This window comes from Halomonas sp. MES3-P3E (assembly GCF_002836035.1).
GTDB classification, from domain to species: Bacteria; Pseudomonadota; Gammaproteobacteria; order Pseudomonadales; family Halomonadaceae; genus Vreelandella; species Vreelandella arctica.
Window position 1 is genome coordinate 1 of the sequence record NZ_PJBT01000019.1, and the last position, 57,671, is coordinate 57,671.

General features: G+C 52.9%; 57 protein-coding genes (1 of these 57 running past the window's edge). 16 read left to right on the forward strand and 41 right to left on the reverse strand.

Annotation, left to right across the window (positions count from 1 at the left end; all coding sequences use genetic code 11):
• Positions 1 to 110: 110 nt before the first annotated feature.
• Both CXF87_RS05560 and CXF87_RS05565 read right to left on the reverse strand, forming a co-directional pair.
• Entirely contained in the window at positions 111 to 896 is a 786-nt protein-coding gene (locus CXF87_RS05560) for a ribonucleoside-diphosphate reductase (RefSeq protein ID WP_101145805.1), read from the reverse strand.
• A 75-nt stretch (positions 897 to 971) separates the two neighbouring features.
• Positions 972 to 3,083, reverse strand: a complete 2,112-nt coding sequence (locus tag CXF87_RS05565; RefSeq protein WP_101145806.1) for an adenosylcobalamin-dependent ribonucleoside-diphosphate reductase — start codon at positions 3,081 to 3,083, stop codon at positions 972 to 974.
• Positions 3,084 to 3,388: 305 nt separating this feature from the next.
• Between CXF87_RS05565 and CXF87_RS05570 the strand changes: the two genes are divergently transcribed.
• Positions 3,389 to 3,913 (forward strand): hypothetical protein, encoded by a 525-nt coding sequence (locus CXF87_RS05570; protein ID WP_442906338.1) that lies wholly within the window; start codon positions 3,389 to 3,391, stop codon positions 3,911 to 3,913.
• 11 nt (positions 3,914 to 3,924) lie between these two features.
• Here CXF87_RS05570 and CXF87_RS05575 read toward each other — a convergent pair whose 3' ends face one another.
• The 27 genes from CXF87_RS05575 to CXF87_RS05705 all read right to left on the reverse strand — a co-directional run bounded on the left by CXF87_RS05575 (position 3,925) and on the right by CXF87_RS05705 (position 33,453).
• Complete coding sequence (locus CXF87_RS05575; RefSeq protein WP_101145808.1) at positions 3,925 to 5,931, reverse strand: sensor domain-containing diguanylate cyclase; 2,007 nt, start codon at positions 5,929 to 5,931, stop codon at positions 3,925 to 3,927.
• A gap of 28 nt (positions 5,932 to 5,959) precedes the next feature.
• Positions 5,960 to 6,631, reverse strand: coding sequence for an OmpA/MotB family protein (locus tag CXF87_RS05580; RefSeq protein WP_101145809.1), 672 nt, complete (start codon positions 6,629 to 6,631; stop codon positions 5,960 to 5,962).
• A 5-nt stretch (positions 6,632 to 6,636) separates the two neighbouring features.
• Positions 6,637 to 7,458: a motility protein A gene (locus CXF87_RS05585; RefSeq protein WP_101145810.1), complete on the reverse strand. Its 822-nt coding sequence runs from the start codon at positions 7,456 to 7,458 to the stop codon at positions 6,637 to 6,639.
• Between the two features lie 41 nt (positions 7,459 to 7,499).
• On the reverse strand, positions 7,500 to 8,201 hold the full coding sequence (locus tag CXF87_RS05590) for an RNA polymerase sigma factor FliA (protein WP_101145811.1): 702 nt from the start codon (positions 8,199 to 8,201) through the stop codon (positions 7,500 to 7,502).
• 26 nt (positions 8,202 to 8,227) lie between these two features.
• Positions 8,228 to 8,656, reverse strand: a complete 429-nt coding sequence (locus CXF87_RS05595) for a flagellar protein FlhE (RefSeq protein WP_101145812.1) — start codon at positions 8,654 to 8,656, stop codon at positions 8,228 to 8,230.
• A gap of 25 nt (positions 8,657 to 8,681) precedes the next feature.
• Positions 8,682 to 9,257, reverse strand: a complete 576-nt coding sequence (locus CXF87_RS05600) for a hypothetical protein (RefSeq protein ID WP_101145813.1) — start codon at positions 9,255 to 9,257, stop codon at positions 8,682 to 8,684.
• Positions 9,254 to 11,482: a flagellar biosynthesis protein FlhF gene (gene flhF, locus CXF87_RS05605; RefSeq protein ID WP_101145814.1), complete on the reverse strand. Its 2,229-nt coding sequence runs from the start codon at positions 11,480 to 11,482 to the stop codon at positions 9,254 to 9,256. The genes CXF87_RS05600 and flhF overlap by 4 nt, the downstream gene beginning before the upstream one ends.
• Before the next feature lie 56 nt (positions 11,483 to 11,538).
• A complete protein-coding gene (gene flhA / locus CXF87_RS05610; RefSeq protein WP_101145815.1) occupies positions 11,539 to 13,629 on the reverse strand; it encodes a flagellar biosynthesis protein FlhA in 2,091 nt (696 codons plus the stop codon).
• A complete protein-coding gene (gene flhB / locus CXF87_RS05615) occupies positions 13,626 to 14,792 on the reverse strand; it encodes a flagellar biosynthesis protein FlhB (RefSeq protein ID WP_101145816.1) in 1,167 nt (388 codons plus the stop codon). The genes flhA and flhB overlap by 4 nt, the downstream gene beginning before the upstream one ends.
• Before the next feature lie 103 nt (positions 14,793 to 14,895).
• Positions 14,896 to 15,591 carry a protein phosphatase CheZ gene (cheZ, locus tag CXF87_RS05620; RefSeq protein WP_101145817.1) on the reverse strand — a complete coding sequence of 232 codons (696 nt, stop codon included), beginning with the start codon at positions 15,589 to 15,591 and terminating at the stop codon, positions 14,896 to 14,898.
• A gap of 42 nt (positions 15,592 to 15,633) precedes the next feature.
• Entirely contained in the window at positions 15,634 to 16,023 is a 390-nt protein-coding gene (gene cheY / locus CXF87_RS05625) for a chemotaxis response regulator CheY (protein WP_009097747.1), read from the reverse strand.
• A 70-nt stretch (positions 16,024 to 16,093) separates the two neighbouring features.
• The gene (locus CXF87_RS05630; RefSeq protein WP_101145818.1) at positions 16,094 to 17,785 is read right to left on the reverse strand and encodes a methyl-accepting chemotaxis protein; all 1,692 of its coding nucleotides are present in this window, start codon (positions 17,783 to 17,785) and stop codon (positions 16,094 to 16,096) included.
• An 86-nt stretch (positions 17,786 to 17,871) separates the two neighbouring features.
• On the reverse strand, positions 17,872 to 18,933 hold the full coding sequence (locus CXF87_RS05635) for a protein-glutamate methylesterase/protein-glutamine glutaminase (RefSeq protein WP_101145819.1): 1,062 nt from the start codon (positions 18,931 to 18,933) through the stop codon (positions 17,872 to 17,874).
• A 91-nt stretch (positions 18,934 to 19,024) separates the two neighbouring features.
• Positions 19,025 to 19,897 carry a CheR family methyltransferase gene (locus tag CXF87_RS05640; RefSeq protein ID WP_101145820.1) on the reverse strand — a complete coding sequence of 291 codons (873 nt, stop codon included), beginning with the start codon at positions 19,895 to 19,897 and terminating at the stop codon, positions 19,025 to 19,027.
• Positions 19,894 to 22,065: a methyl-accepting chemotaxis protein gene (locus CXF87_RS05645; RefSeq protein ID WP_101145821.1), complete on the reverse strand. Its 2,172-nt coding sequence runs from the start codon at positions 22,063 to 22,065 to the stop codon at positions 19,894 to 19,896. The genes CXF87_RS05640 and CXF87_RS05645 overlap by 4 nt, the downstream gene beginning before the upstream one ends.
• A gap of 57 nt (positions 22,066 to 22,122) precedes the next feature.
• The gene (locus CXF87_RS05650) at positions 22,123 to 23,412 is read right to left on the reverse strand and encodes a methyl-accepting chemotaxis protein (RefSeq protein ID WP_101145860.1); all 1,290 of its coding nucleotides are present in this window, start codon (positions 23,410 to 23,412) and stop codon (positions 22,123 to 22,125) included.
• A gap of 119 nt (positions 23,413 to 23,531) precedes the next feature.
• A complete protein-coding gene (cheW, locus tag CXF87_RS05655; protein WP_101145822.1) occupies positions 23,532 to 24,029 on the reverse strand; it encodes a chemotaxis protein CheW in 498 nt (165 codons plus the stop codon).
• Entirely contained in the window at positions 24,026 to 26,119 is a 2,094-nt protein-coding gene (gene cheA, locus CXF87_RS05660) for a chemotaxis protein CheA (RefSeq protein ID WP_101145823.1), read from the reverse strand. The genes cheW and cheA overlap by 4 nt, the downstream gene beginning before the upstream one ends.
• Positions 26,120 to 26,171: 52 nt before the next feature.
• Positions 26,172 to 27,098, reverse strand: coding sequence for a flagellar motor protein MotB (gene motB, locus CXF87_RS05665; RefSeq protein WP_101145824.1), 927 nt, complete (start codon positions 27,096 to 27,098; stop codon positions 26,172 to 26,174).
• Positions 27,095 to 27,964 carry a flagellar motor stator protein MotA gene (gene motA, locus CXF87_RS05670; protein ID WP_101145825.1) on the reverse strand — a complete coding sequence of 290 codons (870 nt, stop codon included), beginning with the start codon at positions 27,962 to 27,964 and terminating at the stop codon, positions 27,095 to 27,097. Before motA ends, motB begins: the two co-directional genes overlap by 4 nt.
• Before the next feature lie 252 nt (positions 27,965 to 28,216).
• Positions 28,217 to 28,759 (reverse strand): flagellar transcriptional regulator FlhC, encoded by a 543-nt coding sequence (gene flhC / locus CXF87_RS05675; protein WP_101145826.1) that lies wholly within the window; start codon positions 28,757 to 28,759, stop codon positions 28,217 to 28,219.
• The gene (gene flhD, locus CXF87_RS05680) at positions 28,756 to 29,088 is read right to left on the reverse strand and encodes a flagellar transcriptional regulator FlhD (protein WP_101145827.1); all 333 of its coding nucleotides are present in this window, start codon (positions 29,086 to 29,088) and stop codon (positions 28,756 to 28,758) included. Before flhD ends, flhC begins: the two co-directional genes overlap by 4 nt.
• Positions 29,089 to 29,194: 106 nt before the next feature.
• The gene (locus CXF87_RS05685) at positions 29,195 to 29,488 is read right to left on the reverse strand and encodes an EscU/YscU/HrcU family type III secretion system export apparatus switch protein (protein ID WP_101145828.1); all 294 of its coding nucleotides are present in this window, start codon (positions 29,486 to 29,488) and stop codon (positions 29,195 to 29,197) included.
• Positions 29,472 to 30,731, reverse strand: coding sequence for a flagellar hook-length control protein FliK (locus CXF87_RS05690; protein ID WP_198556015.1), 1,260 nt, complete (start codon positions 30,729 to 30,731; stop codon positions 29,472 to 29,474). Before CXF87_RS05690 ends, CXF87_RS05685 begins: the two co-directional genes overlap by 17 nt.
• Entirely contained in the window at positions 30,728 to 31,138 is a 411-nt protein-coding gene (gene fliT, locus CXF87_RS05695) for a flagellar protein FliT (RefSeq protein ID WP_101145829.1), read from the reverse strand. The genes CXF87_RS05690 and fliT overlap by 4 nt, the downstream gene beginning before the upstream one ends.
• A gap of 7 nt (positions 31,139 to 31,145) precedes the next feature.
• Positions 31,146 to 31,562: a flagellar export chaperone FliS gene (gene fliS / locus CXF87_RS05700; protein ID WP_101145830.1), complete on the reverse strand. Its 417-nt coding sequence runs from the start codon at positions 31,560 to 31,562 to the stop codon at positions 31,146 to 31,148.
• A 202-nt stretch (positions 31,563 to 31,764) separates the two neighbouring features.
• Positions 31,765 to 33,453, reverse strand: coding sequence for an HD domain-containing phosphohydrolase (locus CXF87_RS05705; RefSeq protein ID WP_101145831.1), 1,689 nt, complete (start codon positions 33,451 to 33,453; stop codon positions 31,765 to 31,767).
• A gap of 320 nt (positions 33,454 to 33,773) precedes the next feature.
• Between CXF87_RS05705 and CXF87_RS05710 the strand changes: the two genes are divergently transcribed.
• Positions 33,774 to 34,142, forward strand: coding sequence for a flagellar protein FlaG (locus CXF87_RS05710; protein WP_101145832.1), 369 nt, complete (start codon positions 33,774 to 33,776; stop codon positions 34,140 to 34,142).
• A gap of 4 nt (positions 34,143 to 34,146) precedes the next feature.
• Here the strand turns inward: CXF87_RS05710 and fliE are convergent, their stop codons facing one another.
• Positions 34,147 to 34,479: a flagellar hook-basal body complex protein FliE gene (gene fliE / locus CXF87_RS05715; RefSeq protein WP_101145833.1), complete on the reverse strand. Its 333-nt coding sequence runs from the start codon at positions 34,477 to 34,479 to the stop codon at positions 34,147 to 34,149.
• A 255-nt stretch (positions 34,480 to 34,734) separates the two neighbouring features.
• Between fliE and fliF the strand changes: the two genes are divergently transcribed.
• The 13 genes from fliF to fliR all read left to right on the forward strand — a co-directional run bounded on the left by fliF (position 34,735) and on the right by fliR (position 46,278).
• Positions 34,735 to 36,516, forward strand: coding sequence for a flagellar basal-body MS-ring/collar protein FliF (gene fliF, locus CXF87_RS05720; RefSeq protein WP_101145834.1), 1,782 nt, complete (start codon positions 34,735 to 34,737; stop codon positions 36,514 to 36,516).
• The gene (gene fliG, locus CXF87_RS05725) at positions 36,509 to 37,516 is read left to right on the forward strand and encodes a flagellar motor switch protein FliG (protein WP_101145835.1); all 1,008 of its coding nucleotides are present in this window, start codon (positions 36,509 to 36,511) and stop codon (positions 37,514 to 37,516) included. The genes fliF and fliG overlap by 8 nt, the downstream gene beginning before the upstream one ends.
• A complete protein-coding gene (locus CXF87_RS05730; RefSeq protein WP_101145836.1) occupies positions 37,509 to 38,279 on the forward strand; it encodes a flagellar assembly protein FliH in 771 nt (256 codons plus the stop codon). The genes fliG and CXF87_RS05730 overlap by 8 nt, the downstream gene beginning before the upstream one ends.
• Before the next feature lie 11 nt (positions 38,280 to 38,290).
• The gene (fliI, locus tag CXF87_RS05735; protein WP_101145837.1) at positions 38,291 to 39,697 is read left to right on the forward strand and encodes a flagellar protein export ATPase FliI; all 1,407 of its coding nucleotides are present in this window, start codon (positions 38,291 to 38,293) and stop codon (positions 39,695 to 39,697) included.
• Positions 39,694 to 40,146 (forward strand): flagellar export protein FliJ, encoded by a 453-nt coding sequence (gene fliJ, locus CXF87_RS05740; protein WP_101145838.1) that lies wholly within the window; start codon positions 39,694 to 39,696, stop codon positions 40,144 to 40,146. The genes fliI and fliJ overlap by 4 nt, the downstream gene beginning before the upstream one ends.
• Positions 40,147 to 40,165: 19 nt before the next feature.
• Entirely contained in the window at positions 40,166 to 41,635 is a 1,470-nt protein-coding gene (locus tag CXF87_RS05745) for a flagellar hook-length control protein FliK (RefSeq protein ID WP_101145839.1), read from the forward strand.
• A gap of 175 nt (positions 41,636 to 41,810) precedes the next feature.
• The gene (gene fliL / locus CXF87_RS05750) at positions 41,811 to 42,287 is read left to right on the forward strand and encodes a flagellar basal body-associated protein FliL (RefSeq protein WP_101145840.1); all 477 of its coding nucleotides are present in this window, start codon (positions 41,811 to 41,813) and stop codon (positions 42,285 to 42,287) included.
• Between the two features lie 21 nt (positions 42,288 to 42,308).
• On the forward strand, positions 42,309 to 43,364 hold the full coding sequence (gene fliM / locus CXF87_RS05755; RefSeq protein WP_101145841.1) for a flagellar motor switch protein FliM: 1,056 nt from the start codon (positions 42,309 to 42,311) through the stop codon (positions 43,362 to 43,364).
• Complete coding sequence (gene fliN, locus CXF87_RS05760) at positions 43,361 to 43,882, forward strand: flagellar motor switch protein FliN (protein WP_101145842.1); 522 nt, start codon at positions 43,361 to 43,363, stop codon at positions 43,880 to 43,882. Before fliM ends, fliN begins: the two co-directional genes overlap by 4 nt.
• Positions 43,879 to 44,322 carry a flagellar biosynthetic protein FliO gene (fliO, locus tag CXF87_RS05765; protein ID WP_101145843.1) on the forward strand — a complete coding sequence of 148 codons (444 nt, stop codon included), beginning with the start codon at positions 43,879 to 43,881 and terminating at the stop codon, positions 44,320 to 44,322. The genes fliN and fliO overlap by 4 nt, the downstream gene beginning before the upstream one ends.
• An 8-nt stretch (positions 44,323 to 44,330) precedes the next feature.
• Entirely contained in the window at positions 44,331 to 45,143 is an 813-nt protein-coding gene (gene fliP, locus CXF87_RS05770) for a flagellar type III secretion system pore protein FliP (protein ID WP_101145844.1), read from the forward strand.
• Between the two features lie 69 nt (positions 45,144 to 45,212).
• On the forward strand, positions 45,213 to 45,482 hold the full coding sequence (gene fliQ, locus CXF87_RS05775; RefSeq protein WP_101145845.1) for a flagellar biosynthesis protein FliQ: 270 nt from the start codon (positions 45,213 to 45,215) through the stop codon (positions 45,480 to 45,482).
• A gap of 4 nt (positions 45,483 to 45,486) precedes the next feature.
• Positions 45,487 to 46,278, forward strand: a complete 792-nt coding sequence (gene fliR, locus CXF87_RS05780) for a flagellar biosynthetic protein FliR (RefSeq protein WP_101145846.1) — start codon at positions 45,487 to 45,489, stop codon at positions 46,276 to 46,278.
• A gap of 63 nt (positions 46,279 to 46,341) precedes the next feature.
• Here the strand turns inward: fliR and flgL are convergent, their stop codons facing one another.
• The 11 genes from flgL to flgB form a co-directional block, all read right to left on the reverse strand.
• On the reverse strand, positions 46,342 to 47,640 hold the full coding sequence (gene flgL, locus CXF87_RS05785) for a flagellar hook-associated protein FlgL (protein WP_101145847.1): 1,299 nt from the start codon (positions 47,638 to 47,640) through the stop codon (positions 46,342 to 46,344).
• 18 nt (positions 47,641 to 47,658) lie between these two features.
• Positions 47,659 to 49,575: a flagellar hook-associated protein FlgK gene (flgK, locus tag CXF87_RS05790; RefSeq protein WP_101145848.1), complete on the reverse strand. Its 1,917-nt coding sequence runs from the start codon at positions 49,573 to 49,575 to the stop codon at positions 47,659 to 47,661.
• 73 nt (positions 49,576 to 49,648) lie between these two features.
• The gene (flgJ, locus tag CXF87_RS05795) at positions 49,649 to 50,683 is read right to left on the reverse strand and encodes a flagellar assembly peptidoglycan hydrolase FlgJ (RefSeq protein ID WP_101145849.1); all 1,035 of its coding nucleotides are present in this window, start codon (positions 50,681 to 50,683) and stop codon (positions 49,649 to 49,651) included.
• On the reverse strand, positions 50,683 to 51,813 hold the full coding sequence (locus tag CXF87_RS05800; protein ID WP_101145850.1) for a flagellar basal body P-ring protein FlgI: 1,131 nt from the start codon (positions 51,811 to 51,813) through the stop codon (positions 50,683 to 50,685). The genes flgJ and CXF87_RS05800 overlap by 1 nt, the downstream gene beginning before the upstream one ends.
• A 61-nt stretch (positions 51,814 to 51,874) precedes the next feature.
• Positions 51,875 to 52,564, reverse strand: coding sequence for a flagellar basal body L-ring protein FlgH (locus CXF87_RS05805; RefSeq protein WP_101145851.1), 690 nt, complete (start codon positions 52,562 to 52,564; stop codon positions 51,875 to 51,877).
• A 35-nt stretch (positions 52,565 to 52,599) separates the two neighbouring features.
• Positions 52,600 to 53,382, reverse strand: coding sequence for a flagellar basal-body rod protein FlgG (gene flgG / locus CXF87_RS05810; protein ID WP_101145852.1), 783 nt, complete (start codon positions 53,380 to 53,382; stop codon positions 52,600 to 52,602).
• Between the two features lie 50 nt (positions 53,383 to 53,432).
• Positions 53,433 to 54,191 (reverse strand): flagellar basal-body rod protein FlgF, encoded by a 759-nt coding sequence (gene flgF / locus CXF87_RS05815; protein WP_101145853.1) that lies wholly within the window; start codon positions 54,189 to 54,191, stop codon positions 53,433 to 53,435.
• A 31-nt stretch (positions 54,192 to 54,222) separates the two neighbouring features.
• Positions 54,223 to 55,734, reverse strand: coding sequence for a flagellar hook protein FlgE (gene flgE / locus CXF87_RS05820; protein WP_101145854.1), 1,512 nt, complete (start codon positions 55,732 to 55,734; stop codon positions 54,223 to 54,225).
• Positions 55,735 to 55,768: 34 nt separating this feature from the next.
• Positions 55,769 to 56,458 (reverse strand): flagellar hook assembly protein FlgD, encoded by a 690-nt coding sequence (locus CXF87_RS05825; protein ID WP_101145855.1) that lies wholly within the window; start codon positions 56,456 to 56,458, stop codon positions 55,769 to 55,771.
• Between the two features lie 2 nt (positions 56,459 to 56,460).
• Complete coding sequence (flgC, locus tag CXF87_RS05830; protein WP_101145856.1) at positions 56,461 to 56,871, reverse strand: flagellar basal body rod protein FlgC; 411 nt, start codon at positions 56,869 to 56,871, stop codon at positions 56,461 to 56,463.
• Positions 56,872 to 56,902: 31 nt separating this feature from the next.
• Complete coding sequence (flgB, locus tag CXF87_RS05835; RefSeq protein ID WP_101145862.1) at positions 56,903 to 57,337, reverse strand: flagellar basal body rod protein FlgB; 435 nt, start codon at positions 57,335 to 57,337, stop codon at positions 56,903 to 56,905.
• Positions 57,338 to 57,539: 202 nt separating this feature from the next.
• On the opposite strand from flgB, the gene flgA reads away from it, so the two are divergent.
• A protein-coding gene (flgA, locus tag CXF87_RS05840; RefSeq protein ID WP_101145857.1) for a flagellar basal body P-ring formation chaperone FlgA crosses the window boundary here: on the forward strand, positions 57,540 to 57,671 show its 5' end (the start). 585 nt of this gene lie beyond the right edge of the window; only the first 132 of its 717 coding nucleotides appear in the window; the start codon lies at positions 57,540 to 57,542; the stop codon falls past the right edge of the window.

Genomic DNA, 57,671 nt, shown 5'->3' on the forward strand with positions numbered 1-57,671 from the left:
ACAACGTCCGCCCCCTGCTTGGTGATACTGCTTAAGTTAGCCTTCCCTAAATAAAAAACCGCGTGCTAAATAAATAGCACGCGGTTTTTTAAATAACGCCTAAGGCCAACTTAACCGCACTTGGACCAGCCGCAGCCTGCGTAACAGGTGGGGCAACCATCCATCATGATCAGCTCACCGCGGCACTCAGGGCAGTTTCCCACCGTGGCCGGGCCGCTGCCTTCAGGCTTTTTTTCCGCGGTAGCCTTTTCGCCGATCGGCTCTACCGCACCCGCTTCAACAGGCGCATCGCCCGTCTCCTCATCCGGCTGCCAAGCATGGCCATGGGTCATGCGGTGGGCATAGCGCTCAACCAGCTTCTCAACCGGCACTTGATTGCCATCCCGATCCAGGAAACCGCGACGATAAAGAATCTGCTGTATCGACCAAGCAATCGCAGCGACCTCTGAATCGTGAAACATCGGCTTGTTCCAGCGGTTCATACCGCAGCGTACCAGGCCTTTGTCCCACGCCACTTTGCGCAAATCCGCCACTGCCTGGGTGACATAACCACCGCGGGCCGCCAGCGAAAGGCTGCGCATGGTGGCGGTGATCCACTGGTGCTCGCTGGAGAGCTGGCCCGACGGGAAAAAGAACTCTACCGGACGCTCAATCACCACGCGTTTGCCGCCAATCACGCCTTCCACCGGCATAAACGACACCAGCAGATAGACTTTCTTGCGACCTTCCGCGCCCACGTACGAAATCTTCTCTGATACGGCTTCTAGGGTGCCTTCCGGGCGTGACGGAATCCGCACCGTCAGCGGGCTTTCATCCTGTAGCTCAGGAACGGGCGCGGCCTGCTCCTGCTGCTTGATGCGGTAACCAACGATTTTTGAGGTAATTTCTACAGCCATGGTGTTCTCCACTTAGCAAAGGTAATCGGGCGGTTCTTTACATGGACGCTGCTAGCAAGGGCGCAGCCCCCGCCGCTACCATTTGCCGTAGGTGCCCTCTTTTAAGCCATCAAACAGGTTGGCAGCGTTATGTTCTTCGCCGTCGTAAACCACCTTTTCATCCCCGGTCAGTTCGAGGGTTTCGCCATTTTCCAGCTCAAATACATAGGTGGTGTTTTTAAGATCATCTTCACGTACCAGCACGCCCTGGAAGGCCTCAGGGTTAAAGCGGAAAGTGGTGCAGCCTTTTAAGCGGCTTTCATAGGCCTGCAAATAGAGGTTCTGGAACTGCTCAAACGGGAACTCGGTGGGCACATTAACCGTTTTCGAGATCGCTGAATCCACCCAGTGTTGCGCAGCGGCCTGAACGGCGACGTGCTGCTCGGGTGAGATCGCATCGGCGGTAACGAAATAGTCAGGCAGGTCGCTATCCACCGCATCAGCGGCAATAAAGTGACGGTAGGCGGCCAGCTCAAAGGAGACGACTTCTACCTGCTCTTTGGTCTTCTTGCCCGACTGGATAATATTGCGGAAGTAGCGGTGCGAGAAAGAGGGTTCGATACCGTTGGAGGCGTTGTTACCCATCGACAGGCTGATCGTGCCGGTCGGCGCGATCGAGCTGTGGTGAGTAAAGCGTGCGCCATACTCGGCAAGCTGTGCGACCAGTTCGGGCTCAAGCTCGGCCACTTGGGCCATGTACTGGCTGTAACGGGCATGCAGAATACGCCCCGGTACTTGATCGCCCACTTCATAACCATCTTTGGCCAGTTGTGGGCGCTCGCGCAGCATCTTGGGGGTAATGGTGTGCTCCTGCTCAAGCACCGGCGCCATGCCTTTCTCTTTAGAGAGTTCCAGCGCCTGCTTCCAGCCCTCAATCGCCAAGTGACGGCTCACTTCATCGGTGAATACCAGTGACTGCTTCGAGCCATAAGGGATTTTGAGCATAGTAAGCGTCGACCCCAGGCCCAAAAAGCCCATGCCGTGGCGGCGCTTGGCCTCAATTTCACGCTGCTGCTGCGGCAGCGGCAGACCAGCAATTTCCACCACGTTATCGAGCATGCGGGTAAAGATGGCGACGACCTTGCGGTAACGCTCCCAGTCAAAGCGTGGTTCGGCGCCGAAGGGATCGATGACGAACTTGGTCAGGTTGACGGAGCCCAGCAGGCAGGCACCTTCCGGCGGCAGCGGCTGCTCGCCACAGGGGTTGGTAGCGCGAATATCCTCGCAGAACCAGTTATTGTTCATGCGATTGACTTGGTCGATCAGGATGAAACCTGGCTCGGCGTAGTCATAGGTGGAGGACATGATGGTGTCCCATAATTCGCGCGCTTTGATCACTTCCACAATACGGCAGGCGACGCGGCCTTCGGCATCCACCGTGTAGCCCTCTTCCACTACCGGCCAGTCACGGTAGATCAAGTCTTCCGCTTTAACGTCCTCTTTCTCACCAGGGTGCAGTGGAAAGGCCAACGGCCAGTCGGTATTGTTTTTCACCGCTTCCATAAACTCGTCGGTGATCAGCAAGCTAAGGTTAAACTGACGCAAGCGCCCCGCTTCGCGCTTCGCCTGGATAAACTCACGCACATCCGGGTGGCCCACATCGAAGGTACCCATCTGGGCGCCACGGCGGCCACCGGCAGAAGCCACGGTGAAACACATCTTGTCGTAGATATCCATAAACGCCAGCGGACCATTGGTGCCTGCGCCAGCACCAAACACAAACGCGCCTTTGTAGCGTAGTGTCGAGAAGTCGTAGCCGATACCCGCCCCTGATTTTAGCGTCATACCCGCATCCACGACGGAGTCGAGAATATCGCGCATGGAGTCGCGAATGGTGCGCGAGACGGTGCAGTTGATCAGGCTTACCGCTGGCTTGTAAGCCTCTGCGCCCGCATTAGAGAGAATGCGACCGGCAGGAATAGCGCCATGCTCCAGCGCCCAGCGAAATTTCGGCAACCACTCTTCTGCCTTGTCTCCTTCCACCGCTGCAAGGGCGCGTGCAACACGCTCAAACGTAGCACCGACATCTTGGTCGACGGGCTGGCTATGACGATCCTTGAGGCGGTACTTGGCATCCCAGATCTCCCGCGAAGGGGCCTGCATCGGGACATCGTTAGAGGTCTTCATAGCCTTAGCAGCGGTGCTCATGTCGCAAAACTCCTTCACAACGGGGTGAATATAGCGCTTAAATGGGGCGATTATACGTGGCATCAGAGTGAAGTATAGACTTGACTTTCCACCATATAAGGCACTTTTTTAGCTATTTTCTACCATATATAGAAAAATCAGCGCGTTACTCTTTTGACAGTCTCAAACACGCTATAGACTGTTTTTCCGGTTAATCGTCTAGGGATTTTGGTTACATGGCTCACATCATCACGGCGACGCTCGCCCTGCGTTTCCACGCCTCAATGGTAATCGCTATGCTAACGCCTATATTCGTTACGGCGGCAATGGTCGTCTCATTGATGGTCGCAACGTCCATGGCTAACGCAGCCACATTTAATACCGACGACGTGGCTACCCACGAACATTGGCAGTCGATGACACTGTCATTGGGGAGTGAACGACACTACCGGGCGATAGAAACTCACAGCTATTCTGATGCCACCCTAAGCCTGAACGCCACCGCAGGCGTTTGTGATTTACCCTGGCTGGAGATGCGCGTGACGCTTGAGCAGCAGCAAGGTGAAAGCCGTGCAGTGAACTTAGTACCCGCCAGGCTACGCATTGATGAGCAGCCCGTGATTGATACCATGGCGGAGTTTATAACCGAACGCGGCGACGACGGGTTTTATGCCCACTTTTACTTAAGCGACTTAACGGCGCTGATGGCCGACATGCGCCAGGGCGAGCAGTTATTTCTCGGTTTTGACCAGGCAGAGCGCGAGCCTTGGTATATGACCTTTAGCCTGCAAGGCGCCGACGCGGCGATTAACCGGATGCTCACCCAGTGTGAAGGTAGCGGAACCCATTAAGGTGTGAATGATTAGATCGGCATCACAGGCTCAGGCGCCATTTCAACGCGATTACGTCCGCCATGCTTAGCGCGGTACATCGCATCGTCTGCCCGGGAAATGATGGTTTTACAGCTGTCGCCCGACTGCCAAACGGCAACGCCGATACTCACCGTGATCGTTTGCTCAAGGCCCGCAATGCGTAGCTCTGCTACCAGCGAGCGCAGGCGCTCGGCTAAACCAATAGCGGCATCAACGTCTGAATGAGTGGCCAGCACAATAAACTCCTCGCCCCCCCAGCGGCCTAAGTGGTCACAGCCCCGCAACGAACTCTCCACCAGGCGCGCCAAGGCCACCAGCACATCATCACCAACGTTATGGCCGTGGGCATCGTTGATCTGTTTGAAGTTATCGACATCAAATAGCAGCAGGGCAAAGGCAGCCGCGTAGCGCTTGGCCGCCACTAGCTCTGCATTGATCGCTTCCTCGATGCGGTAACGGTTCCACACCTTGGTTAAGGGATCGAAATGCGCTAGCTGCTCAAGCCGCTGATTTGCCTCGGCAAGGGCTTCCCGCTCTCGCTCCAAATGCATGTTCAGTGAGCTAATTTCATAGGCTGAAATCGCCAACGTCAGGTCTTCACCTAAATCGACCGCCGCTAGGCGCTCTACCCGCTGCCATGCTTCGCTTTTGCCCACCACCTCTTCATGCCAAGCAACCGACGGGGTCACTATCGACGCTGGCTGAGGGCTAGTCGAAGGCTGCATCGCCCAATACAATGTTTCTACCTGCTCAGGGCGAAAGAAAATTAACCATGCGCGCTGGGTAGAGTTCATCGGTAGCGGGACGGCCAAGGCGCCGCACTGGTCGGGCATGGCTAACGAGCAGGTTAACGGCTCTTTGGCCAGCTCACGTGTGCACCAAGGTCCGCTATGTACGTGGGCTCTTTCGAGGCGTAACACAAACTGACTTATAGCTTCCGGGGCAGGCGTCACGCCCGCTTGATAAGCGCCCCCATTCACCCAAAGCACGATGCCATGGGCGCGAAACAGCTTCATCCAGGTAGCCGCCTGCTCATGGAGTAGCTGCTGGGGGCTCTGCGGCTCACTGGGCGCTCGTGCACTCAATATCAAGCTATCCTGTACGCGCTGTAAGTAGCGCGCTTCTTGACGCGCCCGCAGTAACAGCATGCGCTGCGTGGCCATTTGCACTAAGGTGCGTACGGCATCGCGTACCGATGGCTCAACTGAATGCGGGCTTGCCGAGTGGCAAAACACCAAGCCCCACAGGCCAGTATCTCCTTGCATGGCTAAACTCAGCGAACCACGCACCCCCATGCGCTTTAGGTAGCGCTGCCTTTCTGGAGCCGGGGCACGTAAAAAACTGCCGCTTAAGCGTGTGGCGGAACAAGCGGGCATCAGCGTTTCAGGCGGAGCATTAACGTCTTCAATCAACCGCACAGGGTGATTTTCATAGCTCAGTCGCAACGTGCTAGGAAAGTCACTAGCGGGAAAGCGCTGGCCCAGTAGCGGAGGCAAATGCTCTCCCTGCGCTTCGGCAACCATTAAGCCATGCCAATCACTATCGAAATGGCACACGCTGACACGATCATAGCCGGTGAGCTGTTGTATAGCATGTACCAAGGAGTCGAGTAGCTCCTCTTGATGAGTCGCTTCAGCCAAGTGCATCAACCGTTCGTTCACCGTCCCCAGTAGACGCCGCTTGCCGAGGGGATTGAGAGGCTCAATTTCAACAATAACTTGCTCATCCTCTCGGTAAGCATGCAGTTGAAAACGTACGCTACTGTGCTTAGGGCGAATAAACGCCAATGGCCCAGGCAAGCGTTGCTGCCCCTGAAGCTCACGGCGTACCCGCTGGCTAAGGCGTTTGCCCAACACGCAGGCAAGACTTAACTCCCCGTTTTCAGGGCACTCAATGCCGGTTAAGCGGGTTAAATTTGTGCTGGTAGCTTGGATACGCCGACAATCGGCATCTAAAACCAGCAGGGCACCAAACGACTGTAATAGCGGGCGGTACATGGACACAGGCGTGGCCTCAAGAATCTATTCACCCTTCGACCTGCTGCCTCAACAACAGCTCTACGCGCCGGTTGGCCGCTCGGCCATCCGCGGTTGCGTTCGTTTCCATGGGTTGGGTGTCAGCATAGCCGACGGCCCGCATATGAGAAATATTGAACCCTTGGCGCTCTAAATGACGCACGACGGCAATAGCCCGCGCGGATGAAAGCTCCCAATTAGAGGGAAAGCGCGCTGTCGAAATGGGTACGCTATCGGTATGACCTTCCACCGAAATCTGCCCGTCAAAACTGGCTAATACATCGATAAGGCTTTCAACCACGCCGCGCCCTTGAGGCGTCAACACTGCTTGGCCACTGGAAAATAATAGGCTGTTATCAATACGCAGTGTGACCCCTTCACGCCCTTGCGACACGCTCACTCCAGGAATATTGAGCCCGGAAAACTGCGGCTGCAGCCCTTGGTGGCGGGGCTGTATACCTGTGGCAAGTGACGCTAGCGGCAGCGATGATACAGCGCTAGCCGAGCGCATAAAAGCCGTATCCGCCGCTTCACCACCCCCCGGTGGCGTCAGTGAAAGCAAGAGGACAAATAGCGTGATGAGCAGCGTCAGCACATCAAGATAGCTGGTTAGCCATCCCTCTTCGCCCTCCCCAGGCGAGACCGGTATTTCCAGGGCGTGACGGGTATCACGGTCTAACATGATAACTATCCCTTCGCCGCCGAACTAACCGAGGAGTCTGGTCTTGGTTTGACGCTGTTATCACGAATTTCATCGTGGTAATTGGCCACAAACGAGTTAAGGGTCTCTTCAATGAACGAGGGCAGACGGCGCTTAGTGATCAGTGAGATGCCTTCCAAAACCATGTTCATGGTAATCAAGCGCTCTTCGGTCCGGCGCTCTAGCTTCACTGCAATCGGCTTAAACACCAAATTGGCGAGTAAAATGCCGTAGAAGGTGGTCAGCAGTGCCACCGCCATGCGTGGGCCAATGACCTGCAGGTCGCCAGCATCCATGACTTCCAGCATGTTCACCAGCCCCACCAGGGTGCCGATCATGCCAAATGCAGGCGCATAGGTAGCCATGGTGCGAAATATTTGTGCTTCAGCCTGTTCACGCGCTTTCAGGCGGGCAATGCGCCAGCGCAGCATGTCAAAAATTTCGTCCTCTTTGGTGTTGGCGATCACCAGTTGAATGCCGGTGCGTAAAAACGGATTGCGGGTATGCTCTAGCTCGCGCTCAACCGCCCGCACATCGCCTTTAAACCACAGTCGTGACATATCGACCAGTTCCCGGATATCGTCACGCATATAGGTGTTTTCGCGCCGGAATACTAGGCCCACCAACCGCACCACACGGAGCACTTCTCTCAGCGGATAGCTGATAAAGGTAGCCGCCAACGTACCAGTCACCACAATGGCCAGGCCCGGCAAATTGATAAAGCTTGAAGGGGACTCTGCGGTCAAAAACAGTACACTGACCAGCAGCAATATGCTGGCAAATATACCTATCAGCGTCGAAGGATTCATCCACGGCTCCTTGCCGGTCACAAGTGAGTAAAAAAGAGGTGTTATGCCGAGTCGTGTAAACGCGCACGTAAACGGCTGACGGCCTGACTGTGTAGTTGAGAAACGCGTGATTCCGTTACGCCCAACACAGCCCCTACTTCCTTGAGGTTGAGTTCTTCCTGGTAATACAGTGCCATGAGCAGTTTTTCACGCTCTGGCAGTGCGTCAATCGCATCAATCAGCGTTTGCCGCTGCTGGCCATCAAGCAACTGCTCGAACGGTGAGTTGCTCAGTTCATTACTGACCGGCTCGCCGCCATCGGCCACCAGCTCTTCAAACGGCAGCAATTGGCCACTGTTGGTGTCATTGAGGAGCTGCTGGTATTCACTCAACGGCATTTCAAGATGGTGGGCGATTTCGTTCTCTTCCGGTGCTCGCCCCAGCTGTTGTTCTAACTGGCGAACGGCATTGTCTACTGCGCGCGCTGAACGACGCACACTGCGGGGCAGCCAATCGCGGGTGCGCAATTCATCCATCATCGCACCGCGAATTCGTTGGCTGGCAAAGGTCGCAAAGGTCGCACCTTGGGTAGCATCAAAGCGACCGAGCGCTTCCAGCAGCCCTACCATCCCTGCTTGAATAAGGTCATCGAGCTCAATGCTGGCTGGTAAGCGGACCTGAAGCGTCAAGGCCTGACGTCGTACCAGTGGCATATATTGCGTCAACAGCTCACTCTGTTTGATCCTACCTTGTGCTGTGTACATCCTTTCGCCTCGCGGCTATACAGCCTTCACTGATAGTTCACAATCATTTGCAGCCCCTGCACTCGAACCGGCCGTTGGCCTGGGCGTAAGGCGAAACGAAAATGCAATGGCACACCTGCCGTCCGTCCTGCCAATGCGGTAGTGGACCCGCGCATGCCGGTTAACGCAACGCACTGCTCAGGATGGCACAACCAAGCGTTTAACAGCGCACCGGGAGGATGGCTGAACTGCCACTGAATACGCTCAAGCTGCTTTGTCCGAAGATTCGCCGCAGCGGGCGGAGAAACGTTTTGGCTAGCGCTTGCCCGATCACTCATCGCCACCATCAGCCCAGGAACCTGGGTGCTCCAACTGCCGGTAGCGGCCTGGGCACTCGCCGTTAATCCTGCCAGTAACCACCCTGTTAGCAGTAGCGCCACCAGCGGCAGCGCCCTTCTTAATTGCAAGCTTAGCATGCTTAGTCACCTTGGCGGAGTATGCTCATCGTGCAAGTACCAGTAGTTCCATATTTAAGTAGTATTCGGCGGCACCACGCAAGTTGTCGAGCAATCCCTGGCGCGGCAAATGCGGTTCATGAAGCGCTAGCAAACGACGCGGCCCACCGTGTTCCTGTAGCTGGCGCAAGGTGCTGTACATGGCAGCAAAGGCATCGGCATCGCTATTGATCCATAGTGCCCAACGGCTGTACTGAGCGCGTAACTGAGCAAGGTCAGCAGTATCTGCCGCCACGATATGCACATCCCAGTCTTCAGGGTCACCGGCCCAGCTTCGACCTAACGTGGACCACTGCCCCAGACGTGCTTTGACTTTGTTTACCTGAGAGGCACCGCTACCGGGCAGCCCAACCACTATAAGCGGAATTTTGGGTCTGGGTGGCGCTATCGCCTCAGGCGCTTCTGCTTCTACTGCTGCAGCCGTAGGCGTTAATAACGATGGGCTCTGTTCTGGTTCTGGCACATGCTCGGCCGCCGCGACATCAACCGCCCCTTCCGCCTGCTGCTGGCGCTGCAGATTCGCCCACTTACGCAGCCCTGAAGCTTGATCTTGATCGCTCACGTCACACCCTCTCGGCTGACACTGCCCATTTGGCGAATCGCATCGCGGGCCATAAACGCGTAAACCAGCGCATCAAGCATGCCAGTATCGCGACGCCGACGGCTCGTGCCTAATAAATTGAGCAGGTCGCCGCGCAGCGTTTGCGCCTCTTCATCATCGGCAACATCAAGATGCCCGGCAACGGATGCCAAGCCGCTGGCCATGAGTAGGCGCACTTCGGCATTAACATCGCCGCTGTCGGCCTCTTTTAACTGCTGCCAAGCGCGGCGTGTTAATGCCGCTAAGCCATCGCTTTGAAGTTGTGTTAACAGTAGCGAGAGCACCTCGGCTCCCAGCCGAGCAGGGGTAAGCCAGTAGCGGCGCGCTACCACTTTGGCGCTTTCCGGATCACGCACTTCACCGTACCAAGCAAGCAGGGCATAACCCGTCGCATCCTCTACTTCGGCGTAGGCGGTCCACAGCTGCACGGATTGACCACGAAAACGAACGCCCACTTGGTGCGTCAGCACGCTGTCATTAAACAGCTGACGAATGGACTGGCGCTCGTGGTGAAAGCGTACCCGATGACTAGGGGATACTTGGCTGACCCAGGTCAAATGCTCGGCTTCCAACCACGCCAACGCATCAGGCTCGGGTAAGCGCGGCAATAAATGCACCGCGACGCCGCTTGATTCCGTCAGCGCGGCTAAGCGCGGCTGCCACCCAGCAGCATGGCGATGCTGTAACCAGGGTAGCGCCAGCCAAGCGCCCTCTGTGTCCAGGCCAATATCGGGCATTGCCCAGTCGCAGCCGCGCTCATTCCGCCGAGCTGACCACGCCATACCCAACGTCGTATTCACGGCGGGATAGTGGGCGAGCAATGCGTCCAAACGCTCTTCCTGCAGTCGGCTTGGGAGTGACGCTAAATCCCAGATCGCTTCTAATTCCGTAAATCCCGTCACGCGTTGGCGCAGCCGCGCCAGTAGCGACGACAAGCGGCGCCCTTGCCCGAGTACATCCCGCGACCAGCGCGGCATCCCCATGGGGGCGTCAGCGCTTTGTACCTGTTCGCGCTGCGGCGTTGCCGTACTTAGCGCTTGATCCACGAGTGCTTCAGGGGAAGCAATGGCCATATCTTCAGGCACCTGCTGACCATTTGAACCAAACAGCACACGCATCCCGTGGCGCATCACAATGTCGAGCACCGGCGCGAGGCGCCCCGCTTCATCCTGTTTAGTAATAATACAATCGTCTAACTCTGCCCCCGCCGCACGGGCAGCCTGACGATAACGCAGCACGACCTCTTCGAGGGTTTCCGGCTGGCTGGCGGCATTGAGCAGTAGCACCAGGCGCACTCGCGAGCGTCCCCCTTGCAGGTGGGCAATCTGCTCAATCACCCGCTGGTCACGCTGGCTCATGCCTACGGTGTCGATAATCACCCACTGCTTGCCCTGCAAGCGGCCCAGTAAATCGTCGATGGGTTGCTCGGCATCCAGCGCGTACATGGGCGTGTCCAGCAAACGCGCATAGATGCGTAGCTGCTCGTGGGCACCAATACGAAAGCTATCGGTAGTCACCAAGGCAACGGGGCGGGTACCGTGGCGCATCACAAAACGCGCGGCCAATTTAGCCGTGGTGGTGGTTTTGCCTACCCCCGTGGGGCCCACCAACGCAACGATACCGGTTTGGTCGAAAAAGCTGGCTTCATCGCTCAACACACAAAGGCGTTCGATCAGCTGCTGTCGCAGCCACTGCAGGGGCGCTTCGCTGTCGGCATTTAACGCGGCAAGCGGTTCGGGAAGCCCTGTCAGTAGCTCATCGGCAAGCTCGCTGCTAAAACCAACGTTCCATAGCAGTTGGCGCAGGCGGGCGGCCGTTCCCGTTGCTAGCGGCGGCTGGTAGGCAGCCGCTTTTGCGGGTGCGCTGCTTGCCAGCAGCTCACGCATATCCTGCATCTCACGCAATAACCGCTCGCTCATTGCCTGCATGGAGTCTTGCATTGGCGGCGCTGGCGATGGTTCTGGAGACGATAGCCCTGGGGACGATGCCCCTGAAGACGACGGCTCTGGAGGAAGTGACTCTGGCGAAGGCTCAAAATGGTCAATAGCTTCATCCGCCATGGCCAGAATCTCAACGCCCCCTTCGGTGCGCCGATTAGCCACAATCAGGGCATCTTCACCGAGCGCTTCGCGCACTTGGCGCATCACATCACGACTGTTGGCTCCCACGAAACGTCTAACGCTCATGACTTACCCTTTGCCTATGCTGAAAATGGTCAACGCTAGCCTATCACGGCAGGTGGCTACGAACGCCCGCCGACTAGGGTGGTGACCCTTAATGTACGGTCATCGGGAATCTCGGCTTGCGACAACACCGACATATGCCGTAGGCGACGGCGTAAAAAGCGCGAAAGCACTGCCCGCAACGAATGCTGCACGACCAGCACCGGCGGCTCGCCTGAGCTTTCGTGACGCTCTAGCGCCTGCTGCGCCTGGGTCATCAGTGTCTCGGCCAGGCCAGGTTCCATGGCACCGTTGCCATTCATCGCCTGTACCAGCACTTGTTCCAACTGAGCATCCAGCCCCATCACATTGAGCGTCTCTTGGCCGGCAAACCACTGCTGAACAATGGCACGCCCCAAGGACACACGGACTAGCGCGGTCAGCTCGTTGGGGTCTTTTTGCTGGGTGGCGTACTCCGCCAGGGTATCCAAAATGGTGCGCATATCACGGATGGACACGTCTTCATCGAGCAGGTTTTGTAAAATACGCTGCAATACCGTCAACGAAATCGCTTTTGGAATGACTTCTTCGACCAGGGCTTTTTGATCATCGCCCATTTTATCCAGCAGCTTCTGCACTTCTTGGCGGCCTAACATTTCAGGTGAGTGGCGGTGCAGCAGGTGGTTCAAGTGGGTCGCAATCACGGTGCTGGCATCAACCACGGTGTAGCCATATACCTGAGCGTGCTCACGCTGGCCGCTTTCAATCCACACAGCGGGCAAACCAAAGGCTGGGTCTTGGGTATGAGTGCCCTGCAATTCGCCTGAGACCTGGCCTGGGTTAATCGCCAGCCATTTACCCGGCTGCGCTTCGGCGCGGCCGATTTCAGCGCCTTTCATCGAAAGCACATAGGCGTTGGGCGGCAGCTCTAAATTATCGCGGATATGCACGACCGGCGGCAAAAAGCCCACTTCTTGAGCAAACTTTTTGCGCACACTTTTAATGCGCCCAAGCAGCTCACCTTTTTGGCGCGAGTCCACCAGCGGTATTAAGCGATGGCCCACTTCCAGGCCAAGAGTATCGACCAGCTGCACATCTTCCCAGCTTGCTTCCGGGGTCTCTTGTACAGGCACGGGGGCTGCGTCAATTTCCTCTTTAACCAAGGCCTTCTCTTTTTGGCGCGACAACAGCCACGCTAAACCACCCAGCAGCGCGGTGAAGAAGAGAAAGACAAAATTGGGCATGCCGGGCACCATGCCTAGCAAGCCCATGACCACGGCGGCTAAGATCAGTACCTGGGGGTTAACGAACAGCTGGCTCAGCATTTGCTGGCCAATATCCTCGTTCGTGTCGGTGCTCACCCGCGATACCGTGACACCCGCTGCGGTCGAGATCACCAGGGCGGGAATTTGTGCCACTAGGCCATCACCAATCGCCAGCAGCATATAGGTCTGGCCAGCAGCGCCAAAGCTCATATCATGCTGCAGCATACCAATCAGCAGCCCACCGATGATATTGACCACCATAATCACCAGGCCGGCGATGGCATCACCGCGGACAAACTTACTTGCACCGTCCATCGAACCAAAGAAGTCAGCCTCTTGGGCGACTTCTGCACGGCGCTTTTTGGCGTCTTCTTCGCCGATTAAACCGGCGTTAAGGTCGGCATCGATGGCCATTTGCTTGCCGGGCATCGCATCCAGCGTAAAGCGCGCACCCACTTCAGCAATACGGCCAGCACCTTTGGTAATGACCATGAAGTTGATAATGACCAGAATCAGGAAGACCACCAGGCCCACCGCGAAGTTACCGCCGACCAAGAACGCCCCAAACGCTTCAATTACCTTACCCGCGGACGCACCGCCTTGGTGGCCCTCCATTAACACTACCCGAGTGGAGGCGACGTTAAGCGAAAGACGCAACAGTGTGGTGAATAGCAACACAGCAGGAAACGCCGCAAAATCCAGCGGCTTCTGCGTAAACATGCTGACCATCAACACCATAATGGCCAAGGCAATATTGAAGGTGAAGAGTAAATCGAGCGCAAAGGGAGGCAAGGGCACAATCATCATGCCCAAAATCATCAGGATGAGCATCGGCCCGACCAGCAGCTTCATGCGCACGTTACCCATCCAGTCGCGCCGACCAATTAGCTGGTTTAAGCCTTTCATGATTGCGCCTCGTTACCGCCGGTGCCACGCCCGGGGTTTTCCAGCTCTGGGGGAACCGGTAGGTTATCGGGTGTTGGGGGCACGTCACCTCCTTGTTGTGCGACTTGTTTAAGCCGGTAGGCCCAGGCCATTACTTCAGCGACCGCAGTATACAGTTCGGCGGGAACCTCCGCATCGAGATCCACGTGATGGTACAGTGCGCGCGCTAATGGCGCTGCTTCTAAACGGGCAACGCCTGCTTCCTCACCAATTTCGCGAATACGCAAGGCCACCGCATCGGCACCTTTTGCTACCAAACGCGGGGCACCCATGCTGCCTTCCTGATACATCAGCGCTACTGCATAGTGGGTCGGGTTGGTAATGATGACGTCGGCCTGGGGCACTTTACTCATCATTCGGCCCCGCGCCATGGCCTGTTGCTGCTGGCGAATACGCGCTTTCAAGAGTGGGTCACCTTCAGACTCTTTATGCTCGCGCTTGATTTCTTCTTGGCTCATGCGCAGCTTTTTGGCGTTGCTCCAAAGCTGAAAGGGCACGTCGATCAAAATAACCACGATAAGCACCAGCACCATCAGGCCAGCCGCTTGAGCCGCCATACGCAGCGCGTTGGTGAGCGCCTGCTGGATAGGCTGGTCCATCAGCGCCATAAACTTGCCGATGTTGTAATACAAAAACACCGAGACAACACCGCCTACCAACACCGATTTGGCGATAGCTTTCGCCAATTCCACCAGTGCCTGAGAGGAGAAGATCCGCTTTACACCCTTAATCGGATCGAGCTTGGAAAGCTTAGGCTGCATCGACTTCCCTGATATCAACCAGCCGCCCAGCAGCCCGGGCGCTATTAACGCGATGATGGTTAATAGTAAGAACAGCGGCATCATGGCCAATAGCGTGCGCTGACCAAGATCAAGCGCGTTGACCAGCATGGGCGTGCTTTCCATTGCCTGGCGACGTTCAAATAGGAACGCCTGCTCCATCACCATGCCTAACTGGTTATAAAGCATACTACCCATGCTCGATAGGCCAATGACGCCGCCCAATAAGAGCATAAACGTGGTTAGCTCGAGGGAGCGAGGTACCTGCCCCTCTTCACGCGCTTTTTCCTTACGTCTGGGCGTGGCTTCTTCGGTCTTTTCCTGGTCGCTATCGTTATCTGCCATAAGTCATCCGACCAGGTGAAACAAAGGTTATCACGTATTCAGCCGCCCATAGGGACGGCTAAATGGCGCTCTTATTTGCCCGCAGGGCGTTTAACCACGTGCTCTAAAAGCCTAGCTCGTCCAATAAGTCGTCGACTTGATCCTGCCCAGTGACGATATCAGGTGCATTGTCCCTTACTTGCGGCCCATTCAAAAGCTCTTCGTTACGCCGTGCATTGTCGCTTTTCCACTGATCCTCGACCTTGCGCTGCATCGTTTCTCGTGCATGGGCGCCCGGCGCGTTTTCGATCAGCACCTGTACCAGCTGATGTTCGATCTCTTGGATCACGTCCATCATCTTCTTAATCACCTGGCCGGTCAGGTCTTGGAAGTCCTGGGCCATCATAATTTCCATCAACTCTTTGTTGGTCGCTGAGGCCATATCGGGCACGTCACTAAGATAAGTCCGTGTCTCAATGACCAACGCTTTGGCCTCATCGAGCTCTTTGGGGGCTTCAAACCACTCGGCCCAGCGTTTATCCAAGGCGCTGGCACGGTCCGACAACTGATCCTGGAGCGGCTGCGCACGATCAATGGCATTGAGCGAGCGGTCTGCTGCCTGTTCTGTCATGGTAGCGACATAGTGCAAGCGGTCACGCGCATCCGGAATGGCTTCTGCCGCTTTCTCAATCTCTTTATCCAGCCCCAGCTCACGCATATTTTCGCGCAGCATGCGCGTTAATTTGCCAATGCGGTGAATTAGGTCTTCAGCGGCGTCTTCAGACAGCTGGGCAGAACCGGGCTGCTCATTCTGACTCATTATGTGGTCTCCTCGTTAACCAGGCACGCAGGCCTAGCCGCTTTATTTACCCATTTTGTCGAAGATTTTATTGAGCTTCTCTTCAAGGGTAGCGGCAGTGAACGGCTTGACGACATAGCCGTTAGCGCCCGCCTGAGCGGCCGCAATGATATTTTCTTTTTTTGCTTCAGCGGTCACCATCAACACAGGAAGTCCCTTCAAGGCCTCATCCTGGCGGATCTCCTTAAGCATCTCTAAACCATCCAAATTCGGCATATTCCAATCGGAAACGACGAATTCAAAGTTGCCTGCACGCAGCTTATTGAGCGCGTCTTGACCATCTTCTGCTTCATCCACATTGGTGAAGCCCAGTTCCTTAAGCAGGCTACGCACGATCCGACGCATGGTAGGAAAGTCATCTACAACCAGGAAACTCATATTCTTATCTGCCATCGGTCATCCTCTCGTCAATACATGGCACATGGGGTGACTGGTAAGTACAGTCAGGGGTTAAAACGCTTCCTTAAAATTCTTCCCACTCTTCGTGGTCACTGCGCTGCGCGGCAGGCCGACGGGCTGGCTGGTCGGCTCTGGCGGCAGGCATTGTCTGAGAGGTCGAAGTCGCTGACGGTAGCGATTGATGCGCCGCCGCCTGCATACCCAACAGTTTGAAGACTGCAACGGCCTGCTCTAAGCGATTGGCCTGCTCTTCCAACGAAGCCGCAGCAGCAGACGCTTCTTGCACCAGCGCAGCGTTTTGTTGAGTGACTTGATCCATCTGGCCAACGGCTTGGCTGACCTGTTCAATGCCGTCGCTCTGCTCTTGGGAAGCGGCAGAAATTTCATCCATGATATCGGTGACCCGGCGTACCGCGGTGACGACATCAGACATCGTGGTACCTGCCTGCTCGACCAGGGTGGAGCCTTGTTGGATCTGCGTTACCGAGGCATCAATCAGGGTTTTAATCTCTTTGGCAGCATCGGCACTGCGGCTGGCCAAATTGCGCACTTCCCCCGCCACGACCGCAAAGCCGCGGCCTTGCTCGCCGGCACGCGCCGCTTCTACCGACGCATTGAGGGCCAAGATATTGGTTTGAAAGGCAATCGAATCTATAACGCTGGTGATATCGGCGACTTTTTTCGAGCTGGTAGAGATGCCGTGCATGGTCTGAACCACTTGCGCGACGACTTGGCCGCCACGTTCAGCAGTGGTTGAAGCGTCAGCTGCCAACGTACTGGCTTGGCGGGCGTTATCGGCATTCTGTTTTACCGTCGCGGTCATCTCTTCCATGCTGGCGGCAGTTTCTTGAATCGATGCGGCCTGCTGTTCAGTGCGCGATGAGAGATCGGCGTTGCCGCTGGCAATCTCACGGGTACCGTGGTGAATCTCATTACTGCCTTCACGCACCCGGCTAACGATATTGGTGAGGTTCTGCTGCATGGTGCCCATAGCACCAAACAGGCGGCCAATTTCATTTTTACCCGCTTCTGGCAATGGATCGGTCAGATCAGCCTCTGCAATCGCATCCAGGCGCTGAATGGCGCCTCTTAGTGGTGCAATCACCGTACGGCGCAAACCTAAGTAGGTCACTAAGGTCATCAGCAAGGCAAAGATAACTACCCCCGCATTAATCATAGTAAACAGATTGCCCTGAGCCGCTGCATCGGTGCGAATAGCATCTACCCGCTGGAAACCGTACTCAACAAACGCCGTCATACTCGTTGCCAAATTGCTTAATGGCTCAACCAGCTCGTCACGTAGGTTGTTGTAGCTGGTCACATCCATATATTCGAAAGTTTCGTGTTGCTGCTTAACTAGCCCGAGTACAGACCGAAAATCTGCAGTTAAAGCGTCCCCTAACGCTTTTCCTTGTGGCGATAGAGAAGTTGCAGCAAAGCGTTCAAAACGCTCCTCTGCCCGCGCAATGCGATCACCAGCGATGGCGACTTGTGCATTGGATTGCTGGGTCTGGCCGACCATCAAATAGTTAGAAGCGGTTTCCATCTCCAGCATCGCTTGGTTTAACAGCGAGTCGGCACGGTTAATCTCATTTAACTGCGCATCGCTAATACTACTGAGCGTCGACAGATTACTTTGTGAATTGCGGTCGGCCACAACCGCCATGCCCGCAATTAATAATATTAGGGTGGTAAAGCAGACGAGTGCCGTGACCACAGCGGCGTGGATACTCAAATTGCGTAGTAAACGATTCATTGGGAGTTCCCTTGCGAGCTTATTAATTTTTATGCCACTTTTTCACAATGCTTAGACTAGCTTTAAGCTAAGTATAATGATCCGCCCTAAACGCGCTGCGCGCGGCCTGAGGCTGCGATTAGCGCCATCATGCGCGTGGGAATGTCGTCTAACGCCACCACTTCCACCGCACCACCCACCGCAATGGCCTCACGGGGCATGCCGAAGACCACACACGTTTGCTCATTCTGGGCAATGGTCGGCGCTCCCGCTTGTCGCATCTCAAGTAAGCCTGCTGCGCCGTCTTTACCCATGCCGGTCAAAATCACTCCAATGGAATTTTTACCTGCGTGCTGCGCCGCGGAGTGAAATAACACATCTACCGACGGTCGGTGGCGGTTTACCGGTGGGCCACTGTCTAAGCGCGCCACATAGTTAGCGCCACTCCGCGCTAATTTGAGATGCTGATCACCGGGGGCGATATAAGCGTGCCCTGGTAGAATCCGCTCGCCATCAGTCGCCTCTTTAACGGTAATTCGGCATAGCCGATCTAAGCGCTCGGCAAATGAGCGGGTAAAGCCGCCAGGCATATGCTGAGTAATCAAAATGGCGGGGGCGTTAGCCGGTAGGGGCTCAAGCACTGATCGAATCGCTTCGGTGCCACCGGTTGATGCACCAATAATAATCAGCTTCTCGCTGGTGACTAACGGGGCCTTTAAGGCGACAGGCGGCGGGGTATTTTTATGCCGCGCCTGGCGAGGCCGAGAGCGCGCCGCAGCACGTATTTTTTCGGCGATCTCGTCGGCGTACTCCATCATGCCATTGCGAATACCCAGGCTTGGCTTAGCAACAAAATCAAGCGCACCAAGCTCAAGCGCGCGCAGGGTAATTTCCGAACCGCTTTGGGTTAGCGACGACACCATGAGCACCGGCATGGGCCGCAGACGCATTAAGCGTTCGAGAAAATCCAGGCCATCCATGCGTGGCATTTCGACGTCTAGGGTCAACACATCAGGATTGTGCTGCTTGATCAAATCCCTGGCGGCAATAGGGTCAGGCGCTACCGCAACGACTTCCATATCAGACTGGGAATTAATAATTTCCGTTAATAAATCGCGAATTAGCGCCGAATCATCGACACACAGTACTTTGATCTTGGCTGCGCTCAAAGCACGCCTCCTCTTGCTGTAGACGCCTGATGTGTGATTGCAACCGCTGGAGCCACAGCGCCTGAAGCGATCATAAAGACACGACAATTGTTCATTTTTTTGCCAGGGTATAGACGGTCTGGCCGCGTAGTTTGAAAGCGTCGCTGATATACGAGAAGTTTTCTGAGTGGCCGGCAAACAGCAACCCATCCGGCTTCATCAGTGGCGCAAATCGCTTGAGTATTTTTGATTGAGTATCTTTATCAAAATAAATCATGATATTCCGGCAGAACACCGCATCAAAAAGCCCCTTAATTGGCCATTGCGGCGCCAGCAGGTTAAGTGGCTGAAACTCGACGAGGGCCGACACTTCAGGCCGGATCCGCGCAAAGCCTGCATGGTTACCGGTACCTTTCTGGAAAAAACGCTTTACCCGCGCTTCATCAAGCTTGCGCACCTGTTCTAGCGGGTAGACGCCTGCGCGGGCTCTAGCCAACGCATCTGTATCGATATCGGTGGCAATCACTTTGGCTTGTGACGCTTTAGCGCCTAATGTTTCTAAAAGTGTCATGGCTAGTGAGTAAGGCTCCTCCCCAGTGGAGGCTGCCGAACACCAGATTGTGACCGGGTCTTGCTTATTTTTTATATGCTCAGCGAGCAGCGGAAAATGGTGCGCTTCACGAAAAAAAGCCGTGAGATTGGTCGTCAGTGCGTTGGTGAACGCCTCCCACTCCTTAGCCTCGGGCTGGCGATCCAGGCGCTGCAGATAATCGGTAAAGCGCGTCAGGCCATGGTGGCGTAGCCGCTTGGCCAGGCGGCTATAGACCATTTCACGCTTATGTTCTGCCAGCACAATCCCGGCACGCTGATAAATCAGTTCACGAATGCGCTTAAAATCCGCATCGGTGAGTATCAGATCGCGCTCGATCTGATTATTGGATGCCCACTGACCTGCATCTACAACCCCTTCACTTTGTTCGGTCAAAACGCTTCCCACTCCTCTACTGAGGCTGCTTGCCGTTTAACGGGCGAATGAGGCGACGTTGCACTAGGCGGCTGAGCGGCCAATGCGTTCGGCGTCTGCGCGACGTGTTTGGTTGCTGTTAACGCAGGCGGACGTAAAGCGCCGTTGCTGTTTAAGCGAAATGCTTCCACTGATAGCGCTAATAGTCCCGCCTGTTTCTCTAAGGAAACAGCCGCGCGGGCCGTCTCTTGAACACGCAAGGCATTACGCTGTGTCGCTTGATCCATTTCTGCCACCGCCTGGTTGACCTGCGTAATCCCATTACTCTGCTCTTCAGAAGCGGCCGAAATCTCATGCATAATTTGAGTCACGCTACGTGCAGCTTCTGCCACTTCGCCGATCGCCTCTTCAGCTTTGGTTACCAAACTGGAACCGGCGCTAACCTCGCGATTAGAGCCATCAATCAAGCCACGAATTTCTTGAGCAGCACCTGCACTGCGGCCCGCCAGATTACGCACCTCTTCGGCAACCACCGCAAAACCACGCCCATGCTCGCCAGCACGTGCCGCCTCTACCGACGCATTCAGCGCCAGAATATTGGTCTGAAAAGCTATTGAGTCGATCACATTGATGATATCGGCCATCTGCTGGGAGCTTTGGGTAATCCGCTGCATATTGTCGACCAGCTGTGCCATTAGCTCGCCAGTATTTGTTACCTGGATAGCATTGTTATCGGCTAAGCGGCGGGCTTCTTGAGCATTTTCGCTGTTTTGCCGCACAGTAGAGGTCATTTCTTCCATGCTGGAAGCCGTCTGCTGCAGAGAGGCCGCTTGCTGCTCAGTGCGCGCCGATAGCTCTTCATTACCACTGGCAATGTCCCGGGCAGCAGGAGTGACAACATCAATACCCCCTTTGACGTCGGCGATGATGCTGCTGAGGCTCTTGCGCATGGTGTTGAGCGAGTCCATTAACTGGCCCACTTCGTCACGCCTCGGCGGTGGTACTTTTGTCGCCAAATTTCCGCCTGCAATTTGCAGCGTAAAACGCGCTGCACTTTTTAAGGGACGAGTAATCGAACGCAGCGTCAATACACCAATCAAAATGAGCAACAATAAACCAACGCCAAGCACGATGGTTTGCGCACCGAGCATGGTGGCTTGCCCTTGCTGGGCGTCAACGGCCATGGATTCCGCTGCTTGTTGTTTCTGGGCAATCAGTTGATTAACCATTCCTGACAAGTCGCGACCATCGCTGTTCATCACGTTGATGACTGCATCTAATCCGGTAAAGGCTTGATAGGTTTCTTCCGCTTGCAAAACACTGGCAGCTTGGCCCATACCATTGTCTAAAAATGCCTGTAACTGCTGATCAAACTCACCGGCGAGTTCGGTTTTATTGACGTCTCGAGAGTAGTATTCCTGCCATACGGCGGCGACTTCTGCAGTGCTCTCTTCAATACTTTCGCCCATTTCAAAACGCTGATTGATGAGATCCATACGTTCCGGCTCAATCATCGCTTGCCGGGTTTGGGCGATGGTTTGATCGATTTGCTGCAAGCGAACGACATCACGCAGACCATCATTATTTAGCTGCGCCAAACGCTCGCCGGAGGCATTTAAGCCATACAGCCCCAAGCCGCCACTCATAAGCAGTAGCACCCCAGCCACCACAATCATGCCTGCCAATCTTGCCCGAATGGTATCGAGCCGCACTCGAGCCAGACGGCTGAACAGCCCTTTCTGACGTAAACGACCTTTATCCAAATAGAGCCGTTTATTGCGTCCTTCACGTAGGTCAGCGTAAGCCCGCTCCGCTTGCTCAATAGCCTGCCGTGCGGCTTGAACACGTACCGAGGTGTAACCCACCACTTGTTCATCTTCGATAATCGGAGTCACGCTGGCATCCACCCAGTAGTGGTCACCGTTTTTGCAGCGGTTTTTAACCAGCCCGCGCCACGTTTCCCCCGTTTGCACGGTTTGCCAGAGGTTTTCAAAGGCTGCTGGCGGCATATCGGGGTGACGTACCAGGTTATGTGGCGCACCTATCAGCTCTGCGTGGTCAAAACCACTAATATCGATAAACGCGGGGTTCGCATAGGTAATACGCCCTTTAGCATCGGTACGTGAGACTAAGAAATCATCTTCTTTTAACTCGATTTCACGCTGAGAGACTGGCTGGTTATTCCGCATGATCTACCTTTTTAGTGTTTGTTATTCATTAAGAGCGTGCCTGCCCTACCAGACACATTAAAACGATGCCCACTCTTCGCTGTGTTCTGCTGATTGTTTGTGACTCGCTAGGGGCGAGTGTGCTACTACAGCCAGGGCTGGCGTAGGAATGGCAGAAGAAGAGTGATGGTTTGATGTTTCAGTGACACGGAAGCGCTCCACTGCTTCACGTAAACGAGCCGCTTCACTTTCCAGCTCATTGGCACTTCGCGCCGCCTGCTGAACCAGTTGGGCATTTTGCTGCACCACCTGATCCATTTGTGCAACGGCTTGATTTACTTGGCTAATACCGCTGCTTTGCTGTGCAGAAGCGGCGGCAATATCATCCATAATGTCACTAACGCGCTGAACAGCCGCCACTAGATCTTGCATCGTTTGCCCGGCTTGATTGACGCGCTGGGTGCCGGTATCGACTTTATTGAGCGAGGCTTCAATCAGCGTACGGATCTCTTTTGAAGCAGCGGCACTGCGGCTGGCCAGGCTACGCACTTCCTGTGCGACCACCGCGAACCCCTTACCATGTTCGCCAGCACGAGCAGCCTCTACTGAGGCATTCAGCGCCAAAATATTGGTCTGAAACGCAATATTATCGATAACCGTTATGATATCCGACACTTGGTGTGAGCTAGCGCTGATCTCTTGCATGGTATCAACGATTTGCCCGACTTCTTCACCGCTACGTCGTGCAGTTAACGTCGCGCTACCGGCCAGTTGGCTGGCTTGGCGAGCGTTCTCAGCATTGTGGCCTACCGTAGAGGCTAACTGCTCCATGCTGGAGGCGGTTTCTACTAACGAAGATGCCTGCTGCTCTGTGCGTGAAGAGAGGTCGTTATTACCACTGGCAATTTGCTGGGAGCGCTCATAAATCGATGTACCGCTAGTACGCACGGTGCCTACCGTTTGGGAGAGAGAGCCCTGCATATGAGCCATCGCGCTGTAGAGACGCCCAATCTCATTGTTACCCGGCGAGGTAATGCGTTGGCTTAAGTCACCCTGCGCCATGCGCTCAAAATGACCCACCAAGCGATCTAACGGGCGCAGCACGTTGGCGGTCACCCCCCAGATCACCACGATAACCGTGGCCACCGTCATCGCTACGATGCCGAGTAACGCCCAACGTATTGTGGAGGCAAACGCACTGAAGGCGGCTTGCTGGGTCTGCACATCGTTCGATGCTTGCACGATTGCCGCGCCATGGTGCAATGCATAAAGGCCGATACCACTGGCAACTAAGACGAGTACTGATAGGGTCGCAAGCACTAAGCCCCAACTTAAACGCACCGTCATATTATTCATTAATTGCCGCATTTGCTGTGTCACGCCCTTTTCTCCACGCACAACCTGCGCTCTCGGTGCTTTCCATAGCGCGAGAGTGCATCATTAGGTAGAACGTAACCGGCATGTCCCTTATGCCTTGTTGTTTAGGTTTAGTGACTGCTGGTGCTGTCGACTAGCGCCATCTCTTCGCTGGTCAGCAGCTTGTCGATATCGACCAATACCAACATGCGATCATCTAGGCTACCTAAGCCACTCAGGAAATCAGACGAGAGCGTAACGCCAAATTCCGGTGCGGGCTTGATCTGATCGGGCGTCAGCGTCATTACGTCCGAAACGCCATCGACCACGATGCCGACCACGCGGTCTGCGACATTGACGACGATGACCACCGTCTGGCCGCCGTACTCGACGTTTTCAAGATGAAATTTAATACGTAGGTCGACAATCGGCACAATCACGCCGCGCAGATTGGTGACCCCTTTGATAAAATCAGGCGCATTGGCGATCCGAGTCACGTTTTCGTACCCACGGATTTCCTGCACTTTCAAAATATCAATGGCGTACTCTTCATCACCCAATGAAAACACGAGAAATTCGCGGTTTTCGGCTTCTGCGGCTAATACCGCCCCACTGTTGGCTTGACTCATAACGGCTCAGCCTCCTTGAAAAATGAAAAGTTTTGATTGTTCACTACTTTTTTGCCTGCTTCTTTTTTGTACCGGCTTAAGCGATGTAAACCGGTAATATCCAGAATTAACGCAACACTGCCATCGCCTAAAATGGTAGCGGCCGAGATCCCCGGCACTTTGCGGTAATTGTCTTCCAAATTCTTAACCACGACCTGCTGCTGCCCAATCAATTCATCCACCAGCATGGCGTAACGACGGCCTTCGCCCTGCACAATAACGGCAATGCTTTTGGTGGGATCGGTAATGGCGTTCTCAACATCCAGCACTTCGTGAATAGCGATAACGGGCAGGTACTCATCGCGCACTTTGATGACCACATCGTCGCCAGCCATGGCGTACATATCGTCTTTAGAGGGCTGAAGCGACTCAAGCACGGTTGACAGCGGCAGTATGAACGTTTCACCGCCGACTTTAATCGACATACCGTCCAGAATCGCCAACGTCAGCGGCAATACGATGCGCGTATTGGTCCCCTCACCTAGCTTCGACTGAATTTCGACGCGACCGCCCATGCTTTGAATGTTGCGCTTAACGACATCCATACCCACACCACGGCCGGAAACGTCGGTGACCTCTTTGGCGGTAGAAAAACCAGGGGCGAAGATAAGCTGAAAAACCTCTTCGTCAGACATGGAGTCAGAGACGTTAATGCCATTTTCACGGGCTTTAGCAAGCAGACGGTCACGATCCATACCGGCACCGTCATCGCGCACTTCAATCAAAATATTACCGCCTTGATGGCGCGCCGATAGCGTTAATTTACCTACACGCGGTTTGCCAATCGCTTCACGTACATCAGGCATTTCAACGCCATGATCAAGGCTATTGCGCACCAGGTGGGTTAATGGATCGGTGATCCGCTCCACCAGGCTCTTATCCAATTCGGTAGACTTGCCTTCGGTAACCAGCTCAATCTCTTTACCTAGCTTCCCGGCGGTGTCGCGCACTACGCGTGGAAAGCGACTGAAGACAAACTCCATGGGGATCATACGAATCGACATGACCGCCTCTTGGAGGTCACGCGCATTGCGTTGAAGCAGGCTCATGCCATTTTGCAATGAGCTATTACCCACTGACTGATCTTCTAAATCACTAACCGTTTGATCAAGCATCGACTGGGTGATGATCAGCTCACCCACCAAGTTGATAATTTGATCGACTTTATCCACAGAGACGCGGATTGAAGATGACTCGGCGGCGGCTTTTTTAGGTTTCTCTTTGGTCGCTGCTTTTGTCGGGCTCGCCTTTGAGGCTGTTTTTTCCGCAGGCGCTTGCGGCACAGGAGCCGAAGCTTCTGGCTCAGAGGTTGCTGGCGCGGAGTTTGATGACTCAGCAGCAACGCCCTCGACAGCCGTAATCTCAATCTGATCTGGCTCGATAATAAAGCACATGACCGCTTCAATATCGTCTGCACTGTCGCTACTTTTAAGGATGACTTCGTAGCGCTTTGCGTCGCCGGATTGGGACTGCACTTCGCCAAGCTGCTCTAACTCTTCAACCAGCAAAATGCGGTCTTTATCGACAACATTCAGCAGTGCCACTAACAGAAGTCCGTTTGCGCCTTGCTCTTCGCTACTGCTTGCTTCTGCGCTGTTTTCGCTGGTAACAGGTGAAGCCTTGGGCTCAGCCGCTGGAATAGCGGGTCCATCTAACTGTTGCCCAATTTCATCCAGGGCAATCTGTTGTAGCGTTTGGCAAATGCGCTCAAATGCCTCTTGGTTTGGCTCCTCTTCGCTACGGTAGGCATCGAGTTGCTCATGCATGATGTCTTTAGCCTCTAAAAAGGTATCCACGAGGTCGGCGCGCAGCGTTAGCTCACCTTTACGTGCGTAATCGAGAAGGTTTTCCAAAATATGCGTGGTTTTCTGTAACACGACAAAACCAAAGGTCCCAGCTCCCCCTTTGATCGAGTGGGCGGCACGGAAAATAGCATTGAGCTGTTCACTGTCTGGATCATCAACATCCAGCTCCAACAAATGCTGTTCCATATCCGACAGCAGCTCTTCTGCCTCTTCAAAAAAGGTGTCAAAAAAATCCGCTATATCCATTCACCGCTCCACCCTTAACGTCGCTTTTATGAAAGGCTCTGACAGGCTCAGGTCACTCTGGGTCTTGCGCCTGAGGCTCGTCTTGTTGTGGTAATTCTGTTAGCGCTTCAGACGCATCGTCTGGCAGTGAAGCTCCCGGGCCCATAATGGCTGGATTACGGATCGCTTCGGCTATTTCTGGCAGCAGCACCACCAGCTCTATGCGCCGATTAATGGGGTCTGTTGGCTCAGTCTCCGGCAACATGACACGGTCTGCAAAGCCTGATACGCGAAGCAATTGATCTGGGTCAAACCCGCCGGCAATAAGCTCTCTACGCGACGCGTTGGCGCGATCATTGGAGAGTTCCCAGTTGCTATAGCCGCTATAGCCTCCCGCATAGGGAACGCTATCGGTATGGCCCCCAATACTTAGTTCATTGGGTAGCTCGTTAAGTAGTGGTGCGATAGTACGCAGTAGGCTGCGCATATAAGGCGCGACTTGGTCGCTACCCAACTCAAACATGGGCCGCTGATCCGTATCTAATAACTGTATGCGAAGCCCTTCTCGAGTGAGGTCAAAGCGCATCTGAGAGCGCAACTGACGTAGCTCGGGATCTCGCTCGATAGCTCGCTCAATACGCTCTTGCACATTCATAAAGAAGCGTCGATCCTGCGAACTAGGGCGAGAGCGCTGAAGGCTATCAATCATTGCCCGCTCCCCATCGCTATGAGTGGGATCCGGCCCACCGCCAGGAATCGCACTGGTACTACCCGAACGATCGCCCCCCGTAATGGCGCTAATCAGTGGGGTACTGAAATACTCTGCTACGCCCCTGCGCGTCTCTTCGCTGGAAACGCTCAAAAGCCATAGCACCAAAAAAAAGGCCATCAGAGCGGTCATAAAATCCGCTAGGGCAATTTTCCAAGCACCACCGTGATGGGTATGGACGACTTTTTTGCGTCGAATAACGATTGGACGCTTGTCACCACCCTTACTCATGCGCTACCGGCCTTTTTTGCATCTCTCACATACTCTTCAAGCTCTATAAAGCTCGGGCGCTCGGCGGTAAAGAGTGCTTTGCGGCCAAACTCAACGGCCAACTGCGGCGCGTACCCATGCAAGCTTGCAAGCAATGTAATGCGAATACACTGCAGCATTTTTTCGGCTTCTTTAGCCTGCCGTTCGATGTAGCTTGCGAGAGGGCTAACAAAGCCATAGCCCAGCAAAATACCCAAGAAGGTGCCCACTAGCGCTTGGCCGATCATTACGCCCATCTGAGCTGGCGTAGCATCGGCATAGGTGAGTGTTTTAACGACCCCCATCACCGCCGCCACAATGCCGAAGGCAGGCATGGCATCGCCGACTTTGGCAATGGCATCAATGGGGATATGGGCTTCCTGCTCGAAGACTTCAATTTCATGTAGCATCAACTCATCGATTTCCATAGGCTCCATCCCGCCACTGACCATTAAGCGCAGATAGTCCGTCAGGAAATTCATGATGTGGGGATCAGCTAATACCGTTGGGTGCTCTTGAAACAGAGGGCTCTCTTGCGGGTTATCAATATCGCGCTCAATGCCTAGCATGCCCTCGCGGCGAATTTTGGACAGTAGCTTGTACTGCAGCGCCATGAGCTCCATATAAAGCGCTTTGTTATATTTTTTCGCCCGTTTGAGCCGCGGCAGAATTTTAAACGTTGCTTTGATCGCTTTGCCATTGTTGGCAGCGATAAATGCGCCAACCCCCGCACCGCCAATGATGAGTAGCTCTAGCGGTTGGTAGAGAGGGCCTAAACTGCCGCCTGCCAGTACATAGCCGCCAAATACAGACAGCAATACAATCACATAGCCTAGAGGTATCAGCACAAGCAAGGTCCTTGCGGTATTCAGTATTAAGTAAGGGAACCAAAACTTAGCCACCTGATCTGATGATTAAGAAATGTTCCATCCAAAGCACAATTTAGTCCCATTATACTAGGGCTAAGCTGCTGTTTAATGAAAAAGTACCATTAGCTTTTGTGGCTATCTACGCCGTTGCACTCATATTTTATTATTAAGTACCTATCCCTACGTCTTATACCTTAATTACAGCTAATGGGCGCGTAGAAGATTGAGTTGTTACATTTTTTCACTATTTTCCTGCTGGGCTTTGCGTGTTTTCCCCGCCCGTGAAGGTGGTTGGCATATGCCACATACATAGTGCTGTGCAGGGCTATGCGCATGTGCCACAAACTGCCCGGTGCAACGCGTACACTGATTGCGCTGTAGCAAGTCACTTTCAAAAAACCGTACTAATGTCCAAGCGCGCGTCAGCCCAAGCACCGGCTCCACCTTTTCCAACGACATTTGCTCGTCATAAAGCCGATAAGCTTTAACGAAGGCATCAATTCGTTCACAACCTGCGGTCTCTTTTAGGCTGATATAAATGTTGAAAAACAGCGACGAATGAATGTTGGGTAGCCAAGTAATAAACCAATCAGTAGAGAACGGTAGCATCCCCTTGGGGGGCGACATGCCCCGCACTTCCTTATACAGCTTGATCAAACGCGTGCGGCTTAATTCCGTCTCGGTTTCCAGCACCTGCAAGCGCGCACCCAGCTCAATCAACTCGATTGCCAGTTGCACTTGGTGCATTTCATCGACCAAGCTTTTCTGGCTCACTTCACTTCTCCTGACGGCATTGGCTCAAATGGTTCGCTAGCCAGCAGCAGCGAAGCATGGAGCCCAGCCAAACCCTGGTCACGAGGGTTGTCAGTGAGCTGGCGCAGACGCTCGGCACTCGTTTGGCTGAACCGGCACAATAGCTGGCTGGTGCGTGCCAGTTTGGTAAGCTGACGAGCATTGAGCGACACAAGTAGCTCAGCAACCTCGCTATCTATTTTCAGGCGAAACATGGCGGCCTCGCGATCTTCATCAAGCAAGCGCTGCGCCAGAAGTAAATAAGCTAAATTTATTTCCTGAATTTCATCGAGAAAGTTGGTTTGACTCATGATGTCCCATTAAATGACTCAGGCGCGATATGTTGACCATTGTACTGGCGCCATTAATGACTTTTTATTACCTATCCTCATGGTTGCATACAACGTCTGTAATTGGCTACTCAGGCATTTCACGATGACTTAGCCCTTCTTCTGAAAGCTCAAACACCCATACCAAGAGTTCCGCGACAATTTGATAGAGTCCGGCGGGGATTTCCGCGTCCAAATCTAGCTGCATCAAAAGCGCTACCAGCTCGGGCGCATCGTGCACATAAATACCCTGACGCTGTGCCTCTGCCATAATGCGCTCGGCCAGATCTCCATAGCCTTTCGCCACAACACGAGGGGCACGGTCATTCTCTTGGTAAGCCAGCGCAACAGCTTGACGACGACGCTCACCCGGCGTGTCCATGGGCTACCTCCGCTTCGACATAACGTGCGCGAAGCTGCACTTTCTGTAAGTCTAAAGCACTCAGGCGCTTCTCTAACGCTGGTAAACCAGCGTTAATTCGTTGATGGGCCTCTGTGCTTTCAGTGGTGAAGTCGATACTCAGCACATTTCGGTAGAGCCATAACGAAGCATTGAACGACCCCAAGTTAGGAACGTCTAGCCGCATATCTGAGCGCCAACCACCCTCTGGCTCACCCTCTTGCTGCTTGTTCTCTTGCCCCTCTTCACGAGCGGGCAAATTAATCACTAAGGCCATAAAAATACCTGCCCAAACATCGCCTTCCCAGCGAATAGTGGGCATCACCAACATCTCAAGCTGCTGACGCACTAGGCTCTGTAGGCTTTCATGCACGACATCCCGCGCTGGACGGTTAGCTATCAGCTCAGTCACTTCCCTTGCGTGACTTAGATCTACTCTTGCTTGATTACTCTCAGGCGCTGAACTGGGCATAGCAGCTGAAGGCGCCTGGGTAGCCGCACCTGGTGAATTCATAAGCGGAGCAGCCGCCACTAAATTCTGCCGAGGCGCCAAGCCATTTTCTTGAGTCACCGGTACTAACGGCACGTTAGGCAGGATAGTTACCCCTTGCCCAGCCGCCTGAGCCCCCGGTGTGACCAATGGTGCTAATCCCGTTAACCCATTGGTGACGCCCAACCCAGCGGGTAACAAGGGCGCCAAAGGGCGCGGCCCAGGCTGCATTTGAGGTTCATTCATTAACTGTTGGCGGGTTCCCGCGCCCTGGAACCACCGTTTTAAATGCGACTCGTAGAACAGCCCGCTGTCGCGGATGCTCGCTTCCAAGCGGGTCGCAACGGCGCTGACTCCGGGTGCTTCTGGGCTGGTGAAAAGAGGCGCTTCGGGTCGCATGACGGAGGGAGGTGCTGGAAAGCGCAGCAGCACGTCAGCAATAGTTCGTGCAGCGGGGCTAAAATGGGTTTGGGTTGACCCCGGCGGAGAAGGCAGCGGCTCACCGCGGGGTAGCGCTTTTCCACCATCAAGAGGAAGGGGCAAGCGCTTTAAATCATTTAATGGTGTCGCTGGCGCTCTTCCATCTAAATTAGCGTCACGCATTACGGCACGCGGCCCTTCTCCAGGCGCAACGGGCTTAACTGGTTGATCTAACGCCCGCTGCAGCGACACCTCCCCTTGTCGCCCTAACACTTGGTTCAAGAGCGTATCAATGAGAGGGGTAATACCGCTCACGATGACCCCGTAACATCAGCATCATCGGCGGCATAGGACACCCCTGCGCCCTGCTGGGGTGCATAAGCGCGATGCAAGTCGCGCTGACGTTGCGACACCCCAATTAGCTTACCCAGCTCATCTCGACGTGCTACCAAGCGACGCCGGATATCAACATCGTGCTCAAGTATGCTCTCAAGCAACTCTGCCTTTCGTTGTTGGGCAGCACCGTCAAGCAGCACGGTCGCATCCAACTCACGCAGTTGCTCCACTAACACAACATAGTTGGTACGTTGGTCAATGAGCTCGGCCCACTGCTCAGCATTGGCAAGTTCATGCATGTATTCAACGCTGCTCAATAGCGCTTCGTAACTAGCAAGCAATGACTGTTGAGCATTTTGGTCACAAGCGGTGGTAGAAGCTAACATTATTGCCTCACGCGCTCTGCTGTTGGCCAATATCGCGCCACGCTGAGCCAATATCTTCAAGCAAACGCTCGGCTTGATTTAAGCTCTCTTCATCGTTACGCAGATTAGCCGCCAACAGCAGGCGTACAATATAGTCATACAAAGACGCTAAGCGCTCGGCAATTTCTCCACCTTTCTCCTGATCGAGCGCGGCGGCGAGACCGTTATTAACGATATCAAGCGCTTTTGATATCGATTTACCTTTCTCAGCTATATTGCCTGCCTGCATATGAATGCGGGCAGCGCGAATAGCCGCTTGAGCGCCGTCAAATAACATCACAATAAGTTGATGTGGGTCTGCCGACATCACTCCGCTTTCTACGCCGATACGCGCATAAGCGTTAGCTCCACGCCCATAGGCGGCGCCACCGCGAGAGTAAGTCATAAGCGGAACTCCTGTGCGTGGTTTGGTTATCGCCTATAGCGGGGAACCACGAAGATTAAAAGATATAAAACAGCAAACTGCACGCTGCTACTATTAACTATCGGCGCGAGCCAGAGGGACTTTAACGTCTCGCAATGCTTTTTTACCCAGGCCTATTTGACGGCAACGAATGGCTAACCATTCACTAGCGCTTTTTGCACTTTCAGGTAGAAACAGCGATTTCGCCTACCGTTCGCCCAAGCCGCTCAGTGACATCGTCCTTTACTATCGCCCCGACATTGTCACGCATGGGCGGTTCAGCTTGCGGTGCAAGCAACACCTCGGTGGGATTACCCTTTGCATCTAGGCGCAATATCCAACCCTGTTGCTGGCTGGAAAAACGCGCCAGCGAACCCACAGGTAGCCCCTTGAAATGCTCGATATAGCGCTTGATCCAACGCATATCGAATTGATGTGGATGCTGTAATAAATGACGATAAATTTGCTGTACCGTTTTAGCGGGACGATCAGCGCGGTCACGCCTCATCGCCTCGACCACATCAACAACAGCACTGGCTTTCGCTAACTCACTGAGCTCAGTCCCACCTACTCCCTCAGGATAACCACTGCCGTCCATACGCTCATTAATCCCTCCAATAACGGCCTGCACAATCGCCACTGACAGCCACTGACAGCCGTGCAAGCGATCTAACAGCAACTGGACATGCTCGCTGACTACTTTTCGATGACTTGCCTCAAAATGCGGCGCCTTAAACAACACCTGGGGAACCAGCGCCTTGCCAAGATCATGAATAAGACCACTGGCGACAATCGCTTTGCGCAATTCTCGCGGCATACTCGCGCCCACAAAATCAAGCAAATGAATGGCCACTGCAATGCCGTGGCGCACCACCAAAGGCTCTGGAAATAAGCAGCGGGAGGCAAACAGCAAGGCTTCACGATCCTCATCGTGAAGATCCAATATTCGATCAGCATAACGAGAGAGCTGGCGCCCATCGATATCACTGCCTTGCTGCAACGATAGTAGCTGCGCATCTAAATAGGCGGCTACCTTTACCAGTCGTCGCGCCATCGGCGTGGCGTAACGCTTAACATCTCGTCGCCCCAGTAGCTCGTCTGCGCCAGAACGCTTATTCGGTAATACAAACAGTGGAGAGGGCTGGCGCTCGTCCTGTTGCTCTTTGTTATAACGGGCAGCCTCACGTTCAATTTCACACACAAAATACCAAATTTGGCGTTCTTGCTCCGCGCTGCACTCAACGAAGTTAAAACCAACACGCAGCAGGTGCCGTTCAGCATCAGTTTTTTGATGCCGGGCATCGCCAAGCACTTCAAAATAAGTGCCGTCAGGAAAGGTAAACGCCAACTTTAGCGAGTTAGCATCTTCTGCCAATAGACCACTGGCCGCTAACGGCAACTCAAGTTGGCAGCCGTCTTGGGAAAGGTCTTTTAGCTCGCCAGCCACCTCGGCATCCCCACTACCCAAACTGGCCGCCACCACCATCCCCATTCGCAACTCGGCGCGAAAGGATTCACGGCGCTGAAGTACGTCTAACGTCGCAGGGTAATCACTGCAACACAAAAAACGCCCACCTGCATGGCGCGTTTCCGTCAAGTGCAAGAGAGGTGTTTGAACCACTTTCCCCTGAGCCTGCCCGCGCAAGTAGAAAGCAGCACCGCCCTGCAAGTGGTGAAGCAAATAATCAACCGAGGAGAGATCCATCACCAAGGTTTGGTCCCGATGCTGCTCCATCAATACAATAGGTTCTGGACGCGCATCAGCCGTGGCGAGACACAGGGATACTCCGCCCGTTTCAATTAGCGCGTTCAGCAGAGACTCAATTACCGTTGTGCTTGCTACTGTTTCAAACTCATCCTGCTGCGCTGCCATGCTCGCCTCACTTACTCTTATGCGTTAATTAGTTCACCGCAAAGCGCAGAAGCATATCAGATGCCAACAGCGGGGCGTATGCACAAAAAGCCATCATTCCTATGCTTATTAAAAGACTATAGAAGCAGAGGCAGAAGAATATGTATCTGGCTCTTGCGCCAACAAACAGCCCCCCCCCGGTGCAGCATAAAGTTTTTCTGCGCCATGCCGATAAAAAGGTAGAGGCGTATATTGATAATTAAAAATCCAAGCTGAAGCCGCCGTTACTCGCTGCTGCACCACAACCGGTTGCCAAAGCTAACTAAAGAGGAATGTGCCCCATGAGTTCATTACCCCCTGCTGAAGCAACCAAGCCGCTGACCTCGGTTCTCACCAACCTAAACCCGGGACAACGGCTAGAAAACACGCTGGCCCAGCTAGCGCCAACGAACATTCAAATTAAAAATATCGACCAAGACGAACGAGAAATCTCCGCTGACAAACTTATCGAGCCCATTCAACGCATTAACGAAGCGATGCGCCCACGCGGCTTAGAGTTTGAGTTAAGCGAAGAGACATCACGCGTCATTACACGAGTAATCGACCGAGAGTCTGGAGACGTCATACGCCAAATTCCCGCGGAAGAAGTACTAAAAATTGCTGAGCGGCTAGAGGCAATGCAAGGGCAGATCATCTCTTTGGAAGCCTAAAGCTCTACACTTGCATATTCATAACGTCACGATATGCAGACACTAAGCGATTGCGAACCTGAAGCCCCATTTGAAAAGCAACGCTGGATTTCTGCATATCAACCATCACATCGTTGAGCTGCAAGTTAGGGTCGCCCGCCTGGAAAGCCATCGCCTGGCTGTTAGCCGTTTGCTGAAGACGGTTAATACGCTGAATGGAAGCCTGCAATTCACCGCCAAAACCGCCGTGCCCTACCGCTGTTGACGCCTGAGCACCGCTAAGAGGCTGCGTGGATGCCGCCTGAGTTGCCAAGCCTTGCATTTGTTGTAGCGTAGCCTGTATTGCGGGAGTGCTCATACGCTTACCTCAATTCGCAAAAAAGAACTAATGCAAAAAGCCTAACACTGAAGTGATTAACCTCATACAGACAAATGCGCATAAAAAGCGAAGCTTATCGCTCCTTTAGGCTGGACTAGTCACCGGATAATGGCGTCCATCACAATTCCGCTTCATCATTTTGGCGGATAACCGCGATTGACGGATATAGCCTATGCCTTCTTTGGTGATGCGCCTGGGCCGACGCCAGTTTTGCCTGCCCCTTAGGAGGGTCGCATGAGCGAAACCGGTGCAACGGCAGGCCGTCAAACTAGTACGAATCAAGCCGCCCCTCGCAGTGGCGGTACCGCTAATGGAAATTCCGAACGTGATGCCGCCAGCGACTCGGCCTTTGGGCGTACGCTGAAGCAACTGCGTGGTAATCCATTGGTGGCGCTACTCATCGCCGGCGCCGCCTCTATTGCCATTGTGGCAGCCCTCTTCATGTGGGCAAGCAGCCCAGAGTATCGCGTTCTTTATAGCAACTTGAGCGAATCCGATGGCGGCGGCATTATCAACGAGCTTGATGCCCGCGGCATTCCCTATCAGTTCAGCGAGGGCGGCCAAGCATTAATGGTGCCTAGCGACCAAGTCCACACCTTGCGTTTGCAACTAGCTGAGCAGGGCCTTCCCCGTGGTGGCAATTTGGGCCTGGAACTGATGGATAGCCAGGCGTTTGGGATTAGCCAATTTGCTGAGCAGATTAATTATCAGCGCGGCCTGGAAGGCGAGCTGGCGCGCTCAATTGAATCACTAGGGCCAGTCGAAGGCGTTCGTGTTCACCTCTCCATGGCCAAACCATCGGTATTTATTCGCGATCGTGAACCTGCGAAAGCATCTGTGGTGCTCACGCTATTACCCGGCCGCGTGCTGGGTGAAGGGCAAGTTAGCGCTATCGTCCACATGGTCTCAGGCAGCGTTCCCGACCTTGCTGCTGAAGACGTCACCGTGGTTAACCAGGATGGTCGCTTGCTGTCTGCCGAAACAGGCAGCGGAAACGATCTCGATGGTTCGCAGCTTGAGTATATTGTCGAAGTTGAGCGCTCCTACCAGCAGCGTATTGAACATATTTTAACGCCCATTTTAGGTCGCGATAATGTGCGTGCCCAAGTTGCCGCACAAATAGACTTCTCACGACGCGAGGAAACGTCTGAACGCTACGGCCCCAATCAGCCACCTAACGAAGCCGCCGTGCGTAGCCGTCAGCTCAGCCTTGCCTTTGATGGCGAAGACCCATTGGCCACTGGCATTCCAGGTGCGCTAAGCAATACACCGCCAGGCACCCTGCCCTCCCCTATTAATGAACCAGCGGAAGAGGGCGACCCAGAAGTTGACGACCAGCAAGAGGACGCGCCCCCTGAAGCGCTGCGTAACTTACGCCAAGACGACGTTATCAACTACGAAGTTGATCGCAGCATTGAGCATGTGCAACACCGTCTCGGCCAGATCGAGCGGCTATCGGCGGCAGTGGTAGTGAATTACCGCACAGAAATGAATGACGAAGGCGAGTGGGTAGATGTTGCCCTAACGGACATTGAGATCGCTCAAATTGAGCGCCTGGTTCGTCAAGCAATGGGCTTCTCGCAGCTTCGTGGCGATGAGGTAGAAGTCGTCAATTCACCCTTCGCGCGCAGTGTTGATGAAACCACTGACGTCGTGTGGTGGCAGCAACCCAACACCCTTTCAATAGCCGCCACTGTAGGTCGCTACTTGCTGGTTGCGCTGGCTATCTTATTACTCTACCTACTGATTTTGCGCCCCTTAATTAAGCGCTATACCCAATCCCCGGTTATGGCAACTGCAGTACCTGGCGGTACGTTGGCCGCGAGCGTAGGCGACGAAGATGGCGAAGAGGGTGAAGAGTCCTCTGATGAGGGCGATGAGACCTACGCTAAGCCCAAGCGGCGGCGTAAGACCTCACTTTATGAGCATAACCTCAATGACCTGCGTGAAATGGCCCAGGAAGACCCCCGCATGGTCGCGATGATCATTCGTAGCTGGATGAATGCTAATGAGTAGTTCAATTGCTGAAATGAGCGGTGCCCGCAAGAGCGCCGTCTTATTGCTTGCACTCGATGAAGACAGTGCCGCTGAGGTGTTTAAGTACCTTGGTGCCAATGAAGTGCAAGAAATTAGTATGGAGATGGCCCGTCTGAATCAGGTCTCCCATGACGACATGAAAGCGGTGCTCGAAGCTTTCCATAAAGAAACCGAAGAGTTTGTAGCGCTTAACCTGAATTCAAGCGACCACATTCGCTCGGTGCTGACCAAAGCACTGGGTAGCGAACGCGCCACTAGCCTGATCGAAGATATTCTCGAAACGACGGGCGGCAACTCTGGCATCGACGCACTCAATCTCATGGAAGCCTCCATGGTGTCTGAGTTGATTCGCGACGAACATCCACAAATTATTGCGACTATTCTGGTTCACCTGGATCGTCATCAAGCTGCTGATATCCTGGAGCTATTTGAAGAGAAGCTACGCAATGATGTCGTTCTAAGGATTGCCACCTTTAGCGGCGTTCAGCCCGCCGCCTTACAGGAACTGACCGAAGTGCTTACCAGTATGCTCGACGGCCAGAACCTCAAGCGCAGCAAAATGGGCGGCGTAAGAACAGCGGCCGAGATTCTTAACTTAATGAACTCTTCTCAAGAAGAGACCGCCATCGAAACAGTTCGCTCGCACAGCGAAGATTTGGCACAGAAAATCATCGACGAAATGTTCCTATTCGAGAATCTGCTCGACCTCGACAACCGTGCCATTCAAATGGTGCTTCAGGAAGTCGATACCAACTCGCTGGTGGTGGCCCTTAAAGGTGCTCAGGACGCCTTGGTGGACAAATTCCTGCGCAATATGTCGCAGCGCGCCGCCGATTTAGTGCGCGAAGATATGGAAGCCCGCGGCCCCATCCGTGTCTCTCAAGTGGAGACCGAGCAGAAAGCCATTTTGCAGGTTGTGCGGCGCTTAGCTGATTCAGGTGAAATTGTCCTAGCAGGTGGAGATGATGAGTATGTCTAATACTCACTCGCCTAAATTTGATCGCCATGGCGATTGGCGCCGCTGGCAAATGGATGAGCTGGCCACCACGGCTGAGCGCGTTGCTGATGGCGAGGAACCCACGGCTCACCAACGCAAGGTACAGGCGGCGCAAAAGGCAGCCGAACTGGCGCGCCAGCGTGAAGAGAAAGAGCGCCAGGAACTCCATGACCGTATTCGCCTGGAAGCGGAAGAAGAAGGCTATAAGGCAGGCTTTGAACAGGGCCACAAAGAGGGAATGGAAAAAGGCTTGTCAGAAGCCGCTGAGCAGGCACAAGTGGAGTTACAAGAGCAAATTCGGCTAACCGTTACCCCGCTACAAAGCCTTGCAAAGCAATTCTCTGATGCACTAGAGCGCATTGACGACACCATCGCCCATGACCTGGTTGAGTTAGCGCTAGCGACCGGCAGACAGCTTGCCAGTGATGCCATACAGGAAACGCCTGAGCAGATTTTAGCGATGGTGCGCGAACTTCTGCACACCGAGCCGCCCTTGGTAGGTCAGCAGCGCTTGTGGCTCAATCCCAATGATCACTCTTTGGTAGAAGAACACTTAGGTAATGAACTTAAGGCCGCCAACTGGAAGCTGCAGCCCGATGATCAACTTGCCCGTGGCGGCTGCCGGGTCACCAGTGCTCAAGGGGAAATTGACGCGACTTTCGAAAGCCGCTGGCAGACCATTCAAGCTCAGTCGCGCAAACGTGGCCTCAATTCACCACCACCTTCTAACGTCCCCACATCCTAGGCATATACGCTATGGCAGATACTACCTGTCCCCATCAACATCGCTGGAATAAGGCAGTGCGACGCACGCAGCAGCGCGTCAGTCATTTGCCGCGTTACCGCAATAGCGGTCGCGTCATTCGCGCGACAGGTATGGTGATTGAGGTGGTCGGGTTACGAGTGGCCGTCGGCAGCGCATGTCGCATTGAATTACCGGGCAGTGATGGTCGCTTGGCTGATAGTGACAAACACGCTGAAGCCGAGGTGGTCGGCTTCGCCGGTGACAAACTTTTTTTAATGCCGCTAGAAGAGGTTTCCGGGTTAATGCCTGGCGCACGCGTTTCCCCATTGGATGAAGGCGGTAGCAACAGCGCACGGCGATTCCCAATAGGCGAAGATTTGCTAGGCCGCGTGCTTGATGGCAACGGCAACCCGCTTGATGATCGCGAAAACTTACTCAAAAACATAGAAGAAACGCCTCGTGCAACACTCAGCACGCCCTCTCTTAATCCCCTTTCACGCGCCCCTATTGAAGAACAGATCGATGTCGGCATCCGCGCAATTAATGCGCTGCTAAGCGTAGGGCGAGGGCAACGGATGGGGCTTTTTGCAGGTTCGGGGGTAGGTAAATCGGTGCTGTTAGGGATGATGGCTCGCTATACCAAGGCCGATGTGATTGTAGTTGGCTTGATTGGTGAACGGGGCCGTGAAGTACAGGACTTTATCGACAATATTTTAGGCCCGGAAGGTCGACGGCGTGCCGTGGTAGTGGCGGCCCCCGCTGATACCTCGCCACTGCAACGCTTACAGGGCGCGGCTTACGCGACCCGCCTAGCGGAAGGCTTTCGCGATGAGGGCCGTAATGTGCTGCTGATTATGGATTCGCTGACTCGCTATGCCATGGCCCAGCGGGAAATTGCCCTGGCTATCGGTGAGCCACCCGCCACCAAAGGCTATCCGCCGTCAGTGTTTGCCAAATTACCTAGTTTAGTAGAGCGCGCAGGCAACGCTGAGCGCGGCGGCGGTTCGATAACAGCGTTTTATACAGTTCTTACGGAAGGCGACGATCAGCAGGACCCGATTGCCGATGCTGCTCGCGCCATCTTAGACGGGCACATTGTGTTATCAAGAACGTTAGCAGAAGCAGGACATTATCCTGCCATTGATATAGAAGCGTCCATCAGCCGGGCGATGACCTCGATCACCGCTCCTGAGCAACTCCAGGAAGCGCGTGTTTTCAAGCAGTTGTTTTCGCGCTACCAGCGTAACCGGGACCTTATTAGTGTCGGTGCCTACAGCCCTGGTCACGACCCACAGCTCGACGAGGCGGTGAAACGGTTCCCTTCATTAGAGAACTTCCTTCAACAAAATATTAATGAGAGCGCAACGCTTGCCGATTCTCGTCAAGCGTTGCGCTCACTGGTGGGAGGGCGTACATGAGTACATCGCAACTCGAAATGCTAACCGACTTAGCCAGAGACTCTCGCGATCAAGCGGGCAAAGTACTAGCGCAAGAGAGACAAACAGAGCAGCAAACGACCGCTCAACTACAGTCGCTGCTGAGTTACCGAGCCGAGTATGCTGAGCGATTGCAGAAAGCGATGCGCGATGGCATTGACCCTGCCACCATGTACAACTATCAACAATTTCTAGCCTCGCTGGATACAGCCCTAAGCCGTGCCCGGCAAGCGTTAGCGACACAGCAGGCAAGCGTTCAGCAGAGTCAAAAGAACTGGCAACAAGAGCAGCGCAAGCTCTCTTCCTACGATACACTGGCGTCGCGTCGACTGTTAGAAGAGCACCGCCGCAGCGAGCGTCATGAACAAAAAACTAACGATGATCTGGTGACTAGCCGTTTGGCTCGTCAGCATAACGACACTCCGCATTAGCGGTGCCAGGGAACTGACCATGACTATTCACCAGTTGCTTTCAGCCAGCCAAAGCTCGCCTCAGACGCAGTCTCATGGCACTTTCAGCCGGCAAGATTCTCCCAACGGTTTTTTCCAGCAGGCGTTTTCACAAGCTTCTGCCGCGCAACGCTTGTCGGCACCTACGCTTAGTGAGAATGGCTCGTTACAGACAGCTTCACACCAAGCACAGCTCAATACACTCGGTAGCCTCTTATCTGACGCGCTAGAAATGGATAGCGAGGATTTGAACGCCGTCCTTGAAGCACTCGGGCTTGATCTCAGTGAAAGCGACTTATCTGATCTACTGGCTCAGCTTGAACTGCCGAATTCAAAGATCAAAGTAGACACGCTGGAGCTTAAGGGTGCGGAATCTGCCACGCCCCTTGACGAGATTGCTGCTCGTCTCGCCCTAATGGCTTCATTTTCTGAAAGTAGCCCTCAAGCACAGCCTGAATCACCAATGACTCCGGCTGCCTTCGAGATCATTACAGAACAGTTAAATATTAATCAGGATCAAGTCAACGAGCTTGCAGCAGCATTGAATTCCCTGATGAACCAAGCTCAAAGCGCCCAGCCTTTAGCTACTGCTTCTACACAGGATGGCAGCCCCTCTCTAGCGCTAGAGACTGTCGCCGAGCAGCTTAATATTAGCCAAGTTGAAGCAGCACAGTTGGTCTCCGCGCTAAATGGCCTGATTGCCCAACGCCAGGGTGGTCAGAGCGATCAATCCTTGCCTGTTGATACAGCTCGCTTAACCAGCGCTCCTGCACCGGCTATGGACATTCAGGCTGCTCCACGAGCTCAATCTGATACTTTCTTTGCGCAAGTTAATACCAGCGCTGCCGCCACCTCACAGATCAGCAGCGAAGCCCTAATGAGGGCTCTAATGACGCTTGAGGGAGCACCAAAAGGAAGTCAATCCAGTGAGCACTTACCTACAGGCTTTTCGTTAGCCGCTGGCAGTGGTCCGTTAGCTTCAACACCTTCTGCACAAGGGTTTACTCCCACAGTCGCCCCGACACCCGCTGCCTTAACAACGCCCTTTACAAGCCCTGCCTGGCCACAACAGCTTGGCCAACAGTTGGTGCAGATTTCACAGCGTGGGGGCGAACAACACGTCCAAATGCAGTTGAATCCAGCAGAGCTAGGGCCGCTATCTATCTCTTTAAAATTTGGTGAACAAGGGGCGCAAGCACACTTTTTGTCCGCCCATGCTCAGGTGCGACAAGTACTTGAACAAGCGATTCCTCAATTAAGGGAAGCATTGGCTGAACAAGGTATTTCGCTAGGCGAGACATCGGTAGGAGAACAGCGAGACCCTAATGCACAGGGCTTTGCCCAATCAGGCGGTGGACGAGGCACAGGAATAGGCAGTGACAGTGGCGATGAAGGCGAGGGTGAGAAACTCTCGTTAAGTGCCGAAAGCAGCCCACTGATCATCGATGGACGAGTCGACCTTTACGCTTAGCCCTTTACGCTTAATAGGGGTCGCCTGACTCTGTATGATTATTCTGGTGCCGAGCACACGAGATAACTAAACCAAAAGATAGGCTTGCCAAACAAGCCTGTTCATTTCATCACCAGCATGCGCTTTAGGCATAATACTTTGCTAGTGATACGCATGGAGTTCACAGGAATCGCAAATGGCAGAAACAAGCGGCGGGTCAAAAAAACTGCTCTGGATAATGATTATCTTGGTGCTGCTGTCGTCGATAGGCGCAGCGGTCGCTATTTATATGGTAATCGACCAGCGTAAAGATGGTACAGAAACGGCAGAAGTGCAGCAGGCGATGGAGCGCGCGACGCCCATTTTTATGCGCATTGAACCCTTTACCGTCAACCTCGTCGATGACGGCTATGGCTCACGTTTACTCTATACAGGCGTGACCCTTCGCGTTGGGAACGAGGAAAGCAAAGTCATTCTTGAAGAACATATGCCCCAAGTGCGTAGCCGTTTATTAATGCTGCTTTCCGGCAAGCAGGCTGATGAACTTACCTCAACGGAAGGTAAACAGCAGCTTGCTCAGTCGATTGTTGACCGACTAAACGTCCCGTTAACGGAAAATCAGCCGCCGCTTGATTTGCGTGAAGTTTTATTCACTGAATTTATTGTGCAATAACCTCGGGAACTGGAGCCGTTCATGTCACAGGACGATCTACTGTCCCAGGAAGAAATTGATGCCCTGCTAAAGGGTGTTAGCGGAGACGATGAGTCATCGCCTTCCTCTTCCCAAACGCAAGATGAATCGCGTATTCGCGCTTACGATCCGGCGACTCAGCATCGCGTTATTCGTGAGCGCTTGCATGCGCTGGATTTCATCAATGAGCGTTTCGCTCGTTACTTCCGTAACGGGCTGTTTAACCTATTACGGCGTAGTGCAGACATCACAGTAGAGTCGGTACGCTATCAAAGCTTTAGCGAATTTTCTCGCAATGTTCCCGTACCCACGAACCTGAATATTGTGTCGATGAAGCCGCTGCGCGGCTCTGCACTTGTGGTGTTCCCACCTAACCTCGTTTTTATGGTGGTGGACAACCTTTTCGGTGGCGATGGTCGTTTTGTCACTAAATCGGACGGCCGCGAATTTACCAACACTGAACAACGTATTATCCAGCGCCTGCTCAATCTGGCAATTGATGCTTATCAAGAAGCCTGGAAGGTCGTTTACCCACTTGATGTGAGTTTTTTGCGCTCAGAAGTACAGTCAAAATTTGCCAACATCACTAACTCACCTAACGAAATCGTGGTGAATACCAAGTTCAATATTGAAGTTGGCAATCTATCAAGCAATTTCCAGATATGCATGCCTTACGCCATGATCGAGCCGTTGCGGGATTTATTGGCCAACCCGATCAACGATAGTAACCACGACCAAGATGGCAGTTGGTCGCGCCGTATGGCGAGTGAGCTACGTCAATCAGAAGTAGAGTTGGTGGCAGAGTTTGCGCAGATACCCAGCCGTATCGCCCATGTAATGGGGCTAAAGAAGGGTGATGTCCTCCCACTAGAAATTCCAAGCTCAATTACAGCCAGTGTGGATGGTGTGCCTGTTATGCAGTGTGAGTACGGCAGCCAACGTCAACAGCATGCGCTGCGTGTCTTACATCTGATCGACCATGCCGCTATGAACAGCGCATCGTCCAAAGACTTTATTAAAGTGCCTACGCGACAGAAAGCCAAGGAATCCAAAGCATGACTGATCCCAATAAGCCTAATCAGAACGTCTCTGAAGACGATTGGGCGGATGCCATGTCCGAGCAAGAAGAGACGGCCTCCAGCGCCGACGCCGCCAGCGAAGAGGAAGATCCGTGGGCAGCTGCCATGGCAGAGCAGGAAGCCGCTGAAGAGAGCTCAGAAGAGCCTGCTGACGAGCCAGAAGCCAAAGCGCCCGCTAAAGCCGCGAGTGATGACGTGTTTCGCCCGTTAAGCCCAGACAGCGGTTCCTCGCAGGCGCGTGAGCTTGAGATGATCATGGATATCCCGGTGAAGCTCACTGTGGAGTTAGGTCGTACCAAGCTAACCATTAAGCAATTGCTGGAGTTAGCACAAGGCTCTGTTATTGAGCTTGAAGGGCTCGCCGGTGAGCCGATGGATATCTTGATTAATGGCTATTTAATTGCTCAAGGGGAAGTCGTTGTTATTGAAGATAAATACGGGATTCGTATCACTGAAATCGTCACACCTTCCGAACGAATTCACAAATTGAACCGATGAGTGTTACTACCACCTCGGCGCAGAATGGCTCGCTTGATGCACTAGGCAATGGGGGCGAGTCATTAGTGGGCATGGCTATGCTGGGTAAAACCGCCGCCGCTTTAGCCCTCGTTATTGCGATCATTTTAATTTGTACGGCGCTTTTAAAGCGTTGGAGCAACCACACCACTCGTCATGGCGCTCACTTACGTGTCGTGGGCAGCACGGCGGTGGGCAACCGTGAACGTGTTGTCATCGTTGAAGTGGAAGATACATGGCTGGTTATTGGCGTTGGCGGGGGACGTATTACTAAGTTACACGAACGCCCGGCGCCAGAAGAGCGCGCCCCCACCGCCTCATCTCCTCCGTCTTCGCGCTTTGCGCGACGCTTATCTAAAGCGCTAGCCGCTAGCCAGCGCAAAGGGTCAGCCGCTCCCTCCGATCCCTATAAGACGCCATGAGGCAATGGATGCACCTTTCTTGGCCCTGTTTTTTTAAGCCATGTGTTTCAAAAGATTATATTGCTAACCGTGGTAGTCAGCGCTGGCTATGGCTGATTACCGCTATGGTTGTGTGCTTTATCGCCGCGCCAGCGCATGCTCAGCAAATACCCGGGATTATCTCGCAGCCCTTAGAGGATGGCGGGCAACAGTGGTCGCTTTCGCTGCAAACCCTGCTCTTTCTGAGCTCGCTAGCGTTTTTACCTTCAATGCTGCTGATGATGACCAGTTTTACACGCATCATCATTGTGCTTAGCCTATTGCGTACAGCAATGGGCACCCAGGCAACACCGCCCAATCAAGTGCTCTTGGGGATCGCACTGTTCTTAACTTTTTTTATTATGTCGCCGGTATTGGCACAGGTCTATGACAACGCCTGGGTGCCACTGACTAATGAAACAATAAATTTTGAAGAGTTTTTATTACTTGCCCAAGACCCCTTTCGTGAATTTATGCTTGCCCAAACCCGCGAGCCCGACTTGGCTTTATTCGTTCGCTTGGCGGATGTAGGCCCTATGCAAGGACCAGAAGAGTTGCCTATGCGTGTTTTGTTGCCTGCCTTTGTTACCAGCGAACTGAAAACCGCTTTTCAAATTGGCTTTACTATTTTTATTCCGTTCTTAATCATCGACCTAGTTGTCGCCAGCACGCTGATGGCACTGGGGATGATGATGGTACCGCCCATCACAATCTCGTTACCCTTTAAACTGATGCTGTTCATTTTAGTGGATGGTTGGCAGCTTATTATTGGCTCGATGGCTGAAAGCTTTTACATGATATAGCGTGTTGTTGAAATAGCTTTTTATATCAAATAAGCCGTGGCGTTTTATACGCCACATAGGATTTCTACGATGACCCCTGAAATGGTGATGAGCATTGCGTACCAAGGCATGCGTGTAACGCTTCTCCTTGCTGGTCCCATGCTGCTGGCAGCGCTATTCACCGGCCTTATCATTAGTCTGTTTCAAGCCGCGACTCAGATAAATGAAATGACGCTGACATTTATTCCTAAAATCCTTGCCGTGTTTGCGGTGCTGGTGTTTGCTGGCCCCTGGCTGATTGGCTTAATTACTGACTTTACACACCGCCTATTTACCAACATCCCTAATATGGTGATGTAAGCCGATGGTCGAAGTCACTTTCGCACAGCTACAAGGGTGGCTAGTGGCTTTTTTATGGCCGTTTGCGCGCATCACTGCCTTTATGGCCGCCTCCCCGCTTTGGGGGCACTCGAGTGTTCCCAATCAAGCCAAAGTCGGCCTTGCTGCCCTCATTGCCTTTGTGATTGCGCCGATTCTACCAACTATGCCGGCTATCGCCATCATGTCCTGGGCTGGCGTCGGCATTATGATCGAACAGATACTGATTGGCTTGGCGATGGGTCTCGTCATGCATATCATGTTTGCGGTTGTTCAAGCAGCCGGGGACTTTATCGGTCTTCAAATGGGCCTAGCATTTGCGAGCTTTTTTGATACAGCGAGCGGCACCAACATTATGGTGCTATCGCGTATTCTCTATATGATCACACTGCTCATGTTCTTGGCGATGAATGGCCATTTAATGGTGCTTGAAACCTTGATTATGAGCTTCCAAACGCTACCCATTGGCATTGGGACGTTCAACCCAGATGCGTTTATTTTGCTAGCCCGCTACGCGGGGACGATTTTTGCGGCGGGTATGTTATTGGCACTGCCGCTAGTGGGCTCCCTACTAACCATCAATCTGGCATTGGGCATACTGAACCGTTCCGCCCCTCAGCTCACCGTCTTCAATATTGGTTTCCCTACCTCGCTCATCGTGGGTCTGATATTGATGATGGTATTAATGACCGATATTAGCCGCTTTCTGCAGCGGCTATTTACTCAAGGATTAGACTTTCTGCAAAACCTAATCGAAACAATGGCACCTTTAACGTAAAAACCCCATGCTTTTTGTAAAGCCTGGGGTTTTTTAGTAAACCGTGTAAGAACAAAACGCTCGTTACATATAGTTAAATAGCGATAAGCCTTTAATATCGACAAACGCTTTTTGCGCTGCCTGCATACCTACTTGGCGCAAGCTATACTCAGAAATGGCTTCTGCGTAATCAAGATCGACCAGATCGGACAACGTTTGCTCATAGTTCAGCATACGGTTACTACCGACAGCATCAATAACATCAAGCTCATTGAGCCGCGCACCAGCAGAAGCGCGTACGGTTAGGGCATTATCTAGGCTGTTGTCCAGATCGCGCATAGCAGTATTCAAAGTGTTGCGCAGGTCAGCTTTTTTGGTTGGATCATCCGCTGGAAAATCCAAAACCCTGATAGCTTCTTCCATGGTTCGAAAGAGATCAGCACCACGAACGTCCCCACCAGCTTGTGCCACTAAAATCTCATCGTCTTTAGCTGGTTCACCCTCTAACGTAATATTAATACCGCCAAAGGATAACTGCTGACCTGCTCCCGTATATTCACCTTCAGCAACCAAACTACCAGCATCGGTTTGCCATTCATCATCTTCAAAACGCTGTACTTGGTAGATAAACTCACTTTTAGGGTCAGCGCCAGTATTTTCAGTGAATACAATGCGGTAATTGTCACCGTAGCCCTCGGCGTTTACATCACTTATCTGCGGACCAGTGAATGTTACGGTGCCATCGTTTCTAGCGCCCTCTCCAACTAGGCGCTCGCCCTGGGCACTAGTCTTGACCGACTCAGCTATATAGCCCGCACCGCTTGGAACGCTCTTGAAGATAGTCTCGCCATTATCGTTAACCGGCATTAGCCGCGAAGCATCCACGCGCTGTTCGCGTACATTACTATCGCCCTGATACTGCACACTGCCATCGGCTGACTTTACGAACGGCGGGGCATTATCTTTATAGCCCCCAAACAGGTAACGACCGTTACCATCAGTGGCATTGGCTTGGCCCAGCATCGTTTCATAAACGCCTTTGAGCTCACTGGCGATTGACTCACGATCCACGTCACTCAGCGTGTCACTCGATGCTTGAATCAAGAGTGTTTTGGCGCTAGTCACCGCATCGCTAACACTGTTTAAGATGCTTTCAGTCTGTGATAGCGAATTACGTGCCGATACTCGCGCATCGGCATACTGCTGTGTAACGGCTTTTGACTGGTCTACGCCCACTGCCCGTGAAGCAGCTTGTGGGTCATCAGAAGGATTCACTACCCGTCGGCCACTGGCAATCTGCTGGCTAACTTTCAAGAAATCGCTCTGTTGACGATTAATAGAAGCCGTACTTTGGTCGTACATAGTTACGCTGCTAATGCGCATGAAATAGACTCCTATAAGTTAGCTTCGCAGACCTAAAATGGTGTCAAAAATATTGGAAGCCGTATCAATCACACGTGCGTTCGCTTGATAATACTGCTGAAAGCGGATCAAATTAGCAGCTTCTTCATCTAAGCTAACGCCTGATTCAGACTGCTGTACTGCCTTTAATTGATCGGTTAAACCTTGGCGTGCATCTAAATTAACTTGAACAATATTAGTTCGATTACCTACATCACTGACAATAGATGCATAAGCACCGCTGACAGAAGCACTCCCCCCCACAATCGATTCAGCCTGCATATTCTGCAGTGCCAGGGCGTTACGATTATCGCCCGCGCTAGCGTCACTTCGGCTGATGACAAGACTAGCTTCGCCGACTGGAAGTGCATCCAGGGTAAAGCTTAGACCGTCAATACTGATTTTGTCTCCCGCTTCCAGAGGTGTACCAGAAGTAAGGACTGAATCACCCCGTGTAACGGTCACTGTTGGTGTTGTCGGCATAACCGCCAGGTCACCAGTATCGTCAACATTTAGTTCATAACTCTCGTTATCGCTAAAAGCACCGCTTGCAGCAGTTAGTTCGCTAATGTCCAAATCACCTTTACTTTCAACCAAGCTGGCCGCAGCAATTTTATCTAGATCCGTAATATTGCTATCCATACCGCCAGCGGCGCGGCGAACGGGCTGTACTTCAAAACGATCTCCGTTTTGAGCCGTATTAAGATCCGTAAAAACGACATTGACACCGCCAAAGCTTAGCGTGTCTGTAGTATCCTCGAATTCAACATCGACTAACGAACCATCATCTTTACGAGTAACTTCAAATGTTGGTGGTGTAGCTGCAGCGTCAGTCACTTTAATAGAGTAATCGGTCGCTTTTAATGCACTGATATCTTCCAGGTCAAAAGTCGCTTCAACGCTAGCGCTGCCACCATTCTCAGCATTAAAGTAAGCATTTGGCTTACCTAAGCTGAAAAACGCTTCGCCTTGATCTCCTTGTAAATCTACTCCTTGCTGATGCTGCTCATTAAAAGCTAATGCCAATGAGGAGGCTAACTGGCCAATTTGATTCTGCGTTTTATCTAGCGTGTCTGAGCGAAAGCTCATCAAACCACCTAACGCGCCACCGCTAATCAATCCCTCGTCTAAAGCAACTAAATTTCCGTTTCCTTGGGCTCCCTCTCGGTAACCCACTACCACTCTTTGCGGATCACTTTGCGACTCTATCGCTTCAAGTTTATAAGCGGTATCACCGGTAACAAGCGGCTGGCCATTAGGAAGAGTTAGATTATAGGTTTTACCATCTTGGATATTAAGGCGCACATCCAATCTTTCGTTTAACTCGGAAATCATCTGATCACGCTGATTTAATAGGCTATTCGGTGCTTCACCTAATTGCGCTCTTGCTAGAGAAATTTCACGGTTAATCGATGCGATTTGAGTCGTCGTATTATTAATTTGAGTGATTTCATCTTTTATTTGCCCATTAACACCTGACTGCAAATCTTGGAGATAACCATCAAACGAACGGAACTGGGCAGACAATGTATTAGCAGAGCCTAACACACCCTGGCGCGATGCAGGGTCAGAAGGTGCGCTGGCCAAATCTTCAAGGGAGGAAAAAAAATCCTGCATCAATGGTGCCAAACCAGCTTCACGATCGGCAAGCAAGTTATCGATTTGCGTGACTTGCGTGCTATAAACATTTAGAGCACTAGACTGGGATTTGGCATTATTCAGCTGAGCAGCGACAAATGTGTTGTATTGTCGTTCAATATCCGCGACGCGCACGCCAGAGTTATTATTACTTTCGTTAAGAACCGTAATTTCCCGATTGTAGCCAGGCGTATAGACATTACTAATATTATTACTAACCGTATTCAGGGCATTCTGTGCCGCATTAAGGCCGCTTAACCCAATCGAAAACATGCTCATGGTTCAATTCCTTAGGCTGATACCTATACATGTTACAAGTATCGGCAGTGCGCAAAAAAACTTGAGGAAAGGGCTAGCGAGAATCTGCCAGGAAATCGTCACCCGCGTTAAGCGGCCCCATCGACTTCATTACTGCCACTAGTTTATCGGCATAACGCGGGTCAGTGGCATAACCACCACGCTGTAACTCTTGCGCTGCCTGCTCGGCACTCGGTGCCTGGACAACACCGGCATAGCGCGGGTTATTACTGATCAGGCTGGCATAGTCGGTAAAAGCGTGCTCAAACGACTCGTAAACGCGGAATGTGTCGACTACCGGAGTACGTCGCCCATTGATATATTCATGCGTCACAATGTCAGTTGTTTCGCCCTGCCAATGGCTACCTGCTTTGATACCAAACAAGTTATGGCTGTTATTTCCATTGCGAGTGGCAATTTCGTGCCGACCCCAGCCCGTTTCTAACGCCGCCTGGGCCAAAATTAATTCAGCAGGAACGCCAGTGTTGGCACTAGCCGCCTGGGCTGGCGCCGCTAACGTTTGCATAAATTGGTCAATGTGACCTGAAGCTGTCGGCTCTCGCTGATTTAACGCGGACTCATCGACTGTATTACCTTTCTCCACACCTTGGCGAATGGCCTCAAGCTCAGCCAGGAATTGCCCGCTGCCCTGTGAGCTTGTTGTGCCAGTAGCGCCCGGATCTACCGAGAAAGAGTCATCAAGTATTCGGGGCGTGCCACGGGGAATACCGGCGATTAGGGCTTGCAGCTCTTGATCTGCATTGGCTGCTGGCTCTGCTTTTGAAATAGCACCTTGGCGCTCTAACTGCTCAACGAGAACATCCGCAAGGCCCATGCCACGCGAAGCCATCACTTGGGACCACTGTTGATCCAGCATCGATTGATAGGTATTCGTCGCGCTGCTATTCATCAGTCCTGAGGTGGGTGTCGCTTCGCGCATACTCTTCATCATCATCTGAATAAACAACGCTTCAAATTGCTGGGCTGCGCCATCTACGCCAGCTTCAGGGTCGACTCGGGCGGTGTGTTGAAGCCGTTGAAAGCCGCTCACATCCAGGGCGAACTGACTGCTCATATCATTCGCGCTCATTAAATGACCTCCAGCTCAGCGCGTAGCGAACCCGATGCTTTTAACGCTTCTAGAATCGACATTAAATCCTGGGGTGTGGCGCCTAACGCATTCAATGCATTGACCACTTCGTTGAGCTGCGCGCCTTCTACGATTTGCAGATAAGCCTCTTGCTGATCAATTTCAATATCCGCATCAGGTACGACGACCGTCTCTCCCTCGCCAAACGGGTTAGGCTGGCTAACGCCAAACTGGGTATCAATCATGATCGACAGACTGCCGTGGGCTACCGCCGCTTCTCGCAATGTGACGGCACTGTTCATTACGACCGAGCCGGTACGTGAATTCAGCACAACAAGCGCTGGTGCCTCAGTAGGTGTTACCTGAACGTTTTCGACACGGGCCATAAAGTTGACCCTTGCATTGTCATCGGTAGGGCCATCCAGGGCGATGACTCGACCATTTCGTGCGTAGGCAACCGACTGGCCAAACTCGTTATTAATCGCCGTCACCATGCGCTGAACGGTGCCAAAATCGGAATCGTTGAGCTGTAATTCAAGCATCCCACCGTTACTGCCCAGGTTAAGCGGCACTTCTCTTTCCACCAGGGCACCATTGGGGATACGGCCTGAGGCCTGTTGGTTAATCTGAACGCTACTGCCACCAGCCTGTGCACCCGCCCCACCTACGAGCATATTGCCTTGGGCAATCGCATAAGTATCCCCGTCGGCACCTTTTAGCGGCGTCATTAACAGCGTACCGCCTCGCAAGCTGCGCGCATTGGCAATCGACGAAACCACTATATCCAACCGCTGGCCCGGCCTGGAAAATGGCGGGAGATCAGCCGTTACCATCACTGCAGCCACGTTGCGCAATTGTAAGTTCGTACCTGCAGGTACCGTCACCCCAAGCTGGGAAAGCATGTTGGTCAGGCTTTGACTGGTGAAAGGCGCCTGGGTTGTTTGGTCACCGGTGCTATCAAGGCCCACGACTAACCCATAGCCCACCAGCTGGTTATCGCGGACACCGGCAAAGCTCGAAAGCTCGCGAACACTCTCCGCTTGGGCGGGTAGTGCCAGTGAACACATCAGCACTAAGACACCCAGCTGAACCAACCAGGTGTTGCTTGTTCGATAACCACTTAATCGCATCGCTATTGCCCGTCGTAACAGTGTTATTGGTCGCTTTAACATTGATAGCTCCAAATAGGGGCTAGAATGGCGAGACGTTTAAGAAGAAACGTTGTAGCCAACCCATGTGCTGCGCTTCGTTGATATAACCGTCACCCACATACTCAATACGCGCATCAGCCACCTGAGTGGAAGGAACGGTATTTTGTGCGGTAATCGTGCGCGGGTTAACCACGCCTGAAAAACGGATAAACTCCGTTCCCTGATTGATGGCAATTTGCTTCTCGCCCCGTACACGTAAATTGCCGTTATTCATGACTTCTAACACCGATACGGTAATCGTACCGGTAAAGGAGTTATTCGCCTGCGACCCACCACTGCCGGTAAAATCGTTCTCACCGGAAACATCGTAGCCGTACTCAGCAAGAGTATCGAGAATATCTGGAAGCTCTGCCAATTCCAGGCTAGCACTGCCACTACGACCTGCGTTGGACTGCGAATTCTTGCTCGCACTGACTTCTTCATCCAACACAATGGTCAAAATATCGCCAATCGAGCGCGGCCGGCGATCTTCAAAAAGCGGCTGATACCCTTGCCTTGCCTGATAAATAGAGCCATTAGGGATGGGTGGTGGACGATCAACAATACTGATCTGCTCCTGCTCTCCCACCACTGAGGCTCTTGGAATTTGAGCGCACCCGGCAACCACCAGTATTAAGAGCGCCAAGCCAGCTAGTGCAATACGACGTAACATTGGGTGCAACTCCAGCATGACGCAACCTGTTAGTAAACTTTATTGAAAAACCGTTACAGCTGGCTCAAGCGTGCCAACATTTCATCGCTGGTAGAGACCGCTTTGCTATTAATTTCATAGGCGCGTTGGGTCTGAATCATATTGACCATTTCTTCAACCACATTAACGTTGGACGTTTCTACATAGCCTTGGAATAGACGCCCAGCGCCGTTCATTCCGGGCATATTTTCGTTAGGTGCGCCTGAGGCCCCTGTTTCAAGATAGAGGTTGCCCCCAACACTTTCTAAACCTGCCGGGTTAATAAAGGTACTGACGGTGATTTGCCCAACTTCATTATCAATAGCCACGCCTGGCTGGCGGACGCTCACCGTACCGTCTTCACCTACATTCACTGACAGTGCGTTGGGAGGTAAGAAAATAGCAGGCTCAACGGGATAGCCATTAGCCGTCACCATCTGGCCATTTTCGTTTAGCTGAAAACTGCCGTCGCGGGTATAAGCATTAGTCCCGTCGGGCATCAATACCTGAAAAAAGCCTTCGCCATCAATGGCTAGATCACGCGAGTTTTCCGTTTGCTCTAAACCACCTTGGGTATGCAAACGCTCAGTGGCCACCGCGCGAACACCGGTACCAATTTGCATGCCTGAGGGCAGGCGATCCTGAATATTGTTCTGAGCCCCTGGCTGACGCATATTTTGATATAACAAGTCTTCAAACACGGGACGTGAGCGTTTGAAGCCATTGGTACTGACGTTGGCCAGGTTATTTGAAATGACATCTAGCTTGGTTTGTTGCGACTCTAGACCGGTTTTAGCGGTCCACAATGACTTAATCATAATTATGCTCCCTTGGCCGACTGACTCACATCAGCATTGAATGGCCAACATCAACCTTGAATAGATAGAATGCCGTTGGCACGCTGGGCGTTTTCGTCAGCGGTACTGAGCACTTTCATCTGCATATCGTAACGGCGTGCCACATCGATCATTGAAACCATGGCATCGACGGCACTCACGTTGCTGCCCTCAAGCGCGCCGCTCACTAGCTTGGCATTCTCGTCGGCGGGCAAGGCGCCCGGTCCACCTTCCTCATTAGGAGGTGCACGAAACAGGCCGTCCTCACCACGGGTTAGCGCTCCCTCTTCGGGTGTCACTAACTTAATCCGCCCTACTTCGACGAGCGCTTCTGGCCCTACGCCCTCGGGAATGGCACTAATGGTCCCGTCGGCACCGATAGAGACTTGCGCGCCTTGCGGCACGGCAATAGGGCCACCTTCCCCCATCACCGGGCGCCCTACATTAAGCAGAACCCCATCACTGTCAATTTGGAGATCGCCGCGCCGCGTATAGGTTTCGGTACCATCGTCCGCCTGCACTGCCATCCACGCATCGCCCTGCATCGCGACATCAAGTGTGCGCCCCGTAAACTCAACGGGCCCCTGTGAAAAGTCACTGCCGGGCGTGGTGGTCACCGCTGACGTCCGCGTTGCCAGCAACGCCTCACCCTGCACGGGCACAGAACGAGCAGTCTGTAGCTGGGCACGAAAACCAGTAGTACTCACATTCGATAGGTTATTACTCACTATCGACTGTTGATCCATACTGTTTTTGGCGCCACTCATGGCGGTATAGAGCATTCGATCCACGGTACTTACTCCTTACAAGATTGACCGACTATTAAAGATTAATAATGGTCTGCAGGAGCTCGTCCTGGGTACTAATCGACGTCGAGTTCGCTTGGTAAGCACGCTGGGCAACGATGGTATCCACCAGCTGTTTTGCTAGGTCAACGTTGGAGTTTTCCAACACGCCAGACTCAATGGTGCCGAATACGCCGGTACCACCAGTACCTATAATGCCGATACCTGAGGCATTGGTTTCGCGCCATGCGTTGTCGCCTATAGACTGGAGGCCCTCTTCGTTTGCAAAGTTAGCTAATACAATTTGCCCTGCATCACGGCGCTCTTCGTTGGTATAAATACGAATAACACGACCATCGCGTGTTATTTCTAACCCAGCGAGGCTGCCGGAGGTATAACCATCTTGCGTCAGTGTATTTTGCACAGAGTTATTGTTGAACTGGGTAGTTCCAGTCAGTGCAAAATCATAGTTAAGCGGATCAGCACCATCACCCACAATAAATTCTAAATTTGCAAAGGCTTTCGTTAGGCCTGCATTGTCTACCGAGGCTTGGTTGAATGCTTGAGTCGCATCTTGACCATTGGCGGAAGCATTATCTACATCAAGATTCACTGGGGTAGTAGCCGTACCAAAAGCAAGCCGATAACCGGCATCAGCGACACCAACTATATCGTCTTCATCTCTAAGTCCAGCCCCTGCCCCATCAAGATCGCTATATTTAGCAAGCTGTCCATTACTGTTAAACTTCAGCCAGAACGAATTCTCCAGATCTTGCGCAGCATTATCCACTCCATCAAATGAAAGCTTCCCATCAACAGCTTGAAACGCTTTCCAGGTATTATCATCTACCTTTTCATAATACATCGTAATATTGCGTTCATTTCCCAAGGAATCGAACGTAGTGAAACTATTGGAAAAGTGATACGAAACATCGAGTTCAAGTGGATCGCCTGTTGCATCAAAAGCACCGTCGTTATCAACCGTGATTAAATCACCATTTCCATCCACTGCTTGGACAGTTGCTTGCTGCAAACCCTGTCCTGGTACTGTACTGGCATTCAAATTATAGGTAGCTGCCACGTCCGCAGTAGCCTTTGCAGGAATGTCAGCTGATGAAATATTTAGCGCTTCAGGGGCTCCTCCTGGCACAACAGCTGAAAACGGATCATTAGGATCAGAAAGACCATACCCCGTTAACCGCTGGCCTGATGCATTCACCAAAAAGCCTTCATTATCTTGGCTAAATTGACCATTTCGAGTATAAGCGGCTTCACCACTCGTTTGTTCAACCCGGTAAAAACCTTCACCAGCCACTGCCAGATCCAAAGTGCGACCCGAGGTTTCCAAATCACCTGCCGCAAAGTCTTGACGAACATCTGAAATTTTTACGCCCAGGCCCACTTGGCTACTTGCACCGGCAAATACATCAGAAAATATTGCACCTGAGCTTTTAAAGCCGACCGTTTGCGAGTTCGCAATATTATTACCTAAGATCTTTAGGTTTTCTGACTGTGCATTCAGACCGCTTAGTGCTTGAGAAAAACTCATTTCATTCTCCTAGAAGACAATTTATGTTACTAAATCAAAGGATTTGTTTAACATCATTCAGGCTGATTTGACCATAAATCGCCCCTAGGTCCAGCCGAACACCACCGTTAACATCGTTAGGTGTCACGCTATTGACGATCGCATAGTTAAGCGCGGTTGATTCAATGGCTTCGCCTTCAGCGTCCGTCGCCTCTAACTGAACGGCATAGCGATTACTGGCAACCACCTCGCCCTGGTCATTCTCCCCGTCCCACTTGAAAGACTGCACACCCGCATCAACTGCCCCTAAATCATAACGGCGAATAACTTGGCCACCCTGGCCAACTATCGTCGCTTGAACATTGGCGGCGGGCTGGTCTAATTCAATCCCAAAAGGTGTTGAGTAAGGTTGACCTTCGCTATCTTGCTCCAACATGATTTGACGCCCAGGTACCATGACCCCCTGGCCAATCAACCCGCTCGCCTGCAATGCCTGATTGGCATCCATTTGGCTGGTGATGCTCTGTAACGTGCTATTCAGCTGCTCAATACCGCTTACCGTGTTGATCTGTGCGATTTGAGACGTCATCTCCGCGTTTTCCATGGGTTTAAGCGGGTCTTGATTTTGCAATTGCGTAATCAATAGCGTCATAAAGCTATTACGCAGCTCGTCTGATTGACTCTGCTTTAGCTGAATACCACCACCATTGATATTCGACAACGTGGTTGGATCAATAGTACTCATTGTTAGCCCTCTCCCAGCGACAGCGTCTGCATCAGCATCTGCTTACTGGTATTAAACACTTCAACGTTGGCTTGATAGGAGCGCGAGGCAGAAATCATATTGACCATTTCATGTACTGGCTCAACGTTGGGTTTTGCTACGTAACCCTCTTCATCCGCTGCCGGGTGGTTGGGCATATACTCCATGCGTAGCGGTGAGTCGTCTTCCACCACTTCGGTCACTCGCACACCGCCAACGCCATAGCGGTTGCCTTGTGCCTGAGTCTCAAACATGACCTGTTTTGCTCGGTAGGTTTCACCATCAGGCCCGGCAACGCTATCGGCATTGGCCATGTTGCTAGCGGTAACGTTCATTCGCTGGGACTGGGCACTCATTGCCGAACCGGCAATATCAAACGTAGAGAACATCGACATCGTTGCTTAACTCCTCACTAATTTGGCCTGGTTATTCGGGCTGCATGGCATTTTTCAGCCCTTGAATACGGCTGTTGAGCATCGTGAGGCCGACTTGATAACGAACAGCGTTATCAGCAAACTGCGTGCGCTCACGATCCATATCAACCGTATTACCATCCAAACTAGGCTGGTCGGGAATGCGGTAAAGTAAATCGGCGTTGCCCGCTCCGCGCCATGCGGGGCCTTCTCCAGCAATATGGCTACCAGCGGTACGCGCCAACGTCAGGCCGCCGCCGGTATTACTGGATGCATTCTGAGTACCGTCTACTGCTTTTTTCAGCTCACTAGCAAAATCGATATCACGCGCTTTATAGTTAGGCGTATCGGCATTGGCTATATTCGCCGCCAGCACTTCGTGGCGTGCCTGGCGCAAACCGACTGCTTGCTGATGATAGTTAAAGGCAGATTCCAGTTGATCAATCATGCCGACCCTCGCGTTGAGGCAAAAAATAAAATGGATTTTGTTGATGATGAAGAATACGTCTGTAACTGTCAGCCTAAAGCATGGAACAGCTGGCGTTTCCACCAGCATTTCGCGTGATACGGCTGCTACCTTTTCGTTACACTGACTGACCGGTAGCCTCATCAGCCTACTTCCCCAAGCTCTTCAGCAAGTGGCCCCTTCCATGCTACGAAAGCACGTTACTCAGCCAAGCATGCTTTGCTACTGGCAAGTGATTTTTTTATTGGCAATGCTAGCCGTTACAGCTTTGACTAAGGTTCAGGCTGATGACGACGCCCTGCTTCAGCAAGTACAC

Coding starts and splice junctions, on each gene's coding strand:
- CXF87_RS05800 (WP_101145850.1), bottom strand. CDS start 51,813: ATGCGATTAAGTGGTTATCGAACAAGCAACACCTGGTTGGTTCAGCTG.
- flgK (WP_101145848.1), bottom strand. CDS start 49,575: ATGAGCATGTTTTCGATTGGGTTAAGCGGCCTTAATGCGGCACAGAAT.
- fliM (WP_101145841.1), top strand. CDS start 42,309: ATGTCACAGGACGATCTACTGTCCCAGGAAGAAATTGATGCCCTGCTA.
- motB (WP_101145824.1), bottom strand. CDS start 27,098: ATGAGTAAGGGTGGTGACAAGCGTCCAATCGTTATTCGACGCAAAAAA.
- fliG (WP_101145835.1), top strand. CDS start 36,509: ATGAGTAGTTCAATTGCTGAAATGAGCGGTGCCCGCAAGAGCGCCGTC.
- fliP (WP_101145844.1), top strand. CDS start 44,331: ATGCACCTTTCTTGGCCCTGTTTTTTTAAGCCATGTGTTTCAAAAGAT.
- CXF87_RS05570 (WP_442906338.1), top strand. CDS start 3,389: ATGGTCGTCTCATTGATGGTCGCAACGTCCATGGCTAACGCAGCCACA.
- CXF87_RS05630 (WP_101145818.1), bottom strand. CDS start 17,785: ATGAATCGTTTACTACGCAATTTGAGTATCCACGCCGCTGTGGTCACG.
- cheY (WP_009097747.1), bottom strand. CDS start 16,023: ATGGCAGATAAGAATATGAGTTTCCTGGTTGTAGATGACTTTCCTACC.
- CXF87_RS05565 (WP_101145806.1), bottom strand. CDS start 3,083: ATGAGCACCGCTGCTAAGGCTATGAAGACCTCTAACGATGTCCCGATG.
- CXF87_RS05645 (WP_101145821.1), bottom strand. CDS start 22,065: ATGCGGAATAACCAGCCAGTCTCTCAGCGTGAAATCGAGTTAAAAGAA.
- CXF87_RS05710 (WP_101145832.1), top strand. CDS start 33,774: ATGAGTTCATTACCCCCTGCTGAAGCAACCAAGCCGCTGACCTCGGTT.
- fliL (WP_101145840.1), top strand. CDS start 41,811: ATGGCAGAAACAAGCGGCGGGTCAAAAAAACTGCTCTGGATAATGATT.
- fliS (WP_101145830.1), bottom strand. CDS start 31,562: ATGACTTACTCTCGCGGTGGCGCCGCCTATGGGCGTGGAGCTAACGCT.
- CXF87_RS05585 (WP_101145810.1), bottom strand. CDS start 7,458: ATGAATCCTTCGACGCTGATAGGTATATTTGCCAGCATATTGCTGCTG.
- fliO (WP_101145843.1), top strand. CDS start 43,879: ATGAGTGTTACTACCACCTCGGCGCAGAATGGCTCGCTTGATGCACTA.
- cheA (WP_101145823.1), bottom strand. CDS start 26,119: ATGGATATAGCGGATTTTTTTGACACCTTTTTTGAAGAGGCAGAAGAG.
- CXF87_RS05650 (WP_101145860.1), bottom strand. CDS start 23,412: ATGCGGCAATTAATGAATAATATGACGGTGCGTTTAAGTTGGGGCTTA.
- CXF87_RS05825 (WP_101145855.1), bottom strand. CDS start 56,458: ATGAGTACTATTGATCCAACCACGTTGTCGAATATCAATGGTGGTGGT.
- flgJ (WP_101145849.1), bottom strand. CDS start 50,683: ATGAGCGCGAATGATATGAGCAGTCAGTTCGCCCTGGATGTGAGCGGC.
- flgG (WP_101145852.1), bottom strand. CDS start 53,382: ATGATTAAGTCATTGTGGACCGCTAAAACCGGTCTAGAGTCGCAACAA.
- CXF87_RS05745 (WP_101145839.1), top strand. CDS start 40,166: ATGACTATTCACCAGTTGCTTTCAGCCAGCCAAAGCTCGCCTCAGACG.
- cheZ (WP_101145817.1), bottom strand. CDS start 15,591: ATGAGTCAGAATGAGCAGCCCGGTTCTGCCCAGCTGTCTGAAGACGCC.
- flhD (WP_101145827.1), bottom strand. CDS start 29,088: ATGAGTCAAACCAACTTTCTCGATGAAATTCAGGAAATAAATTTAGCT.
- flgE (WP_101145854.1), bottom strand. CDS start 55,734: ATGAGTTTTTCTCAAGCACTAAGCGGTCTGAATGCACAGTCAGAAAAC.
- flgB (WP_101145862.1), bottom strand. CDS start 57,337: ATGATTGATCAACTGGAATCTGCCTTTAACTATCATCAGCAAGCAGTC.
- fliE (WP_101145833.1), bottom strand. CDS start 34,479: ATGAGCACTCCCGCAATACAGGCTACGCTACAACAAATGCAAGGCTTG.
- CXF87_RS05560 (WP_101145805.1), bottom strand. CDS start 896: ATGGCTGTAGAAATTACCTCAAAAATCGTTGGTTACCGCATCAAGCAG.
- flhB (WP_101145816.1), bottom strand. CDS start 14,792: ATGGCAGATAACGATAGCGACCAGGAAAAGACCGAAGAAGCCACGCCC.
- fliR (WP_101145846.1), top strand. CDS start 45,487: ATGGTCGAAGTCACTTTCGCACAGCTACAAGGGTGGCTAGTGGCTTTT.
- CXF87_RS05575 (WP_101145808.1), bottom strand. CDS start 5,931: ATGTACCGCCCGCTATTACAGTCGTTTGGTGCCCTGCTGGTTTTAGAT.
- CXF87_RS05705 (WP_101145831.1), bottom strand. CDS start 33,453: ATGGCAGCGCAGCAGGATGAGTTTGAAACAGTAGCAAGCACAACGGTA.
- fliJ (WP_101145838.1), top strand. CDS start 39,694: ATGAGTACATCGCAACTCGAAATGCTAACCGACTTAGCCAGAGACTCT.
- flhF (WP_101145814.1), bottom strand. CDS start 11,482: ATGAGCGTTAGACGTTTCGTGGGAGCCAACAGTCGTGATGTGATGCGC.
- flgC (WP_101145856.1), bottom strand. CDS start 56,871: ATGTCGATGTTCTCTACGTTTGATATTGCCGGTTCGGCAATGAGTGCC.
- fliF (WP_101145834.1), top strand. CDS start 34,735: ATGAGCGAAACCGGTGCAACGGCAGGCCGTCAAACTAGTACGAATCAA.
- CXF87_RS05590 (WP_101145811.1), bottom strand. CDS start 8,201: ATGTACACAGCACAAGGTAGGATCAAACAGAGTGAGCTGTTGACGCAA.
- CXF87_RS05685 (WP_101145828.1), bottom strand. CDS start 29,488: ATGGACACGCCGGGTGAGCGTCGTCGTCAAGCTGTTGCGCTGGCTTAC.
- fliT (WP_101145829.1), bottom strand. CDS start 31,138: ATGTTAGCTTCTACCACCGCTTGTGACCAAAATGCTCAACAGTCATTG.
- flhA (WP_101145815.1), bottom strand. CDS start 13,629: ATGAAAGGCTTAAACCAGCTAATTGGTCGGCGCGACTGGATGGGTAAC.
- CXF87_RS05805 (WP_101145851.1), bottom strand. CDS start 52,564: ATGCTGGAGTTGCACCCAATGTTACGTCGTATTGCACTAGCTGGCTTG.
- fliN (WP_101145842.1), top strand. CDS start 43,361: ATGACTGATCCCAATAAGCCTAATCAGAACGTCTCTGAAGACGATTGG.
- fliI (WP_101145837.1), top strand. CDS start 38,291: ATGGCAGATACTACCTGTCCCCATCAACATCGCTGGAATAAGGCAGTG.
- fliQ (WP_101145845.1), top strand. CDS start 45,213: ATGACCCCTGAAATGGTGATGAGCATTGCGTACCAAGGCATGCGTGTA.
- flgL (WP_101145847.1), bottom strand. CDS start 47,640: ATGCGCATTAGCAGCGTAACTATGTACGACCAAAGTACGGCTTCTATT.
- CXF87_RS05595 (WP_101145812.1), bottom strand. CDS start 8,656: ATGCTAAGCTTGCAATTAAGAAGGGCGCTGCCGCTGGTGGCGCTACTG.
- CXF87_RS05580 (WP_101145809.1), bottom strand. CDS start 6,631: ATGTTAGACCGTGATACCCGTCACGCCCTGGAAATACCGGTCTCGCCT.
- cheW (WP_101145822.1), bottom strand. CDS start 24,029: ATGAGTCAAGCCAACAGTGGGGCGGTATTAGCCGCAGAAGCCGAAAAC.
- CXF87_RS05730 (WP_101145836.1), top strand. CDS start 37,509: ATGTCTAATACTCACTCGCCTAAATTTGATCGCCATGGCGATTGGCGC.